The following is a 41,247-nucleotide window of genomic DNA, read 5'->3' on the forward strand; positions in this document are numbered from 1 at the left end:
GCTCGGGACGAAGGCCTCTTTTTTGTTCGCATCCTAAGTAGCACCGGATACGCTGAAGGCAATGAATACTGAGGATGAAAATCTAAGCACAGCGCAGGAAGACTCCATGCCTTTCACTTCGCGCATAGGCATCCTAGGCGCCGGACGGGCAGGCACCGCGTTGGCCCGCGCGGCGGCAACGGTGGGGATACCGATGAACATTGCCTCTTCTCGGTCACCGAGTCAGATGAAATATCACCTGGCGCAGTATGCGCCGCAGGCCACCGCCGTGCCAGCCGAAGAAATCGGTGCGGATGTCCAACTCGTAGTGCTGATGGTGCCTCAAGATGACCTCGATGAGGTTGACCCGGAATCGGTGAACGGCCTGACGCTCATCGATGCGACAAACCGTTGGGAGGAAATGCCTCTGCCCGATTGGTTGGAGAACGGACAAGCTGCGGGGCTTTCCAGCTCGGAAGTTATCGCTCAGCACTTCGGTGGCTCACGGGTCGTCAAAGCGCTGAACCACATCAGCCACTGGGATCTAGATTCGGACAGCTCCTCCAGGCAAGGGCAACAACGCGCCCTAGCGGTGGCCTCAGATCATCGGCCTGACGCTACTCTAACGGCACGCCTAGTCCGTACACTGGGTTTTGCCCCGGTAATACTCCGCGGGTTAGCCGAGGGCCGCTTAATGGAACCAGAAGGTGAAATTTTCAATCAGGTATTAAGCGCCGCACAGTTGCGTGCCCTGCTACACGACCGCTAGTACTCAGGGCTTCGATAGTTCGACGTATTCAAACAGCTTTATCTTGTGACGCTTGCCACTGAAAACTCGATTTGTGGTTCGAAAGCACTACTCAACACCGATTTTCCCGCAGAATTCCGGGAAAACTCTTAGGTCACCTGCCTAAGCTCGCCGAATTGGAGTTCATGAATATCTGGTGGTAGAGTTTTACTTCGTTGCCAGCGATAACAACGCAGACAACGCATGACCTGCGCGGGTGGCGGAATAGGTAGACGCGCTAGCTTGAGGTGCTAGTCCTCGCAAGGGGGTGGGGGTTCAAGTCCCCTTTCGCGCACGCAGGGAAATCCCCGGTTGACATTGTCAGCCGGGGATTTTTGCATCCCCGTTGACAGGAACGACCAACCTGCTGACAAGCGTTGACACCACGACGGCCTAACCAGCCCGGTAATGTCCCGGCACTATCCACGCAGCGACAACTTGATAAAAAAACTCCCATGGCGTCAATCCGCGTACTCACTCGCGCTGACGGCAACATCGCCCACAAAATCATCTGGCGCGACTCCGAAACCAAAAGCCGACCAGCTTCACCACAGACTCCGATAGTGAAGCAGACCTTCACAAACGGCTACTCGACGCCTATGGCCAGCCCTTCGGTCTCCCTAACTAAGCCGTCGCAGGAATCGAAGCCGAATCCCCTATCGTCAATACGATAATCGAACGGTACCTGGGCGAGCTAACTGGCATTGAGTCGGCAACCAAAATGGTCTACATCAGAATGTGGGAAAACCACATCCTGCACTCTCTCGGCGGAAGTCGTGTGGCGAGTTTGCGCAGGTGAATAGGCTCAGAGAGCCCGATGTAAGTTTGATCCGGGCGTGCTGGCGCGATTTCGTAGACCTGGCCGAAGTACATGAAGCCGGCGCACACCATCGTGAGGACTTGCTCGAGGTGTTCGAGCCATGGGATGCCTTGGCGGCGTGCCGTCCGGACTTGGCGTTGCAGGGCTCGGGTAGGCCGAGTTCGGTGCGGACCAGTGCGATGACGTTATCGTCCACGCCTTCCACTTTTAGATCCCATTGGGCGGAGATGATCGGCAGGCTGATCGCGTTAAGGACGGACTCTACTTGCGCGTCGGCGCGTACCCGATAGTACACGGCGATGCTGTTCGGGAAAGCAAGCTAACGGTTGCGCTCCAATGGATCCACGACGGTGACCGTGCGGGATCCTTGTTTGGTCGTGATGATACCGCCTGGGTTGCCAGCCTCTTTAACATTCGCCACTGGTGCTGTCGTCTCGTTGTTCGCCATACCCCACAGAGTGAGTGAAAGCCCGGCCCCCTTGTGGGAACCAGGCTTTCCTCAATAGAAGGCGTCGCTCATATGTGATTGATAAGCTTCAGTTATCAACCACTAGAGATGAGGGCTCCCCTTAAATGCAGCCACTGAACTTGCCGCCATTTTCCGAACATGGAATAAGGGTCCAAGTGACAAAACCTTTTACAGCGTCCGAGGAACAGACGCTAATGGCCTTGCAGCTGGCGCGTGGCGCAATACTCAAAATGTCGCCGACCTCACAATTGAGCTTGATTTCTTACTCAATACGTTGCAAGAGCACGGGATATCGCGTTCACCGTATGATTCTCTGCTTGTGAGAATCTGGCGGTTCATCATTCTGCCTGAAGTAGCCTGGTCAGCGGGAAGTAATAAAGTAAGAATCGCTGAAGATGACATCGTTCACTTGGAAACCTTAGGGTATTTAATCGCTGCACGAATTCCTCAGGCCCACGAGCGTGATTCCAACGAACGTGAACAATTACTCGGTCTTCTCGCTGAAGCAAGCGCCGCCAGCGACGAATGCACAGATCTCCCAAAAGCCATACGCACGCGACTATCAGACCTGTTGAATCAACTGTCCACTCTTCTGGATCCTGACAACGATCATAATTCTCGTCATGTTCAGCGAACCCTAGATCAGATCACAGCATTACTTCTTCAAGCCGTCTGGGCGGAAAAGACGCCTGATCTTAAATTCAAGCTACTCAATATTGCATTGCGATTTGCTCAAACCACGAGTGAGTCTGCCTCTTATGACGTCATCAAAGCCATTGCGGCAGCTCCAGTGAAAAACATGTTTGGGCTGCCTCAGGGGGAGGAAGGCTAGCTCGTAGACAGCAGGGCCTGGCTCCATTCGGCGTGTTGTTGGCGGTCGTATTCTCCTGGGTGGCCGAGGTGGATGCCTCCGCAGTGGAGGCAGGAGAAGTTGGGCTCACTAGAGTGGCATCGATTCCGGGAGCGATTCACAACTATTCGATGGTGGTAAATGGTTTCTTCATCCATTACAACTATGACCAAGCTACTTTGTCTGCGTATCAGGAGAAACTGTTGCACTTCAAAATTTTAGATTACTTGTTCCTCATGGAATCTAAGGCTTGGAAGACCCTAACGATTCACAAGGCACTAGAGGATGGCTTAGTCGGTGAATCAGTCAAAGATTGAAGATGACTGTGATGTTTAGTCCGAACGGTCGCTCATAATATGCTCGGCATTGATCAAGCCTCCAGCCGCAATGATGCCATTAGCATGCACGATCATAGTCTCCCCCACAACTTCACCGAGTCGCACCGGAACAGCATTACCGATAAGTCGCCCGAGCACGCTAAAGCGAACACGTTCGTCAGGTTCTACAAATTTGTATCTAGGTGGAAAAGTTAGCAGTATGGCCGCTTCGCGAAGCGAAATAGCTCGGTCCTGCTCAGGGTGCCCAAAACGGCCATTTCCGTATCCGAAACTTTGCGTTGTAATCGTTGGGCTAGCTTTATCCCACGACATGCGCCCGTAAACGCTGGGGTAGGTTGCGCCTGATGACCCGCTCTCCACCGGTACGCTAATTTTTCAACAACAGTCGGTTTCCGACCACCTGCGTCATTAGAGGACAACATTTCTGAGATCGCATAGTTAAGTTGCCCGGCGAGGTCTACTATCTCTTCGCCTATGCGCGCCTCCACACTCCCAAGTTTCGAAACATGCGCGCGGAAATCGGAAACCGCCCAGTACAGTTCACTTGTTTGAGCCGTAATCACAGATTCATCAACTGATCGCATCTCCTTGATTAGAGAATTGATAGATTGCGAAAGTTCCAGAAGTCTTTCTTGTCTCGCCATGTGTTCTGCACGGCGTTCGGCATGATCTGCCCTTTTGTGAGATTTGCGGCTGTCAAGAACAGACCAGATTCCCAGACCAACGGCTGCAACGGCAGAACCGACAACTCCAGCAGCTCCAGCAGCTACCCAATATCCACGGCATTGGTCGCGTTCGTTGAGCAGTAAAGGACACCTTCATTCAGCGCGTTCGGAGTAGGGATTAAACATTCAAACTGTTCAGCGGTATTTATTCGTCCCTACACGTAATCGTCGATAATATGTTGCGGGTAAAAATACGGTTCCTTGTGAACCATCGACTCTACGATGCCCCGAAGATGTTTCACTAGGTCTTCTGGTTCTAATGTCCCAACATAGAACTCCCTGAATGCTCTCTGTTTCGCGCCTGAGATACGCCGATAGGTGGCGAACGCACCATTCTCTCGGTAGCTGGGATCGCACGAAGAGTAAGCGACGCCGAGTAACGCATCATGATAGGCAGAGAGACCTATCGGATAGTTGGGGAACACATTCACCATTGCGAATCGCTGCTCAGAAACTTTGAGCCTATGGGAAACGCCGAGTACCGCGTCCCTATTGGAACCTGCAGTCGAGTCGAGCTCGGCATAAATCCCGAGAAGTTCAAAAAGAGCGCCGTTTCTAATGCGATCGGACTCAACATCATTCTGTAGCTGTATCGTTTCGTCATGCCGTTTCTGAACATCTGCGCTTTCCTTCTCCATTTGGCGAAGGGTTCTAGAAGCTGCGCGCCAAGCCAATCATGCCCCACCGAAGAGAAGTAGTGTGCCAAACGCGGTCACCCAAGTGGCTACGTCACCTAGAACGAGGTAGTTGTCCGGGGCAGTTCCGACACAATAGACCGCGCTCTCTTTGGCGGCGTTTGCCCCGGCAGGGTGACATTCAAACTGTTCTGCGATCGCCATGCCTACCTTGCATTTCGGTGTGCGGATTTAGACTCTGCGGCTTTGCGCCAAACAAGACAATTCATTTTCTCCACACCTTAAAAGTAGAAATCAGAACCAAGATATGCCTGCATATTTATCGGCTTTGTACCAGCCTGCGAATATAAACGCTGAATGAAGATATACCACGTGACTAAAGCATGCTCAGTCGGTAGTCCAAGCGAGACGGTTTCCGGACCTGGGATAGCGTCCAATCGCTCATCCAGGGTCATGTTGGCGATCACACCTTTGTCCAACAAGCAGGTGTTGTCAATTCTCTGTGAGGCAGGCAAAACATCATTCAGCTGTTGAAAGGCAGGAACTAGATTTTCGAATTGAGAAGATTCAAACGCAAAGAGCGAATAGATCACCGGGAAATGCCGTAGCTCTTTTCCGTACATATTGTACGTGTTATAAATTATCTCTGATTCTGAAGGTGCATGAAAAGCAGACTTCTCCAAGCTCTTGACGCTCTTCATATTCTCGATTATTCCAGGCAGCGTCGATGCAGAAACACTGGATTTAACTTCAACTATGCCGATAACACCTTCAATCGGTACGAGCTGATGCCCTTGCTCCTCGCTGGTGAAGAGCATTGGCGTTGTCTGCGCATCGTAAACGATCACGTCTAGTTGCTTAGACGTGTTGCCCGCAGTATCGATCACCTGGCCTTGAGTTACGCCGAGGCCTTTATGAAGATGCTTCCGCAAGAAGACGCGCACCGCCTCTTCCAATGCCTGTCCACTGGAAAGATTGTGTTCAACGGCCAATCGTGTCTTTTCCAAGGAGAATTGAAGTTCCTTAGAAGCAATTGACATCAATGCAGGTAGTTTAGTCATCTAATGATGATAGCTAGCAGCGGCGTCGCGAAAGTCATTGTTACTCATGGCCTATGATCTGTTCTGCACGGACACGGAGTCGGTCGTCAACTTAGCCTGCTTCAAATTCGTCTAGGGATAATGGGCCAGTTGGTAGCCATGATTTTGGCAGGTTCATCGATCGCTTGTCCTTGATCACGGGGTTTGATGCTCTAACTAAGACCGGTTTGATGCGTCTTCCTTGGATTCGGCGTCCCCATCAATGTCGCCAACTTTGTGTTTTAGCGATTGTGGGTTTTCATCGTGGGGTATTAGCAAACCTCGCTTGATATCCTTCTGCTGCAGTTTCCGTTCGCGCTTAAGTAAACGCTCTGCGCCTTTGAGCGAACGAAACCGCGAAATTCGTTCATACTTCCTAGGAACCACCATATTGGCAACGATGCTGATGTGATCATTCAACGTCCAACAGTCTGCCTCTAGTTCATCTAAATCCGCCCATTGCCCAGGCTTTCCCAAATATACGTATTTACTTTTAAAAGACACCACATCTCTATAAAGCAATCTGCCTGCCCTCCCAACACTTGAATCACTGATTACGCTCAATCGCATTAGATGCTGCATGGCTGCAATTCCTGCGTCATTTGCCTCTTTTAAGACGCTTTCAATTTGTTCTTCATGAATACCTTGCTCTTCTTTGAGCATCAGCATGTTGAGCGTCTGTCTTGTTAGGACCCCCATTGCATTGGCGCGGTCTGTTGCCAGTGATACTAGGTGACGTATTTCTGTAATTCTTTCTTCTTTGGCGTTCGCTTTGGCCGTTCGCGTTGAAATTAGGGTCGCTAGTATTGTTCCAGTGAGAACTAGAAACGCGGCTTGGATTTCTTGAGGCGTTTGATTCCAGAGATCAATAATCATGCCACCAGTCTCTCGTGGTTTGCCTTACTGTGGCGTTTGAGCCACACCGGATATGGCGTTGATGAGCAGTTTGTCATCGTCGCTGCCTGGGGTGCTCTTGCCTATCCCATTAGCCGGAGGGGAAGGCTTGCACCCGGTTCTTTTTCGTTAGCACCCATTGGATTCTTTTGGGTAGGGGCTAATCCAAGGACGCCTGCCGAGTTGTTCTATCCGTTGGGTGATTCCTTCTGGATTTAATATCGAGTGATCCAGCGCGGTCGCTACGCCAGCTCTCCACGCCTGAAATTCGCGACGCTCGCACTGATGCCCTTTTCGTTTTCAAATGAAACGGTTAATACTCACCAGTAACCCGGTTCTTTTCAATCATCTGTAGAGCAGATTTCACTGCGGTCACAATCCGCTCTTGGCCTGCCGATTCAGACTTGCTTGACCATTTCAAGACTTCGCCCAGGTGGCCGATCCCCGCTTTGCGCAACCACTTGTCTCGATTTGCAAGATCGGCCATCAAGTAAATTGCCGCTACTTGTTCGCCGAGACCCACTGGCCCCCGCTCGTCAGCGTAACCGTGCGCTCGCGCGGCTACTCTCAGGAAGATGTCGATTGTCTGCATCCGTCGTCGAAGCGCCAAATCGCGAGTCGCCGTCAGATATGTTAGAAGTGCGCCAATAAGCGATCCACCAAGCAACACAATTACAATTTCCCCAGTATTCATATCGAACATCTTCGCATACAGCCCGGTTTCTAGACGCTTCCAAGAATTTACTTACACAGATTTCCATGCTTATTGAACGGCGGGCGCTCTACTTAATCTGCGAGCCAAATGCAGGGAGAATGTTCGCCCATGTCGAGGTCATGTCTGGTTCATCTTATGGTTTTGATGCCTGTGGGCGAGAGCAGGTCCGCACCCCTTCCATACTCGAGGGAGCAAAGATGCAATCCGCTCGGTACTGAGTATTCACAAACTAAACAGGTCATTGGTCGTTGCTATCTTCCAGGTACGGGTAACCAGCAGGCTTCTTGGGATGCTTCCGGATGTGCTCCGCGACTGACTCAGACGCAAGATCATAGAATTCCATCGGTTCATAAGGAAAAGCGCCAGGCGTCTCTTCGTAGTACGGAGAGATAAGCCTCCCCCAGTGTTTGTGACCCTTGAATTCTTCCAAGTACGGATAGGCTACTGCCCACGATTCCTTCAATTCTTGCGCACTAGGCTTTAGGGTGACTTCTCGCCCCCGGCCCCATATTTGAGTAATGAAAAAAGACTCCAATCCGTGCGACTCCGCTCGTATCCTACTAATGCATCGAACCTTTTCTGATTCGCGTCACATTTTTCTCGTTCCTTTGAATAGACGTTTGTCAAGACTGCTGAACCAATACCAACAAGCAAAGCCACTGCCGACGGCAACCATGCGCTAAGTTCCATGCTCTTATCCGATTGGTTCTGATCGGTGACTGGTTTGTGTAGGTTTAGTCCTGTTGGTGTGGGTGTGCCGATGATGGGTACTACGTCGTTGCATCTGACGATGAGTTCGCGTCAACCGCAGATGTTGGCAGATAACTGGTTGCTGCGCTCGACCGTGGTTAAACGGCAGGAGAGGTTGGTCGAGGTGTTGTTTATCTGAAATAGGACGCATTAATTTTAGTCGGATGTGTCCCTTCGAACTTCACGCTGCAAGAAGTCGAAAAGTGACAACAAACGTTCGTCTTCTGTAACGTAGATATCGATTCGCTCAGATATGGATTCAATTGCGAACTCTATCGATTCTGCTTCTTGCACATTGCCCTTTGCTCTTGCTTGAGCATATTCTCTCTTGTAGTTCTTGAGCTTAGCGCGTAGCTCGTTTGTCAATGCCTCAATATCGAGTCTTTCATTGACAATCAATTCCATTTGATCGTAGGCGTCAATTATATTCTGTTCGCCCCGTGCACGGCCTCCGGAAGAGACACTCGAAGATAAAGGTTGCACGTCGTCACGGTGCATTCTTTCAAGGAATCTCTTACCTCTCGCAGTTGAGGAATAATCGATAGAAGTCAGTGGTTTGTCCCACCCGCGTGGAACTTGCCAACGTCCATTGTCGTTTAGCTTACGCTTCGATAGCGTAGAATCCTCCGAGTCATTCACTGCTGCGACCAGGTCCATTCGCGCTTCTTCACTTCCCGCCCGGCCATCGTTCGCGGTTACGTGGTAGAAAAAGTTGTCACTATTCAAAATTACGATTCGCTGGCCAGTCTCACGTTCAAACTCCATTATTAGTTCAGGCCTGGGGCGCAGTGCCTTCCCGTTTGTCTTGATCCGCCAATCTTCCTTGCTGTCGTCGGTAACAAGAATGACGTCACTACCATTTTCCTTCGCATACTTCATAGTTTGAGCCCAGAAAATGTAATCGCCGCTGCTGTTTTCATTGGTCTTACCGCTGTCACCATAACCAGGCGGGATTTTATTTTTGAAGCGCTCTCCAGCAACGGCCACAAGTGCTTCAAGCTCAGGCTCTGTGGGCTCGGGCCCCACAGAGGCACCGTAAAGGCCAGCTATACGTTCAAGTACTTCATCCATCTTCTGGTGATGAATTTCTTCACGAATCGAAGTCAGTTCATTTTTCAGACTCTCGCTCCATCTGGTTACTGCGGCTATCGCTTGAGTCTGTTCATCTGTTTGTTCCAGCCTTGATCTGTGCTCATTGGTTGAAACGACTTTGATGAAATCGTCGATCTTTCCAATTCGATCGGTGTGCTTCTTGGTTTGTTCAGCACGCACTGAATCGCAGTTATTATGAAGCTCCGTAGCAATTTGAAACGGCATCCATAGTCGTTCTTTATTTCCTTCCAATATCTTGAAGAGCGAATCTCTGCTGGTCTTAGATATGCGATAGAAGTTAAGAAGGACATTTGCGTCGAGGACGAAAGCAGCACTTTCGATTAGACTGTCTCGGACCTCCTTTGAGCGTTCGTAATAGTCGCGGAATCTTGTTCTTAAGTCTGTGTTTTGTGGCGTTTCTTCACTCTGTGTCATGGGTCGAATTAAACCATCGATAGGCTGCTGAACACACAATGTGACTCTGTCAGAGACTAATTTTCACTATTGGACGGTCATCGCTTGGAGCTAGGTAGGGCACACCTTCCGTTGCGAGTTCAGGGGTGGCCCCTGATGCGATCCGCCCATATTGGGCTGCCGTGTGCGGATTGGGACTCCATTGCCGTGACGGGCTTTTACTGCGCCATTGGAGGAAGCAATGCTCGACGGTCGGCGTGAAACGAGCTTGATCAGTCACGGTTCCACTCCGGGTTGATGATGATCAGTTCGCCTGGCATAGCAACGGCGTTGATTTGGAGTGTGCCGGTTTTCCCTTCGTGGACGAGCAAACCGCAGCCCTTTGCTTGCGCTTCGTCGTAGAGCTCGCGGATGTGCCCCTCGGAAGTGACAACGTACTCCGCAGCAACGGTCACAGCTTCGTGGAACTTCGCAAGAATCTCCTCGGACTGATGGCCGCTCACTGCTTGCCCCCTCGGTGCAGTAGTGGTTTGCCGATGAAACGTGAATCAGGCTGTAAGCCTAAGTCCTTGTTCTTTTCGGGCTTTGGCTCGGATGCATAGTCAACGCTGTCGTAGGGTTCTGTGACCCTGCGCTTGAACATGGTCAACGTACGGGTCGATTCGGCGTGGAAACCTGGCACGCACCTGGTGTATCCAAAGGATCGGATGCGGATTAGCCGATTGGACTTAGGCATCTGGCACCTCCGGGCGTTCGGATGGTCACCATGTCAGCCATAGACCATGCGCGGCCGGCCACCATTTCGAATCCGACGAGCACGTGACCTTCTGGGATTTCCCCAACTTCGAACTCTCCGCCCTCCCATGCGTGCATCCGCATCTTAGCCGGGATTACCTCCACGCTGTTCACTATCTTGTGGGCGGCGTTTTCCTCGCTGTGGAGGCTTTGCTGGTGGTCGGCAACCATCACAGGATCAACACCCACCGCCTTAGCTGTCGCCACCGCGTAATCAACAATGGTCGGTACCCGCTGGGCGGCGGCTTCTAATGCGACTTGAGCGACCATCGCGGGTGTCGCGCCATTGACGTTTACGCCATTCGCGTCGATCCAGTCCATGGGCGCTTTGGAGGCACGAGTGACCGCGTCCGTGTTTAGCGGGGCCTGGTTAGTGGTCATTAGAAGTCTGCCTCGTAGATAGTAGTAATTTGGATGGTTGCTGCGAACCGTAAGCCGTCGTTGGTTTTGCCGGCGATTTCCACTACGCCGAGCCCGTCCCGATCGGTTTCGGTAACGCTGAATCCGTATCCGTCATCGAGTAGTGCGGAGCTGAGGAAGTCGCGTAGTTCGTCCACCGTAGGGATGCGACGTGCTTTCATCTGCTCTGCGGTCTTGACCGGGTCTCGGGTCGAATATGTAACTCATTTGGTGTTTCCTAGCCCTAGGCGTGCGTTGATCTGCCCTAGTTCGCTATGTAGGTTTACGCCTGTGCCGTCGATGGTGACGCATAGCTGAGCGAACGCGATTAGTGCGATAGTCCGCTGCTCGTATGCCAGGGCGAGGGTGGCTTGCGCAATTACCCAATCACCGTCGCGCTCACCCTCATGTGGGCTAATATTGGACGCGGTGCCATACGGGTTGCCGGGTAGGCTACTCATGTTTTTCCATTCTTGATTCGCGCCCTGGGTGGGGTGATACTTTGCTCATGGACATTGATATTGAGGTTCGGTACTTGAGTGAGCGGGATGTTTACGCTGTCACTGTTCCGACGGTGCCTAGTGCTTCGTTGGAGGTTCAGACCGTTGAGGAAGCTGCGTATTTGGCTCGTGCTCGGGTTGGGGAGATCACGGGGACTGATGTTGAGGCGGTCCTTGTCGCTAGCGTGATTGAGCTAGACGACGGTGACTAACCCACGCGCTGTCTCAGCCACGTTCCCCACCTCCTAGTGCCTCGCCGAGCTGCTTGCCGAAGTCGCCCCAGATGCTCGGTTTGGGGTTTTCTTACTCTTACTGTGTGGGCAAATACCCGTCTGCGTGGGTGCGGGGCTCTCCCTCGTTGTCATCACCGGCCCATTCTTCGTAGAGCTCCCCCGGTTCATCGAACTGGTTACCGCCCCATAGGGTGCCGCATCTCGGGCATTCCCAATTGCCGTCTTACATTTCGGAATCGGCGAGGCGCGCGCTGCAATACGGTTCTTTGAAGATCAGAGTGGGCGCGGTCTCATACTTCACGACCGGGCCGCTCATGGTGTGTCCTTGGCTTCGAAGGTGACCCGGTAGATAGTGGTGTCGGCGGTGATGTTGAGGGTGTCGGGGTCGAGTTGTTCGCCGGTGAGAAGATCGCGGACCTTACGTTCAATAGCGTTGGTGAAGGCGTGCAGCCGGGTGAGAACTAACTCCACGTCGTTGGTGCGTGCTCTCGACAGCCGACGATCACTTCGGCGAGTACTGGGTTGATCTGCCACGTGTCGAGGAAGTCTAGGTAGCCTTCGAGGTCTTCCGGCACGTCCGCTTCGCCGGTGATATTGATGTGTGCCGGTGATATTGATGTGTTCTGCGCAGTCGTGGACGGCGGTGCCTCGTCGTGCGGCGTCGTCTCGTTCACGGTTTGGGAGTAGCTGCAGGAATTTAAGGGAAGGGCAGTCCTTCTCCCCTGTGCCGTTTACTCGAAGTCCTGCAAGGCATCCAGCGTTTTCCGGGTCGAGCGCTCATCTGGCTACGACGGTTCCGTCCCATCAGATGAGTGCTGGTTCTGGTACGCCTCCGCCGATGAGGGTGGTTACGCCGGTAACCGGGTCGCCGTCCAATTTGTACCGGTGGCTGGATTCTTTGAAGGTGAGTCTGCGTTCGGTGCTGGCTCCTTGCAGCTGCCCCTCGGTGCTGAAAAGCTGACTAAGGGACAGAAGGGCGCGGTAGTCGCCGTTGTCCGTGAATTTGTCAACGCTAATGCGGCATGACATTAGACGAAAACCATCCGCCACTTCCTGACAAGATCCAGCGTCTGATCGACGCGATCAACATGCAGCACGTCTGGGCGCTTCGAAAGCTCCACGGAAAAGACCTGGGTGATCATGTCCAAGTCCTCATCGAATTGGAAACCGACAAACGGTACGACGAGATGATTGCACTCCTCGAAGAGATCACCGAGCTCATGCACACGCTGGAGCAGTACGACACTAGGGAGCCGCAACCTTATTACGCGGAGAAGCTCGCCTCGATCTACATAAAACTTGGTAGCCATGACGATGCTATCCGGGCGCTGCGCCGATGGTTGGACGCTTGGCCAGCAGACAGGTTGGCTATGCAGCCGGCCAGCGGGAGAAGATCACCACCAGAATTGCCGGACTAGAGGTACGAAGAATGGACCTTTGACCCTGTAAACGGCATGTTGACCGCGTCAACACGAACCGCAACAAAGAGCAAAGGAACCACACGGTTACGGCGAGTAAACAACAAAGAAGTAGAGTCAAAGCCGGTATGACAAGGAAAAATGCCGGTTCAAGTCCCCTTTCGCGCACGCAGGGAATTCCGCTCCCTCTAACCGGCAAGAAGTTCAGCGCCACTTCGACCGTATTTTATGCGGATAGGCAGTCTGGAAATTCCGAGTGCTAATTGACTGAAGTCCTCATTGTTTGCCGGGACCATGCTGCTTTCAATTACTTCTCTAAAGTTCCGCGCCCTCCAGATCTAACCTTGCATTCGCTACTCGAACAGTGTGATTTCACTCTCTGCGATACGTAAAATACACTTCCATTCACCTAAACGAACTATCTGCTCACACTTTTGATTAAAACGATTTAATTATCAGCTGACTTGGCATCTTGCGTCTTTATACGCGTTCGAACCAAGAGCGGAAGCCGCTAGTGAAGCTATGCGTATCGTGCCTAATTTATTGAATCCTGACTAACTCAAAGTCGTGGACAGGATCTGCACAGTTCTCGATTAGCAATCGATGCTACCCGCCGGTATTGCACTTCGAGTGCATCTCAATCCAGATGCTAAACGAAGTCACTTAACTTGAAAGAGGTATAGTCATGGGATTCATTGGTTGGATTGTTTTAGGTCTTATTGCCGGTGCGATTGCTAAGGCAATCAAGCCAGGTAACCAGGGTGGCGGCTGGATCGCTACGTTGGTGCTTGGTGTGGTTGGTGCCATTGTCGGTGGCTGGATCGGTTCCGCGTTGTTTAGCGTGGATATCAGTTCGTTCTGGGACATCAAGACTTGGTTGCTGGCCATCGGCGGTTCGTTGATTGTTCTCATTATTTGGGGATTCTTGACTCGCAAGAAGGCGTAATAGCGCAAACGAAGATGGCCTCGCTCCTACACGGAGCGAGGCCATCTTCGTTTTAAGATAACGCCGAATCTCACGAACCCTCAATGAATCGGCGAGTTCTACTGGCTTTGATCTGCACCCCGGACGGATCGCCCCTTGGCGGCATCTGGTCGTAACGAGCTGACCTTTTATTGGCGCTAGTTCCATCTCTAACTTGGTAGGATCAATGACGGCCAGCATCTAACATCACGGCCGATTTGCCGCCAGTCTTGGAGACCCAATGCGTATCGCCATGCTTTCCCTGCACACCTCGCCCATGGAACAACCCGGGTCCGGAGATGCTGGCGGCATGAACGTTTACATTCGCAACCTCTCCATAGCCTTGGGCGCTCTGGGCCACGAGGTTCACATGTTCACCCGCACCGCACAAGCTTCGATGACCAGTGAAGTCGGCCCACGGGTTTTCATGCATCAGGTACAGATGCGTCCAGGGATCCAGTTGTCCAAAGAAGAACTGCCGGGCATTATCGATGAAGCCGCTTCCCTGCTCGAGGAACATATGGACAGCCTGAACATCGACATCATCCACGGCCACTATTGGCTTTCTGGAATGGTCGGACTACAACTAGCCGAAGCATGGCGCATCCCCTTGGTTGTTTCGCTCCATACCTCCGCGGCGGCGAAGGAATTTGAATCCGGCATCCCCGAGCCCGAAGCACGCAAGGATGCCGAACGACGCCTGCTAGCAGGGGCTTCGCGCATCATCGCCAATACGCCGGTCGAGGCCAGGGGGCTGGCCCGGTTCTACTGTGTAGACAAGGAAAAGCTCGATGTGGTGCTGCCGGGAGTCGACCACAAGATTTTCCACCCCGAGCAAGACAAACTGCGCCGCCCCCTGGGCGAGGACGACCTTCATGTGGTCTATGCCGGACGGTTCCAACGGCTCAAGGGCGCCCACGTACTGATCGAGGCGATCGCACTGGCACGCGCAGAGGACCCCACGCTGAAGATCACCGCGTCACTGTTCGGTGCAAATTCTGGTTCCGCCGAATACGACCTGCCGGCTCTTGCCGAAAAACACTTAGTCGCCGATGTATTAACCTTCTTCGGTCCGCTACAACCCGCACAGCTTGCCGCGGTCTTCGCCAACGCCGATGTGGTGGCGGTCCCCTCACTGTCTGAAACCTTTGGGCTGGTTGCCGCCGAAGCACAGGCTTGCGGCACCCCGGTGCTCGCCAATCATGTGGGCGGATTAGCCTACGCGGTCAACGACGGTGAATCGGGCTGGTTGATGGAAGATTGTTCTCCCCATCTTTGGGCACAACAGCTACTGACACTCGCGCGCAATCCTGCGATGGTCACCCAGGCTGGGCACGCAGCGCTTGAACATAGTGGTGAGTTCACTTGGGAACGGGCAGCTGTGACTTCGCTAGCCAGCTATCGCATGGCGAGCACCCCGGCCCCGACACCATCGCAACAGCTCTAAGGCTCACATGCGTACCCCCTTTACCTGGCTGGCACATCGTTTCCCACTAGAACGTCGCTCACTTCGTATCGCATCACTCGCTGCGCTGATTGCAGCGATCTTGATCATTCTTGGCGGCGGTGTAGTCCGCGTTACTGGCTCGGGGCTCGGTTGCCCTGACTGGCCCACCTGCGCGGGCGGGTCAGTAGCACCGAGTGCGCAGATGGGATTGCATGCCATTATCGAGTTCGTCAATCGACTGCTGACCGTTGGATTATGCGTCGTGGTGGGCTGGGTAATTATTACCGCTCGCTTGCAACGCAGGCAGGCTCCGGAGGTGACCCGTTGGGCTTGGATGCAGTTCTGGTTTGTGGTTTTGAACGCCGTCATTGGTGGCATCACCGTCTGGGTCGATCTGAATCCGTATGTGGTGGCTGGGCACTTCCTGGCGGCTACCGGGCTGCTCACTGCCGCGGCCATCACCTGGCAGAAAAGTCAGAACCTCGATAAGCCGCAGCTGCCCGCCGGTTCGCGGAATTCACGCGTGCTCGCCCGCTGGCTTCTGGCCATGACCGCGGTGCTGGTCATTCTGGGAACCGTGGTTACCGGTACAGGCCCTCACGCCGGCGATTCGGCCGACGTTCCGCGCATGCCGTTCTCCTGGATTTGGGTCACCCTGATCCATGGTGCCGCGGCGCTGGCGGCGTTCAGCTTGGCAGTCGGCTTATGGTGCCGTGCGAAGCGGGCCGGCGAGAAGCTCCTCGCAGACAAGACCTTGCTTTTTATTCTCGTTTTTCTAGGCCAAGGAGCTCTGGGAATCATTCAGTCCCTAACTCACCTGCCCGAGCTGATGGTCGTTTTGCATCTAGTCGGTTCGGCATTGGTCTGGATTGGCGCCGTCCGCGTACTTTTGGCGGCCGAAGGAAGCCATCACGCTACAACACGAATCCCCGCAATGGCCGTATAAATTTAGTGGTCCGTAGCTAATTGCTACGGACCACTAAATTTTAGTCTTTGCGGGTCAGGTCCAGCTCAAAGTGTGGTTTGAGCTTGCGCGGGTTCCACCCTTGCACTTTGTACCCCTGGCTGGTCGCTTCAAATCCCAGATCTACGGTGGCCGGCAGTAGCACCGGAGTTTTAAATTCAATGCGCCACGAATAGTTTCCGCTAGCCGGTTCAATTCCTGCCAGCGCGCGAGCCGCCAAATAAATACCGTGGGCAATGGCCCGAGGCATTCCTAGCGCCTTCGCGCTGAGTGCACTGAGGTGAATCGGGTTGTAGTCCCCGGCCACGGAAGCCCATGCCCGTCCAGCACCTGCTCCCAGTTTCCATTGTGCGGTGCGCTGCGGCGCACTAAACTCACTATGCTCCACACTCGGCGGCGTTTGGCCATCAATTTTGACGCCTTTAGCCAGGAAGGTGCTGCGCAACAACATTCGGGTTTGCCCGTCCACCACAATCTTTACCAGCAGATCGCAGCAGACCCCCTTGGGGTGTGCCACTAAGTTCTCGGCGTTCACTTCCACGTCAAATAACTCGGCGTCCCCCAGCGGCTCGGCGACGTCCACCTGGTTGGTTAGGTGAATCATGCCCAGCAACGGCAGCGGAAAATCTTCGCGTAGCATCAAGGACATCGCCAGCGGGAACGCCAGCGAATGTACGTAGAGGCTAGGCAGTTTACCGTTGGCCGGCGCTTTGACCGCGCGGCGGAATTCTCCGAGTTTTTCCCGGTCGGCTTGAGCCCCTTGGAAGACCAGCGTCACCTTGGGCAACACCGGGTTCTTACTCTTACGGTTCAGCGTTTTGACCGCCCGCGCATAAACCGATCCCATCGAGGGGATCGCGGAAACTACTTCGGCACCCATTTAGGCACCCACTAGCGACTGACCGCAGACACGCAGTGTCTGGCCGTTGAGGCCGGCGGCAGCGTCAGAGCCAAGGAATCCAATCGCCTCGGCGACATCTACCGGCAAGCCACCCTGCATGAGCGAAGGCAACACCAAGCGTGCCACGGTTCGAGTGCCCAGCGGGATCTTTGCGGTCATCTCGGTTTCGATAAAGCCCGGTGCCACGGCGGTGATCGAGCCACCGCTTTCGGCGAATAGTGCGGCGCTGGCTCGCACCATGCCGATGACGCCTCCCTTACTGGCGGCGTAATTTGTCTGCCCGCGGTTACCGGCAATGCCGGAGGTCGATGCCAGGCAGACGACGCGAAGTCCTGGGATTTTTGCGGCCAAAAAGACTTCATTCATGCGCAGCTGTGAGGCGATATTAACCGCGATGACCGAATCCCAACGGGCGGCATCCATATTTGCCAGTAACTTGTCCCGGGTGATTCCGGCGTTGTGTACTACCAAATCCAGCGAGCCGTGTCGGGTGAGCGCGTGATCCATGATGCGTGCGCCGGCATCCTTGGCGGTGACATCTAGCTGCAGCGTAGTGCCACCGACCTGATTTGCCACCTTTGCGAGCGCGTCGCCCGCCTGCGGCATGTCAACTAAGACCACCTTGGCACCGTCACGGGCCAGGGTGCGGGCAATCTCCGCGCCGATACCACGGGCGGCGCCGGTGACGACTGCGACCTTACCGGCCAGTGGTGCCCGGAAGTCATCGGGAAGTTCTCCAGCTTCGGTGCGGACGGTCAAAAATTGACCATCCACGTATGCGCTGCGCCCGGAGAAGAAGAAGCGTAGCGCTCCCAGTGCGCTCGGGCTGACAATGCTGGTGTCACCAGCTAAGACGATGCCGTTGGCGGTGGCTCCACCGCGCATTTCGCGTCCCAAGGAACGCATCGCGCCATCAATGCCTTGGCGGACCGCGGCGACCGCAGGCTCATCGTTAGCCAACGCCGGCTTGGAGACGGAAACCACCCGGGCTCCGGGCACTAGTTTGCGCAAGGCAGCACCGGTGGCAAGCATCAGGGCGGAGAGCTGTTCGGGATGGCTCAGCTCATCGAGTAGCAATACCAGCCCACCTAGTTTGCTCTGCCCCGCATCGTGACGGCGCACATCCAATCCCCAAGAGACCATGATGTCGCTGAGTTCCTGGGCACGGGCGGAGGTGCCTAAGACCAATACCGGACCGGGAAGCAGCGGGGTGTCTACCCCGTAGCGGCGCAGGCGCGGTGGGCGTGGAAGTCCAAGCAGCTTCGCAAGCTTCTTGGTCATCCCACTGTTCACTAGTTCTAGGTACTTATCAGCCATTTACTTTCGTGCCTCCAAGATTGCAACAACACCCTGACCACCGGCGGCACACACGGAGATCAGTGCGCGGCCCGAACCCTTTTCATGCAACATTTTTGCGGTGCTGGCGATCAGTCGTCCGCCGGTGGCGGCGAATGGGTGGCCAGCGGCCAGCGAGGAACCATTCACGTTGAGCTTGGCGCGGTCCACGGTGCCTAGTGGTTCGTCTAGTCCCAGCTTTTCGCGGCAGAACTCTTCGGACTCCCACGCCTTCAGCGTGGCTAGCACGGTGCCGGCAAAGGCCTCGTGGATCTCGAAGAAGTCAAAATCTTCGAAGCTGAGGTTATTGCGCTTGAGCAGTCGGGCGGTGGCGTAGGCAGGAGCCATCAGTAGTCCTTCGCTACCGTGGACAAAGTCCACCGCGGCAGCTTCGAAGTCTACAAAGTTCGCCAACATCGGCAGATCGTTTTCCTGAGCGTAAGCCTCGCTACCCAAAAGCACTGCCGAGGCGCCATCGGTCAGCGGGGTGGAGTTCGCAGCGGTCATCGTGGCCTGCTCCCCCAGCGACTTGCCGAAGGCTGGCTTAAGCTTTGCCAGCTTGTCCATGGAGGAATCGGCGCGCAGGTTATTATCCTTGGCTAGCCCGTTAAACGCGGTGATCAAATCATCGAAGAAACCACGGTCATAGGCGGCTGCAAGATTTTTGTGGCTGGCCAACGCTAGTTCGTCTTGGGCTTCGCGGGTGATGCCCCAGGCATGGGTGGTGATGGCTTGGTGTTCACCCATTGACATCCCGGTGCGTGGTTCACCGGTGCCCGGAGCGCTGGGTGCTAGGTGTGCCGGGCGGATCTTCGCCAAGGCGCTGAGCTTGGCCTTGGTGCTGCGCGCCCGCGAAAGTTCCAGCAGGATAGCGCGCAATGGCTCGGAGACCACAATTGGCGCGTCACTGGTGGTATCCACGCCACCGCCGATGGCCGAGTCGAGCTGGCCGAGCTTGATCTTATTTGCCAGCGAACCGATGGCTTCCATGCCGGTGGCGCAAGCCATCTGTACGTCGTACGCCGGAGTAGCCGCGTCCAATGAGCTACCCAGTACGCACTCGCGCATCAGGTTAAAGTCCTTGGAGTGTTTGAGTACCGCGCCGCCGGAGACCGCGCCGATGCGCTGTCCCTGCAGGCCAAAGCGGGCTACCAGGCCTTCCAGCGCGGCGGTGAACATGTCCTGATTGGAGACGTTCACGTAGGCGGTGTTTGACCGGCCAAAGGGAATACGGTTGCCACCGATGATTACCGCGTGGCGCACTGGCTGATCGGCCATGGAAGAACTCCTAGGGTTGTGAGAAGTATTACTGTAACCAACAGTACATGATACTCTAAGTTACGTGAACAAGATCACCCAAGATAACGATGCGGTCACCGATGGTCGTTCGGCCCGCTGGCAGGCGCATCGCAGCCAACGCCATACCGAGCTGCTCAAGCTCGCCCGCAAAGCGGTACATAAGCTGGGCCCGCAGGTGTCCATGGAAGACATCGCCGCGCACGCCAAAACCTCCAAACCGGTCTACTACCGCTATTTCGGAGATAAGGAAGGGTTGCGCCAAGCGCTCGGCGCGGTGGTTATCACAGACTTCCGCGATTCGATCATCGCCGCGGGCCTGGCCGAGGGAGACGAAGCCGGGGCGCTACGCGCAATGGTTACCGCCTACCTGGAGCTAGCCAAGGGCAGTCCGAACCTTTACTTTTTTGTCACCGCCCAAGCCCCGGACGTGCTCACCGCACCAGATCGCACGGCAACCGGCTCCCTGGGAGTACTCAATGCCTTCTTCGACGAGGTCACCGCATTGATGAATGAGCGGCTAACCGCACATCTGGCCGGCAATACGCACAGTGCCTCCAAGGCCACCGGATTGTGGCCACGCGCGGCCCTCGGGATGATCCGCTCCGCCGGAGAAATCTGGTTGCGCCAGCCCGAAGGCGAAGACAAAGCAACTTTGAATGAAATGGCCCAGGCCCTCAGCTCTTGGCTCACCCACGGCATCTCCACCACCCAACGCAGCGCATGAAAGGCAAACAAATGAACAGCATCAACGTTAAAGCCCTGGCCGAACAGCTCCTTGGCCCCTACGCAGAAATCCGCAAGGCTTCGCGTGCTCGCGCCGCCGACCCGCAGTTGCAGCGTGACCCTGCGTGGTCCATGGATGAACACCGCGAACAGGTGCTGCGCCAGCTGAAGGTCTTAGTTGATCAAAAAGCGGTACAGCGCGCATTCCCGAAGAAGTTTGGGGGGCTCGATGACCACGGAGGCTCCATCGCCGCGTTCGTGGAACTTGTCGCCGCGGACCCTTCGCTGCAGATCAAAGCCGGCGTGCAGTGGGGTCTTTTTGCCGGTGCCATCATGCACCTAGGCACCGAAGAACACCACGCCAAGTGGCTGCCGGGCGCAATGAACCTGGATGTACCTGGCGCGTTTGCCATGACCGAGATCGGCCACGGCTCCGACGTGGCTGCGGTAGCGACCACCGCCACCTATGACCCGGAAACCGAAGAGTTTGTCATCCACACGCCCTTCGCCGCTGCCTGGAAAGAATTCTTGGGCAACGCCGCGTTGCACGGCACCGCAGCGACGGTCTTCGCGCAGCTGATCACCAACGGGGTAAACCACGGCGTGCACTGTTTCTACGTGCCGATCCGCAATGAAGACGGTAGCTTCGTTGAAGGTGTCGGAGGCGAGGATGACGGGCTTAAGGGCGGACTGAACGGTATCGACAACGGCCGTTTGCACTTCACCAACGTGCGCATCCCACGCACCAACCTGCTCAACCGCTACGGCGATGTGGCCGCCGATGGCAGCTACAGCTCCCCGATCTCCTCCCCCGGCCGACGCTTCTTCACGATGCTCGGCACCCTGGTCCAGGGTCGAGTCTCACTCGACGGCGCAGCAACTGGCGCCTCGAAGATGGCCCTGCAGATCGCCGTAACTTACGGCAACCAGCGTCGCCAGTTCAACAGCGTCTCAGATACCGAAGAAACCACGATCTTGGATTACCAGCGTCATCAGCGTCGGCTGATCACCCGGATGGCACGCACCTACGCCGCGTCCTTTGCACACGATGAACTGCTCTCGAAGTTTGACGCGGTCTTCTCCGGCCGCGAAGACACCGACGAGGATCGTCAAGATCTAGAAACCCTGGCCGCGGCGTTGAAGCCGTTGAGCACCTGGGACGCGTTAGACACCATCCAAGAATCACGCGAAGCCTGCGGCGGTTCGGGTTACATCGCCAAGAATCGCTTCACCCAGCTCTACCAGGATCTGGATGTGTACGTGACCTTCGAAGGGGATAACAATGTGCTCTTGCAGCTGGTGGGCAAACGCCTGCTCACCGATTACGCGGCAGAGTTCCGCAAGCTAGATACCGGGGCGATGGCCCGTTACGTGGCCAAGCAGGTCGGCACCACAGCGCTCTACCGTTCGGGGTTGCGCAGCGTGGGCCAGGCCTTCGTCGATGTCTCCGATGAGCGTAAGAGCGCAAACTTCTTCAAGGATCCGGCGAACCAGCGCGAGCTGTTGACCGACCGGGTCAACGCCAAAGTTGCAGAGGTGGCAAACGCTTTACGCGCGGCAGGCAAGGATAAAGTCAAGGGCGCCAAGGCTTTCAACGAGAATCAAGACCTGCTGATCTCGGCCGCTCGTGATCACGGGCAGCTGTTGCGCTGGGAAGCTTTCACGGCGGCGCTGACCAAGGTTGAGGATCCAACTACCGCCGAGGTGTTGACCTGGTTGCGTGATGTCTTCGCACTGAGCTTGATCGAAGATGATCTGGGCTGGTTCTTGGCCCACGGCCGACTGTCCATGCAGCGTGCGCGCACCCTCCCGGGTTACCTCAATCGTCTGCTAGACCGCCTGCGCCCCCATGCTCAGGATCTGGTTGACGCGTTTGGCTACACTCAGGAGCATCTGCGCGCGGAGATCTCCACCGGTATCGAGGCCACCCGCCAAGATGAGGCCATGGAGTACTTCCGCAAGCTACGGGCCAGTGACAATGCTCCGGTCAGCGAGAAGTCGTTGAAGAAGTCCAAGGCGTAAGTTCGCTTCAGGGCCGCGGCTACCTACTTGGTGGTCGCGGCCTTGGTCGTCTCAAGTAGTCGATAAGCGTTGATGAGCGCACAAATCTGGCTGGCCGTGGCTACGTCCGGCATCGAGATGATCTGCTGTTGGTAGTAGCCCATATCGATGACGACGGCCGGCCCATTGCCGGTCAAAAACCCCTTATGCGAGATGTCCGAGCGGTAGCCCCACCCACCGTATTCCAAGGCCCTTACGTCTTTCACGTGCACGGCTTTGATATCCGAGTACTGAAGCTTCATGACCTTAAAGCATCTGGAAGCCACAATCCGTGTGCCTTGTCCGTCGACTTCAAAAGCTCCAGCAAAGAAGAACCAGTAGCACAGGCCGCCGGCCAGCGCGCCGAAAATCACCACGAATTGGTCGGCGTACCAACCGATCAGCATCAGTAGTATCGCAACTGCGGCAATCAACCAGCGCATCCCGGGCACTGTCAGCGTCACCTGCGATACCTCGTCGAGCTGCGCGCGCTGTGCCTGGCTAAGCGCCACAGCAGAGGCTGGGTCGTTAGCTTCCAAATCCGCGGCGATTATCTCGTGTGATTGTTCGTGCATCACCTCCCGCGGACGGTAGGCGAAGAATACTAATAGGCCCAACAGTGCGGATCCGGTCAAAGATACAGCAAGTGTCAGCCCGTGCACGGAAGCGAACTGGGCAGAGCCCATCCCCAATTGGCCCACGACCAAAGCAAGGCTCAAACCATTGATCATTAGTCCAAGCACCACCGCGAATCCGAGACCAATCCGGGCCAGCATGATCGACTGAGCGCGGGTCATGATCGCCGCGCATCCGATAGCCCCGGCAACAAACACAGAGAAAAAGGTCATCGTCAGCACGTGACCTAAGAGGGAATCATAACCGTCTACCTCGCCGCGGCCATTCCAGTGCGTCGCGAGTTCCGCCGGCAGCTGGTCCTTGACCATAACCATCCAGGCGCCTGCCAACAGGGCAAGAATCAGCAATCCACTGATAATGCCGATGATCCAATTGCGGTTATATCTCTGGTCCTCTTCGGACACGACACCCTCTCGTGAAAGTTCCCAAATGTGGCATAAAATTTCTACCTACCTGATTTAAGCTTACCAAATCAGAGGTGTTCTATTTAATTATTATTGAGACCACGTGCAAGGATTTCGATCCTATTGCCAAACGGGTCACGGCAGTGGAACCGCTGGTAACCCTCAAAGCTATGCCGCTCCACCCAAGACAGTTCATGCCCACCCGATTCAATCCGCCGGGCCATCGCTTCCAATGTGGCAATATTCTTGACTAGAAATGCCGGATGCGCCTTGCCGCTCGGGACAAAGTTTTGATCAACACCAAGATGCACTTCAGCGACCACCTGTTCGCCTTCGAACGCTCGAAACCAGCACCCGCCGCGCTGCTGTAGCGACGGCGGTTTGGGCACCTCGGTGAGGCCTAAGGCCCCTACGTAAAAGCTGCGAGCAAGCGTTTCTTTTCCTGATCCCATCGAAAGCTGTACATGATGCAAAAACATTTTACGTACCATCCTGTCAATTGATGATTTACGCCAAATTTACCAGGCAGGTTTTTCGTGATCACCCGGCTGACCTGAGTATAAAAAGAATATACCCACTTATCCACAAACGGTTCCTGCGAGCCTAAAACGTCGGTACAACGGCGTAAAGTGAAACTATGTACGAAGAAGAAGCTAGTCCTGACAAGGAGTTCGAAGCTCCGCCGCCAACGAGACCACCTACATCCGTGGCGCTCGATTACACCGAGCTCAGCGAGCAAGCTATAGATGACGGCATCGACGATGCCATCGCTCTTCATGATAATTCTTTACTCGCCCAGTATATTAACGAGACTGAACGTCGCAAGGCCAGCTTTAGTGCCAAGCAAGCCAGAATGGCTTACTTTTACGAGAAGCAAGTTGTCCGTGAAAATGAGGACCGCGGGGTGCACATATACCAAAGTGAACGTGGCGCCGCAGCGGCTATTGCCATCAATCGTCGGCAAAGCACCAATGGGGCCTGTAGTTACCTAAGAGCCTGCCGGATCCTCCTCGAAGACACCGCGAACCTCTTCGATTGTTTTGCCCATGGGCATCTGACCGAGCGCCAGATCAAAGCCATTACCGAACCACTTGAAGAAGTTGACGCGAATGGCCGTCGTGAATTTGATGCGATTTTCGCTGATCACACGGATATGTTTGAGAATCTTGGGGTGCGGGCCATCAGCGACCTCGTTCGAAAATTCACCGAGCGATTTCAAAGCAGTGAAAAGGCCGTCAAGATTGAAGATGAAGCCGCGAAACGTTATGTCCGCTTCCGCAAGAGCAAGGACTGTGTGATGCTCAGTGCGAAGCTGCCCTTGGCCGAAGGCATAGCCTTAGCCAAGTCGATCAAAAAACGCGCCAAGGCAATCTTCCGCATGGGCAACGACCCACGCACCAAGCAACAGCTCCAGGCAGACATGCTCATCTGCAGTCAATTGGAAGGTTTTCCGCCGAAGGTTCCGCTGTTCTTGGACGTCAAACTCATCATGACCGATAAGACACTGTTTGCAGGCAGCCATGAGCCGGCAAACCTGCCGGGCTACGGAATCATACCGGCGCAGTATGCTCGTGAGTTAGTCGCTGGAGCGAAGGTGGACCTCGAAGATCCATTCCACCTGACGCTGAAAGACGATGAATTGAACCGCAGAATTTTCACTTTCCCGGAAATTCAAAGGATCTACACCGCACCCGGTAATCAAGACCTCATCGCTATGGATTCAAAGGCTCGTGAATTCCCTGAGTCGCTAAAAGAGTTCATCCGAATTCGAGATTCCCATTGCATGACGCCTTACTGTGACGGTGTTCCTGAAGAAATTGACCACGTGGTGCAACGCCATCCGAACGGACCAACCTCGGTACATAATTCGTCCTACAGATGTCGCTTTTGCAACTTGGCCAAAGAGTTGCCGGGTTGGTACGAAAAAGTAGATTATTCCATTCCGCATTCCATCGTGATCAACACGGGAGATGGACGAACGTATCGTTCACTGGCTCCACCTGCCACGGGCATTGTGCGCGAGGCTGACCCGCAGGCGAATGAACAGCCCCGCAAGTAGGAAAACACTACTGAATGTTAATCCGTCGGTTGTTGTCGAGCCTGGAGTTCTTCAAATCGTCCCTTGGGAAGTGCCACGACGTAAATGATCGAGGCAAGAATAAAGACGATTACGAACGACAAAAGCCCCAAGCCCACGCTTTGGGAACTGGTGCCGTTTGATTCCACACCCAGGGTGCTCAGAACCGAGCCCAGCCCAACACCGAGCACTGCATAGGCGAAAGCTTCAACGCTAATCACGATGGCCTTTTCTACCTGGTACCAGTGGCCCGCGACTAAAAATCCTCGCGCTGTTATTCCGCCAACAACAAAAGCCACCGCGGCGATAACTGCGCAAACCATCAGCATGCGGAATGCGGATCCATAGCCGACACCATCGGGTCCCATGTGGATTGCAACGTGTCCAGGGATAAAAGGTCTGGCCAACCAATAGCCCATAAAGGTCAATACAAGGGCCAAGACTGGAGCAACAAGAAAAAGGCGACGAGTACCAGCAGGGCAACTCAACTTTTCATTTGCGCTACTTGGCATTTTTTCTCCCTTCCTCTTGTTCTTCAGATGAAACCATAAACTCGATCGAACACCACGCTTTAGACTACCTGAGTGAAAAAGAGTTTGCTAGCAAATCCGCGATTCTATAAATCTTGCATCCATCTGACGGGTTTAAAGCGGATTGCCTGAGAGATGATTTTGCTCCTGGGGCCGTGCAGCTTCGCGCATGCGATAGTTGCGTGAGTGAACGCCACCATATCTAGCGCCCCCTATTTCGGGGCAACGATCGAGATAACTGGTCGTGTAAAACCTGTCCAAAAAGCGTGAACATTTTGGTGCCTGCCACTTCAGCTGCAGTCGACACTTCGTCTAGGCTCAAGAACCCATGCACTAGGCCCTCATGGTCTAGTAATTGAACGTCTACTCCAAGCAGGTTCAGTTTCTTGGCTAACTCTGCCCCTTCATCATGTAGCGGATCATGTTCTGCAATCGCAATCATTGTTGTGGGTAGCGCTCTTAGTTCTACGTGCAGTGGACTATATTTCTCTAGCGTTTCTGGTTCCAGATCCTGAACCCACTGTTGGATGAACCACCGCAAGTCTGCACTGCTAAGACCCCAACCCTGTCCTTTGCTCCGTATACTGGGACTGCTCAACGTTAGGTCAGTATTCGGGCAGGCAAGTAGCACTGCGGATACATGGCCCCCGGTTGAAATGTACTCATTCGCTGCTAAGGCGGCAATGAGTCCACCAGAGCTATCGCCGGCAAGAGCCACCGGTATGGTTGGCTGATTTATCTGACTTTGCTCATTTGATGCCCAACGCAAAACATCAACCACGTCTTCAATTGCTGCAGGGGCAGGATGCTCGGGTGCCAACCTAAAATCTACTGCCATCACGTTGACATCACCGTGTACTGCTAGTCGCCGACATGTTCGGTCGTGCGATTCGAGATCACCAAAAGTAAATGCACCGCCATGAACATAAACCACCAATGGCCGCGACTGCTCCCTCGTCTGGTAATACCGAACCGGAATTGCCTTTTGGCTCGGGATTTGAAAGTTCCGCACGGAATACAGATCGGGACCTGGCCCGCGTGAACGCGGCAACCGTAAACTTTCCAAGTCTGGGGACGTTGCAGTTTCAGGTACCGAGCGCACCGTGGACAGCCATTGCTGAAGTCCCGTGTCTGCCACATGGCCATTTCGGGTTGCTGCCTTGGTCAATTGCTCTTCGGGATATCTTTCCATTGGATCAAAAGCTTACCTCGTGAAGAAAACGCAACACTTCACTCAATTCTCTAATGACACCGCTGTGTGCCAGAATCCAAATTAGAAGTATTCCTCTCGCCTGGAGACGTCGTGAATAGTGTCGGAGAAACCAAAGGAAGTGCTCTCAACCGCATCTTTCGCGTGACCTTGTATCTGAAGGGACTTGACGGTTTACTCGAGCTAATAGGCGGCGGGCTTTTGTTGCTGGTTCCACCGAACCAAATTGGCACCCTTGTCCGGATTCTCACCCAGCACGAACTTTCTGAGGATCCTCAAGACCTTGTAGCCAACGCTCTAATTATCGCGGCTCACGGACTGACACTCTCAGCTTCCTTGTTTGGTGCTATCTACTTGCTTCTGCATGGGTTCGTGAAAGTTATTTTGGTTTGGGCGGTGCTTCGAAATTTCCTCTGGGCGTACCCATGGATGATGGCATTCTTACTAATTTTTATTGGCTATCAGGTCTATCAGCTTGTCGTAAAATTTAGCCTAGGCATGGCGCTTCTAACCGTCTTTGACCTGTTGATCCTCTGGCTGACTTGGTATGAGTACAGGATGCACAAATCTCGGAAGCCAATCTCAGGAAAATAGCCGTTCAACCCACGGATCAGCTGGGATCAATGGCCTGCCAAGCAAACCACCAACTATTCGTGATTACCGGTTTGCCAGTTCCTTCAGAATTCTTCCGTTGATGTGACTCTTGCGAAGTCCCCACGTGCAAGATTTATTGCACTGATACGGGCGAGTGATGCAGCGTCCACCATCTTTCCGTCAGCGTCTTTCAAACTGAATGTATGGCAAGCATCAAATGCCACTGTGGTGTGAAACCCAAGATTTCCGGACATACGCGCGGTCGTTTCGACGCACATATGGCGGGCACAGTTCAAAATCGGATTCGATAACCTAAACCCGACCGGCGCGTTAATCCTCTAACGCCGACCAGAGAATGTTAATTTTTGGGTATGCGAAACCCCGAGGTCACCGATAAAGAACGCCAACAGCTCAAAGACTACAAAAACACCGCACCACACAAGCTCGTGGTGAAGAAAGCAGAAGCTTTACTACTGCTGTCTGCTGGTGTTGATCCGGTGATTGTTGCTGACTTCGTGGACCGTGAACCTTCCACGTTGGAGGACTGGGTCCGAGACTGGTGCACGCAGCGCATGGCGTCCTTGTTCACTGGTCACGCGGGAAATCTGAATCGAAGCTTCTTGACCGCGGAGCAAAAAGAAGCCGTGGAACAGGTGCTTTCCCAGCCGCCGGGTGATGAGTATTTGCCGGCGCAGTTCTGGGATGTTCCTAAACTAGATCGCTGGTTATCGACTACGTTCAACGTTGAGTATGCTTCGCCCACGTCGTATCAGTTCTTGTTGCGTATGGCGGGGTTGTCTTTTCATAAGCCGGAGAAGTTTGACCGGCGGCGAGCCGATGACAAGCTCATTGACCAGCGAATCAAAGAGATCCGGGAAGAACTCGCGGTTCCGTTGGCTGATGAGGATACGTTGGTGTTCGCTGCGGACGAGGTACGTATTGATCAGGAAGCTGTGGTGCGGCGGGCTTGGTATGAGAAGAATACGAAAACGGTGTTGCAGGTGGACCGGCAGAAGGCTTCGCAGTCGTTTATTGGGTTCTTGGATCAGAACACTGGGCAGTGTTTGACGTTGAGGTTGGATTGGCAGAATAGCGCCACGATCTTAGAGGCGGTGCAAACCTTGGTGGGGTTGCATCCGGGGAAGAAGATCGTGATTGTGTGGGATAACGCGACGTGGCATAAGAATCAGTTGCTGCGTGCTGAACTGGGCCTGGGGCAGTCGTTACGGGATGTTCATTTGATCAATTTTCCGCCGTATGCTCCGGATCATAATCCGATTGAGCATGTGTGGAATGATGCGAAGAACGCGATTAGCAATGTTCAGCGGGATGATTTTGAGTCGACGGTGACGGCGTTTGAGGCGCATACCCGGTCGCGGTCGTTTGATTACAAGATTTGAGGGTTGGCCGACCGTTTTTGAAATAAGAGAGCCATATTTGTTTGAATTCCGCACAGTACGACCTGCCGAATATTCTCCTTTTCGAGCCACTCGGCTAGGTCGGGTGTTCCATAAAACGCAGAGTTCACCGTCTTGGTGATCGAAATAGTTGGTTGCACGGAATCGAGAAATCCTTTCAGTTTTGAACTGTCATGAACCGGATGAAAAGTTGATTCGAGACGATCTGAACTATGGGTAACCATGACTATTGGCATGTTCAGTTGTTCCCACTTCTGGATAAGTTCCTGAATATGCTCTTCAGCATGCGGGTTGTCCCGGATGCCCCAAAATAATTCATCATCGAAAGTTCGTTGTACATCGATGATGATTAACGCAGCGTCGGGGCAGCTGCTCTGCGAAAATTTCTCGGAGGAAAACGACGTAGACGTCGCCTGAAAAAAGTCTGTGTTGTCCATGTTTAATAATTTGCCTGACATGGTCGGTGCACAGTGAGTGACAGTTTTGACAATGTCCGATGGTTTATCGCCATATACTTTGCTTATGATCGATGTCGCGCTTTTGCTCATGCCCGGAACTGGGGTCTGGGGAAGAAGCGCCCGGAAATTCACGCTAAAGAGTCTGAGGCCTGTTGAATGGGTTCCATGGCGGTCGATTTTCTAAGTGATGAGCAGGCAGCAGGGTTCGGCGGATTCCCCGACGAGGTATCGGCGGAGGACCTGGAACGTTTCTGTTGGTTGGACGATGCAGACCTGTCGGTAGTTGGTCGCCGTCGGGGAATGCACAATCGCCTGGGATTTGCTGTCCAACTGATCACGGTGCGGGTGGCAGGACGGTTCCTGACGGATCCATTGGCTGTTCCGTGGCCGGTGGTGGAATTCCTGGCCGGGCAGTTGGATATTGCGGATGCTTCCGTGCTCAAGCTGTATGCGCAGCGGGTCCAGACCGGGTATGAGCATGCCGCGGAAATTTCCATCGTGTACGGGTATGCGGATTTCTCCGATCCGGCCAGCCACGCGGAGCTGAGGCTGTTCCTGGAGGCCCGGGCCTGGACGTCGTCGGAGGGACCGGTGCGTCTGTTTGAACGGACGGTGCTCTGGCTGCGTGAACGCAAGGTCCTTCTCCCCGGCGTCTCTACGTTGACACGACTGGTTATAGAGGTCCGTGCCGGAGCAAATGACCGCCTCCATTCCATGCTGGTTGACGCGGCCGGCCCCGCCTTGATCCTGGAATTGGAAGGCCTGCTTCGCGTTGGGGAGGCATCACGGCTGACCGCGTGGGAAAGATTGCGGACCGGGCCCTCGAGGGTATCGGTGCCAGAGTTGTTGCGGCAGTTGGAGCGGCTGGGTCGCTTGCGGGCCCTGGGTGACGGGACCATCGATGTGGAGATGATCCCCGAGGGTCGGATGAATGCCCTAGCCCGCTACGGGTTGGCGGGCAAGACCTCATCGCTTCGAGAACTATCAGACCAGCGGCGGGGTGCGACACTGCTCTGTGCCGTGCGCGCCTTGACGTCAGAAGTTGCCGATGATTTGTGTGATGCCTTGGACGCCATTGTCACCGAACGCGTTCTTCGCAAGGCAGCCAGGGAATCCAGTGCCGCCCGGTTGAAATCCCTGCCACGCTTGTCCAAGGCCTCACTGCAATTGGCGAAGGCCGCGAAAACACTGGTCGAGGTGTTGGACAACACGGAGTATTCCGGCGCAGAGGCCGCCTCGGTGCTGGCCGATCAGGTTTCCTTGCCCGAGATACGCGCCGCGCTGGAGGTGGTGAACGAAGTGGTGAATCCCGACGGAACCGGGGCGGACACTGCAACCGAGATGATGCGCCGGTTCGCCACCGTGCGCTCGTTCCTGCCGGCGTTGGCCGCGGCGGCACCCTTCGGGGCCACCGCGGGCGGGACGCCAACGTTGGCGGCGCTGACGGCGCTGCCGGAAGTTCTGGACGGCCGCAAAAAGGACCCGGCCGAGGTTGATCTGTCCGTGCTCTCGCCGGCTTGGCAGCGTCTTGTCACGGTTGCGGAGGAGATCGACCGCAAGGCCTATACGGTGGCGGTGATGGAGGCCGTCCATAAGGCGCTGCGGCGTAGGGACATTTTCGTGGTGGGTGGGCGTCGCTGGGGAGATCCCCGGGCGCGGTTGCTCACCGATCCGGCGTGGCAGAAACCCAAGACTGAGACCTTGAGGGCGCTCCAGCTGCCGGAAGAGCCAGCGGACCACCTGGCCGATGTTCGCCACCGCCTTGATGCCCGTTATCTTGCGGCGGCCGAGCAACTGGCCGACAATCCCGCGATACGCATTGATGATTCCGGCAAAGTCCACCTCTCACCTTTGGAGGCCAAGACGATACCGGAGTCACTGACGCAGTTGCGGAGGTTGGTCTCCGGGATGCTGCCGCGGGTGGACCTGCCCGATGTGCTGCTGGAAGTGCATTCCTGGACGGGGTTCCTCTCGGAATTCAGCCACGTCTCGGAGGCCTCCGCAAGGATGGGCCAGCTCAGCGTTTCGGTCGCCGCCATCCTGGTTGCCGAGGCATGCAACGTCGGCCTGACACCGGTGGTCAAGGAAGGCCACCCCGCACTGACTCGGGGACGCCTGACGCACGTAGATCAAAACTATGTACGCGCCGATACGCTTCGCGCGGCCAACGCCCGTCTAATCCAGGCCCAGTCCGGTCTGGGACTCGCGCAACGCTGGGGCACAGGCTTGTTGGCGTCAGTCGACGGAATGCGGTTCGTGGTGCCGGTGGCCACCGTCAATTCCGGGGCAAATCCCCGGTACTTTGGCCACGGTCGTGGATTGACTTGGCTGAACTATCTCAACGACCAGGTCTCCGGGCTGGGTGCCGTCGTGGTCCCGGGAACGGTCCGCGATTCCCTGCATATTTTGGATGGGCTGCTCGATCTTGATGGCGGCCAACGCCCCGAAATGGTCGCCACCGATACGGCCTCCTACTCGGACCAGGTTTTCGGGCTCTTCACCCTGCTCGGATACCGGTTCTCACCCCGCCTGGCAGGGTTACCGGACCAACGGTTCTGGCGCGTCGACGCCACGGCGGACTATGGGAAGCTGAACGCGGTGGCCGGCCGCAACCGAATCAACATGGAGCTCATTACGGCGAACTGGCCGGACATGCTTCGCCTTGCCGGGTCCTTGACCGCCGGGACGGTGCGCGCCTCGGAAATCCTGCGGGTCACCCAGGGCGGTGGGACACCAACTCTGCTCGGAAAGGCGTTGGCGGAGTACGGCAGAATAGCCAAGACCGAGCATCTGCTGGACTTCATCGATGCCGACGAGGGTTATCGTCGGCAAATCCACACCCAGTTGACTGTGCAGGAATCCAGACATGCGCTGGCCAGACTCGTCTTTCATGGCAGGAGAGGCCAGATACGCCAGTCCTACCGGGAGGGCCAGGAAGACCAACTTGGCGCACTCGGTCTGGTGCTGAACGCGGTCATCTTGTGGAACACCCGCTACCTGGACGCCGCGCTCACCGAACTCCGCGACCGCGGCGTCCCCGTTGCCGACGAGGACGTACAACGACTGTCGCCGCTGGTCTCGGAACACATCAACATGCTGGGTCGCTACTCTTTCGCCGCGGACTCCACCGGCACGCAACTTCGACCTTTCAGGAACCCCGACGAGGACCGGGAAGCCTGAACGAAGCAATACAGTGCTGACATCTACCGGCCCGCGAGGGGAACGCTCTGCGGGAGTACTGTGACGGGACCAGTGCTTTCTGGCATCACCCAATTGGCCAATCAAGTATTGCCGATGCAGACGGCCCAAATTTTTTTGTCAAGGGACATTGGTTTCTGCCTAGCGGCGGGCCTGAACCCATGAAATCAGCAAACGTAACTGTAGGAAATTAGGATCAAAGTCGGAACTAAGGTGCAGGCAAACGCACACGCCCATTTCAAGAAACGGTGGGAGCCCTCCTTGTCGACATAGTGCCTGTTCACTAGGATCCACAGAATGAGGCAAGCTAGCAGTATGGGGCTACAAATAACTAGCGCAGAGAGGAAGCCATCATCCTCGGTTGCGTCCCCTACTGTTATCCCCAGGTGAGCCAGCGGCCACGTAGCCATGAGGAAATATATGATCCAGTAGAAAACCACACCGGGTATCCCTAGCAGCACGTTTACTGCTGCTATCGACAGAAACGGGGCACCCTTGATGCCAATGAATGTATGCACTAGTTACTCCGGATCAGGGCGTTGTAATTCTCTATGACGTTGTAGAGTCCCATCACTTGGTGGCGCCATAGCTCGGATTGGGTGCCGGGGAAAAAACATCGACTTCACTGTATCTGCGCATGGTCACGACACAAGTTTATCCATCGACGGATACTCCACACTCGCGTTACCGGCACTTCTGCCCGCAAGAATTTCCAGATGGCCGCAACGTCGTTGCGATTCTCTTTCAAGGAACCCTATACGGGACACTTTTCACGCCCGGCGATGGATCTATCAATGCGTGGTGACTAATAGCTGAGCATGGCGGTTAAATCACAGCGCTCAGTGGCGGCTTGCGACCACCCTCGCGCAGAAGCCAAACTGGTCAAAACTCTGACTCGGCAACCCTTCGGAACCTTGCGTTAATTAGCGGAGTTTCCGGATGGCTCCGGGGCCTTTCGTCCTGCACTGATTATGCGCACAATGCTAACTACTAGTACAACGAATAAGCCGATCATTCCGATGATGACTAGACCAGCGCCGTTGACATTTGACCAAGATAACGCGATGCCCAGATAGAGGAGAAGCAGGTCGGCTGCGAGGAAAACCATCATGCGTTCACCTTCACGATAAATGGACTGTGCGTTCTCCTCAGTTATTGCATTGGGGTAGTTAAGCGATCCGGGCTTGGTCGAGACCCAAGTAATGAGAACCATCATCACGACCATGACACCAGAAACCCAAAGAGCGCTTGATTTTTCCCCATGGTTATCAGGCTTGCCCATGAGGTCGAAATGCGTAGGTACGATATCTGGCATCGAAGGATACTGCGATAGAACCCACGCAGAAGTCAGGACTGCTCCAAAGAGGGACACAACGCGTATAAATCGAATGAACTGTCCGGTGGAATATGTACGAGGAGGTCGGATCGGTACGGTCATACTCATCGCTGGCTGTTTCCCCATTTCGAAATTTTCTTGAATTGCGCCGTTCCACGGTGCCATAAGTATCTCGCAAGCGCTCCAGCGAGCGAAATTCGCGACCATCATCATGGAATCGTCTTAACAAGGGGTAGTCCTAGTCGGCTTTTCGAGGTAATTCACAAGGGAACCTCCAACGGCAATGTCTCACTTTTTGCGAGGTAAGCTCACAATATGCCTGAGACTTCTTCTTTATCGGAATTGAATCCGGTGCCCGGCACTGTATTGGAACTCGTTAGGAAATTGGTCGACGAGCCTTGGCCACGGTGCGATGAAGAACGCGAAAATCTCTTTGCTCGCCTTGGATTCAAATCTGGAGATCGGGCTGAGCTAGAGAATGATGAATCGCCACACCAGATAACTGAGCTGGATATGGGCCTAGATGGACAACCTCTCAGTACCTGGGACACGTACAACGGACAGTTTCTAGGTGTAACCGTCCATCTCTACAGCACTCAAGAATCCTGCGACCCGGCTACGCAAAGTGGATTCAGCGAACTAAGGATGCGACTCACCGAGCTCTTCGGAATACCAGAGCATCCATGGGACGGCACTAAAGTACTTCCCTGCATTTGGAATTCCAACGGCTGGACGATCACCATGCACCTCTTTGATCGCCGGGACAGCAGCGTGATGCTGAGCGTGAATGATACGTCAGTAGCCGCCATTGCGGAGGCCGACGCAATATCCAGATAATCAATCGCAGGAATACTGCAAGGAGCGCCTGCGTGGAAATTGCCGGTCCCGTAAACCGAACCCTCATCGGGACAGAGTGTTGCGAGTTTGGCGCGGAATCAACCAACGAGCGGACATCGCATGGCAACACGAGGCCACTGATCTAATCCAATGGAGGCCTCATGCTTTCGGATTCTCCTCAGACCTGGGGACAGCTGACTCGTCGGAACAATATCAAAGCCCAAACGAGCATAGTAGGGCGCGTTCCAGGGAACTTCGGCAAAGGTGGTTAGCGTCAGCGCGGCATAACCCTGTTGCCTCGCCCATTTTGCTGCCATCTCGATGAGCTGGCGGCCTATCCGGAGGCCCGCATGAGTCGGATGTACTGAGACTTGCTCTATATGAGCAACGTCGTCTATTAGATCCAGAAGAAGGTAGGCAATGGGCTGATCGAAATTATCTGTGTACACCCATGCTCTACCCTGACTTTGATACCGAAGGAAATCATGAATGGGCATCGTTTCACCGTCGGCAATTGATGCCATGCCTTCGCCGACGAAGACAGNNGGGAGCAAGCGAACATCATCGACCTGTGCAGCGCGGATCATGAAAGCCATTAAAGCACACGGCACTTCAACGCCTTCCGTCCTACAAGTCGTTCCGGAGGGGGGAAAGCTTAGCGGCCATTTTAATGGCATGGAACGCGTTTTGTTCTCCGTATTCGGAAGACCGTGCCTGCATTACTGCCGGAAATAGGGGTCACTGGCAGAAGGCGAGCCCGCCCCTGTTGGTTCCCACCCGTGGAGCCGAGCCATGCCGATTCCGCCTTCATAGATGTACTCGACCCAGATCACGACGTAGCGACCGCGCCGGTTAGCTTCTGCCCATGCAAGCACGTCGTCTATGCTTTCCGCATTCTCCAGACGGTTCTCGTCGCTGGCGCGGGTTTCGTCCCAGAAATCCACCCGATATACGGGGTGGTGCTCTTCCTCGTTGACATATCGTGGGTCAACACCAGTAACCTTCATGTTTTTCGTGCCCATGAGCACACTCTACGTGCGTGGCCCGGCATTCATCAGAGACCCACGCACTTCAATTGAGGAACCCTATACGGGGCATCCGAACCTTATTTCGGTGGTCCCCGATATTAATTGGTCAACTGAGCAGTTATTTCGGTCCTGTCCTTCGACCTTGAGATGGGCAGCGCCGCTAAACTACATACGATTGGATTATCGCTGGAATTGCGGTGGCGACAGAGACCAACGCGAGTACACCAATCCCATACCCGATTACCAACGCGAAAATAGCCAGCCAGCGCCCCTTCCCACCGGAATGCGCAATCTGGTTCAATGCAACATGCCCAGCACCTACGGCAAAGATTGCCAATCCTGAAAGTCCTAAGAACCAAAGGCCTACGAGTGCCACCACGGACAACATCAAGGACGCCACCGATAGCTTGTTTAGGCTCTCCACGTCTGTATGAATCGCTTCTTCATGGGTAGGCATTACGTTCCTCCGTGTCTCGGTGTTCGGTTCGTGTTTATGCATGAGCCTAGCTCGAATCGCCACAAGAGGAACGTTCAGTGGGACACTCGGGCTCCACATATTTCACGACAAAGCGTAGAAGCACCAGGCTTCGCCGAGCAAGGGGCATCGCAACAACTTCAAGGCTATTGCACTTATCTTTTCAGCTAAGTAGATTAGCCTTATGACATCGCGACTCGTAACGAAATACTTGCAGCTCCCAACGCAGGGGAAAATTGCCTACGACATCCAAGGCGCAGGGCCGCTCATCCTGCTTGTTCCGGGAATGGGCGAACTGCGGTCTACATACCGCTTCCTAACCCCAGCGCTTGTTGCCGCCGGATACACCGTTGCCACAACGGACCTGCGAGGACACGGGGACAGCGATGCCTCGTTCCCTAGCTACGGCGACGTCGACACGGCCGAGGATATCGAGGGGTTGCTACGGAAACTGGGTGGTCCCGCCATCGTTGTCGGCAACTCGATGGCTGCAGGTGCGGCAGTAATCGTTGCGGCTGAGCACCCCGAGCTCATCAGTGGACTCGTTCTGATCGGCCCCTTCGTTCGCCAACCATCCACGAACGCCTTCGAGAACCTCCTCTTCCGGATCATGATGGCTCGTCCCTGGGCACCAGCGGCCTGGAAAGCTTATCTGCCTACCCTCTACGCCGGCACCAAGCCCGCGGACTTCGCCGAATACCGCCAGGCAGCAATCAAGAGCATGAAACGACCCGGCTACAGAAGGGCCTTCTGCCTCACCACGCGCACCGACCACCTACGGGCAGGCGAATGCCTAGCCGCGGTGGATTCGCCGACACTTGTCCTCATGGGAGAGAAAGACCCGGACTTCAAGGACCCCACGGCCGAAGCAGACTGGATCGCGCACACACTTCACGGATCTGCCGTCATCATTCCCGAGGCCGGCCACTATCCCCAATCGCAGCAACCAGGGATTACCTCGACCGCTATTATCAAGTTCCTCAGCGCGCTAACCAATCATGTCTAGGCCCGGACTGAACAGAACGATAGTCGTCGAGCGGGCGGCGCTGATTCTCGACCGTAGCCTAGACGGATTGAGCCTTTCCGTCCTGGCAGAGAGCCTAGGTGTGCGGACCCCATCCCTCTACAAGCACATCGACGGAATGCCAGGCCTGCAACGCGACATCATGCTCCGTGCCAAAACGAGTCTGGCCCACGTCCTCGGACAATCTGCCATCGGACGCTCCCGAGACGATGCCATCAGGGCGCTGGCGCTTGCTTATCGTCGTTGGGCACTGCAACATCCCGGACAGTACCCGATGACGGTACATGCGCCCGCTTCCGGCGACGACGATGACGCTAGTGTCTCATCGTCAATCTCTGACGTCGTTTTCAACGTCCTCGAGGGCTACGGGCTCCTCGGGGACGACGCTGTGGATGCCACACGATTCCTTCGGTCCTCGCTCCATGGCTTCGTTGATCTTGAAACGCGCGGGGCATTCGAGCTTCCTGTGGACCTGGAGCGCAGCTTCGCCAGACTGACGGAGAGCGTCGTCGTCGCCCTGGACACTTGGTCTCGGTGATGCTTGTACATAAGGGGTTAAGGGGTAGCGATGGAATCGCGACTGCCTATCCATGGGGGAACCCTCTACGGGACGCGTTGCCGTCGACTGGAATGTGACTTCTGGATTTTTAGGTCAGGCGTCGAGGGGCAGGTTTCCGAGGACTGAATCCATGGCTTTCAGGGTCTTTCCCATGGCTTCTATTTGATCTGAGATTCTGGCACGTTCGCTGATCAAGCGCGCTCGGAGGATTGGTGTTTGGGACGCTGTATCGGTCATGCACGGCAAGATATCTGCAATGGTCGAGCTGCACAGCCCTGCTTGGAAAAGGTCGCGGATGAGTGCCACGCGCTCCACTGCTTCGTCCGTGTATATGCGTTGGCCGCTGCTAGATCGCGTGGAAACGAGGAGATGTTGTTCTTCGTAATAGCGAAGTGACCGTGGACTCGCTCCGGTTGCCTCGGATAATTGGCCAATTCTCATCGGTCGCTTGCCCCTCACATTGATGTCAGGTCCTAGTCTATCGAGCATGACTACACAACAGCCTGAAACTGCCCCTGTCCTACAACTACGCGTCATCGTCGAGGCCGAAGACTTCGACGCCGCGATCGCCTTCTACCGCGACACCTTGGGCCTGCCTGAACAAGCCGCGTTTGAGGGCGATGGCGACGCAAGGGTTTCGATTCTGGACGCTGGGCGTGCCACCCTCGAAATCTCAAACCCGGCCCAGAAGCGGATGATCGACCAGGTCGAGACCGGCTCACGGCAAGGCCCCGGTATCCGGCTTGCCTTTGAGGTCACGGACGGGCACGGCGTCACCACCAAACTTGCTGAGGCAGGAGCAACCGTTATTGCCGAACCACGCGAGACGCCCTGGCGATCTCTGAACGCACGGCTAGAAGACCCCGCCGGGCAACAGATCACCGTGTTCGAGGAATTGGAAGACATCGCAACGCGCACCGACCGCGAAGGCTTTGGAACAGCAGCAAGCAGGTAACACCCCGGACTCGATTAAGTTCGGGGCGCACCCCGCAACATGGGTCGAAGTTTCAGCGGCGCGGCGGAACTATGCGTTCTGAAGCCGAAGAACCGTGTCGATCTGCACCTTTGCGCCGAGTGGAAGCGCCGCTACCTGGATCGTTGTCCGAACCGGGTACGGCGCTTCCAAATGCTTGGCATAGACGGCGTTGATGGCTGCAAAATCCTTGTAGTCCGTCAAATAGATTGTGGTGCGCAGAAGGTCCGATGTGTTCAATTCAATCTCGCCCAGCAGCGTCTCCAGGTTCTTCATCATGGCTTCGCACTGTTCAGCGACATCGTCCGAAACGAGCGTCCCGTCATCCGTACGCTGGCCGATGATTCCTGCGGTATACCCTGTGTCACCGTGTTGTACGAAATGTGAAAACGGGGCCGTGGACTGGTGAAGGTTTGGACTGAAATGGTGCTTCGCCATGGTTATTTCATTCAACTTTCAAAAGAATATGAGGGCGTTAAGAATAGTCCAACACTACATCGGGGCATCAGGAAACAATCCTGTGTGTCGATTGGCATCGAGGTTCTTAAGTGCCGACCAGATCGACCCGTAAGACGGTCCCCGAGAGGAACGACCGTAAGAGGAACGCTCTGCGGGACGGACGAGACGCTTGGTCTGCTCCTCGGAGCCCGCAGGCAACCCGGGCCGCCCCCGGGTGGCTCATGTGAAAAGAATCGTGATCAATCCTGTCTGGATCAGGTGCACCAGCAGCCCCAGTAGACTGCTGGCGCCGATCCCGATCGCAGCTCCGGAGAGAACTTTTCCGGCCGGCCGTCTTGAGCCAAAGAATCCAATGACGATGGCTGCGATGTCAAGGGCGACCATGGCGGACCAGATTGCTATCTGAACCGTGTAGACGTCACCCAAATCGCCCCGGGCCACCGCTTCCCTCGCGCCGTTCTCTCCAACGTAGGGGGCCATCAAGGTGACTGTCAGGGCGATCAGCGCGACCACGATGGCGGCGCGCCCGAGCTTGCCGGAATGCGACTGTGCACTTTCCCGAGGCATGTTACCGTTCGAAGGGTTGTCCGTGAGGGTCTTTGATGTGTTCATGCTGCTGAACCTGCCTTGGCTGGATGCTTCAGAATTTGCACGATTCCCCAACTGTGCCGCTCCACGGCCACGACGTGGATGGTGGCGGTCAATTTGTGGCTGAAATCCGGTAGGACAGATGCCGAGGAGGCCTAGTCGGATATCGCGCTCTATGTGCATGAGCCTAGAGGGGGCGATCGTAATGATCCACCGAATTTTCTAAAAGTTACTGGTTTGTTATTTTCAGCAAGAAAATGATGTTGTCATTTTCGACGACGACCGCAGTGAATGCCCGGAGTGGTCTGTACCGTCTATTTTCGTCCGAACGGGGAACCTTGACCGGGCATGTTGAGGCAATCACTGCATGGAAGCTTATGGTGGTGTCATGCCTCGTTTATCCGACGCATGACACCACCGCTATTCGGTTAGGCCAATTCGAGGAACCCGAGTCGCTTATATAGCTCCAGCGCAGCACCGGAAGTTCCATCACCGATCCGGAGACTCAGCGTGTCCGCGCCATGCTTCTTACACGCAGACATGGCAGCGGTAATCAAGGTGCGGCCCAGTCCATGCCCCTGATGCCGAGGATCAACAAAAAGATCGATGATGAATGGGCCGAGTAAGTCTTCATCCCAGATCGACTCCTTGACAACAAAGATCGCCCCAATCGGCGTTCCCTGTTGCATTGCGACAAAAGAAGCATTTTCGAGGAGCTGCCCATACTCGTGAGCGAAGGTTTCTTCCATCTCGGATTGCGCTTCTTCAAGAGTTCCGGCCGCAATGCCAGGTGGGTATGCTGCGAAATACGCATCAGCTAGTGCTGCCGAGGATGATGATTCTGCATGGCAGATATCTGGCTCTTCAGGAATAAGAGT

Annotated in this window: 45 protein-coding genes and 1 tRNA gene; 18 read left to right on the forward strand and 28 right to left on the reverse strand. The window is 55.1% G+C overall.

Going from position 1 to position 41,247, the window contains the following annotated elements; translation table 11 throughout:
* Positions 1–106 precede the first annotated feature (106 nt).
* The 3 genes from CIK74_RS00455 to CIK74_RS00465 all read left to right on the forward strand — a co-directional run bounded on the left by CIK74_RS00455 (position 107) and on the right by CIK74_RS00465 (position 2,887).
* Positions 107–748, forward strand: a complete 642-nt coding sequence (locus tag CIK74_RS00455; RefSeq protein WP_096253745.1) for an NAD(P)-binding domain-containing protein — start codon at positions 107–109, stop codon at positions 746–748.
* 229 nt (positions 749–977) lie between these two features.
* Positions 978–1,061, forward strand: a tRNA-Leu gene (locus CIK74_RS00460).
* Between the two features lie 1,313 nt (positions 1,062–2,374).
* Complete coding sequence (locus CIK74_RS00465) at positions 2,375–2,887, forward strand: hypothetical protein (RefSeq protein ID WP_096253746.1); 513 nt, start codon at positions 2,375–2,377, stop codon at positions 2,885–2,887.
* A gap of 350 nt (positions 2,888–3,237) precedes the next feature.
* Here CIK74_RS00465 and CIK74_RS00475 read toward each other — a convergent pair whose 3' ends face one another.
* The 10 genes from CIK74_RS00475 to CIK74_RS00530 form a co-directional block, all read right to left on the reverse strand.
* Positions 3,238–3,603, reverse strand: a complete 366-nt coding sequence (locus CIK74_RS00475) for a DNA cytosine methyltransferase (protein WP_343251911.1) — start codon at positions 3,601–3,603, stop codon at positions 3,238–3,240.
* A 520-nt stretch (positions 3,604–4,123) separates the two neighbouring features.
* Positions 4,124–4,606, reverse strand: coding sequence for a hypothetical protein (locus CIK74_RS00480; protein ID WP_096253748.1), 483 nt, complete (start codon positions 4,604–4,606; stop codon positions 4,124–4,126).
* A gap of 278 nt (positions 4,607–4,884) precedes the next feature.
* Complete coding sequence (locus CIK74_RS00485) at positions 4,885–5,610, reverse strand: DUF6602 domain-containing protein (protein WP_205738214.1); 726 nt, start codon at positions 5,608–5,610, stop codon at positions 4,885–4,887.
* A 249-nt stretch (positions 5,611–5,859) separates the two neighbouring features.
* Positions 5,860–6,558 carry a hypothetical protein gene (locus CIK74_RS00490; RefSeq protein ID WP_096253750.1) on the reverse strand — a complete coding sequence of 233 codons (699 nt, stop codon included), beginning with the start codon at positions 6,556–6,558 and terminating at the stop codon, positions 5,860–5,862.
* Positions 6,559–6,889: 331 nt separating this feature from the next.
* Positions 6,890–7,270, reverse strand: a complete 381-nt coding sequence (locus CIK74_RS00495) for a hypothetical protein (RefSeq protein ID WP_141392814.1) — start codon at positions 7,268–7,270, stop codon at positions 6,890–6,892.
* A 927-nt stretch (positions 7,271–8,197) separates the two neighbouring features.
* Complete coding sequence (locus CIK74_RS00505; protein WP_141392815.1) at positions 8,198–9,568, reverse strand: PIN domain-containing protein; 1,371 nt, start codon at positions 9,566–9,568, stop codon at positions 8,198–8,200.
* Between the two features lie 251 nt (positions 9,569–9,819).
* Positions 9,820–10,050 carry a hypothetical protein gene (locus CIK74_RS00510; protein ID WP_096253754.1) on the reverse strand — a complete coding sequence of 77 codons (231 nt, stop codon included), beginning with the start codon at positions 10,048–10,050 and terminating at the stop codon, positions 9,820–9,822.
* Between the two features lie 211 nt (positions 10,051–10,261).
* A complete protein-coding gene (locus CIK74_RS00520) occupies positions 10,262–10,723 on the reverse strand; it encodes a hypothetical protein (RefSeq protein ID WP_096253756.1) in 462 nt (153 codons plus the stop codon).
* Complete coding sequence (locus tag CIK74_RS00525) at positions 10,723–10,923, reverse strand: hypothetical protein (protein WP_096253757.1); 201 nt, start codon at positions 10,921–10,923, stop codon at positions 10,723–10,725. Before CIK74_RS00525 ends, CIK74_RS00520 begins: the two co-directional genes overlap by 1 nt.
* A 42-nt stretch (positions 10,924–10,965) precedes the next feature.
* Positions 10,966–11,202, reverse strand: a complete 237-nt coding sequence (locus CIK74_RS00530) for a hypothetical protein (protein WP_096253758.1) — start codon at positions 11,200–11,202, stop codon at positions 10,966–10,968.
* 74 nt (positions 11,203–11,276) lie between these two features.
* Between CIK74_RS00530 and CIK74_RS00535 the strand changes: the two genes are divergently transcribed.
* On the forward strand, positions 11,277–11,453 hold the full coding sequence (locus CIK74_RS00535) for a hypothetical protein (protein ID WP_205738215.1): 177 nt from the start codon (positions 11,277–11,279) through the stop codon (positions 11,451–11,453).
* 333 nt (positions 11,454–11,786) lie between these two features.
* On the opposite strand, the gene CIK74_RS18395 is transcribed toward CIK74_RS00535, so the two are convergent.
* Positions 11,787–12,008, reverse strand: coding sequence for a hypothetical protein (locus tag CIK74_RS18395; protein ID WP_141392817.1), 222 nt, complete (start codon positions 12,006–12,008; stop codon positions 11,787–11,789).
* Between the two features lie 270 nt (positions 12,009–12,278).
* The gene (locus CIK74_RS00540; RefSeq protein ID WP_096253760.1) at positions 12,279–12,503 is read right to left on the reverse strand and encodes a hypothetical protein; all 225 of its coding nucleotides are present in this window, start codon (positions 12,501–12,503) and stop codon (positions 12,279–12,281) included.
* Here CIK74_RS00540 and CIK74_RS00545 point away from each other — a divergent pair.
* The 4 genes from CIK74_RS00545 to CIK74_RS00560 all read left to right on the forward strand — a co-directional run bounded on the left by CIK74_RS00545 (position 12,497) and on the right by CIK74_RS00560 (position 16,249).
* Positions 12,497–12,892 carry a tetratricopeptide repeat protein gene (locus CIK74_RS00545; protein ID WP_096253761.1) on the forward strand — a complete coding sequence of 132 codons (396 nt, stop codon included), beginning with the start codon at positions 12,497–12,499 and terminating at the stop codon, positions 12,890–12,892. The two genes, CIK74_RS00540 and CIK74_RS00545, sit on opposite strands and share 7 nt — an antisense overlap.
* 685 nt (positions 12,893–13,577) lie before the next feature.
* Positions 13,578–13,838 carry a GlsB/YeaQ/YmgE family stress response membrane protein gene (locus CIK74_RS00550; protein ID WP_096253762.1) on the forward strand — a complete coding sequence of 87 codons (261 nt, stop codon included), beginning with the start codon at positions 13,578–13,580 and terminating at the stop codon, positions 13,836–13,838.
* Positions 13,839–14,097: 259 nt separating this feature from the next.
* Positions 14,098–15,303: a glycosyltransferase gene (locus CIK74_RS00555; protein ID WP_096253763.1), complete on the forward strand. Its 1,206-nt coding sequence runs from the start codon at positions 14,098–14,100 to the stop codon at positions 15,301–15,303.
* Between the two features lie 7 nt (positions 15,304–15,310).
* Positions 15,311–16,249 carry a COX15/CtaA family protein gene (locus tag CIK74_RS00560; protein WP_096253764.1) on the forward strand — a complete coding sequence of 313 codons (939 nt, stop codon included), beginning with the start codon at positions 15,311–15,313 and terminating at the stop codon, positions 16,247–16,249.
* A gap of 40 nt (positions 16,250–16,289) precedes the next feature.
* On the opposite strand, the gene CIK74_RS00565 is transcribed toward CIK74_RS00560, so the two are convergent.
* From CIK74_RS00565 to CIK74_RS00575, 3 genes are read right to left on the reverse strand one after another with little or no spacing between them, the layout of a single operon-like run.
* Complete coding sequence (locus CIK74_RS00565; RefSeq protein ID WP_096253765.1) at positions 16,290–17,147, reverse strand: MaoC family dehydratase; 858 nt, start codon at positions 17,145–17,147, stop codon at positions 16,290–16,292.
* Positions 17,148–18,485: a 3-oxoacyl-ACP reductase gene (locus tag CIK74_RS00570; protein ID WP_096253766.1), complete on the reverse strand. Its 1,338-nt coding sequence runs from the start codon at positions 18,483–18,485 to the stop codon at positions 17,148–17,150. It lies immediately after the preceding gene.
* Positions 18,486–19,781 (reverse strand): acetyl-CoA C-acetyltransferase, encoded by a 1,296-nt coding sequence (locus CIK74_RS00575; protein ID WP_096253767.1) that lies wholly within the window; start codon positions 19,779–19,781, stop codon positions 18,486–18,488.
* Between the two features lie 64 nt (positions 19,782–19,845).
* Here CIK74_RS00575 and CIK74_RS00580 point away from each other — a divergent pair, with 64 nt between their 5' ends.
* On the forward strand, positions 19,846–20,526 hold the full coding sequence (locus CIK74_RS00580; RefSeq protein ID WP_096253768.1) for a TetR/AcrR family transcriptional regulator: 681 nt from the start codon (positions 19,846–19,848) through the stop codon (positions 20,524–20,526).
* An 11-nt stretch (positions 20,527–20,537) separates the two neighbouring features.
* Positions 20,538–22,547, forward strand: coding sequence for an acyl-CoA dehydrogenase (locus CIK74_RS00585; protein WP_343251912.1), 2,010 nt, complete (start codon positions 20,538–20,540; stop codon positions 22,545–22,547).
* A 23-nt stretch (positions 22,548–22,570) separates the two neighbouring features.
* Here CIK74_RS00585 and CIK74_RS00590 read toward each other — a convergent pair whose 3' ends face one another.
* Both CIK74_RS00590 and CIK74_RS00595 read right to left on the reverse strand, forming a co-directional pair.
* A complete protein-coding gene (locus tag CIK74_RS00590; RefSeq protein WP_096253770.1) occupies positions 22,571–23,605 on the reverse strand; it encodes a DUF1648 domain-containing protein in 1,035 nt (344 codons plus the stop codon).
* Positions 23,606–23,688: 83 nt separating this feature from the next.
* The gene (locus CIK74_RS00595; RefSeq protein ID WP_096253771.1) at positions 23,689–24,084 is read right to left on the reverse strand and encodes a VOC family protein; all 396 of its coding nucleotides are present in this window, start codon (positions 24,082–24,084) and stop codon (positions 23,689–23,691) included.
* Between the two features lie 158 nt (positions 24,085–24,242).
* On the opposite strand from CIK74_RS00595, the gene CIK74_RS00600 reads away from it, so the two are divergent.
* Positions 24,243–25,664, forward strand: a complete 1,422-nt coding sequence (locus CIK74_RS00600) for an HNH endonuclease signature motif containing protein (protein ID WP_096253772.1) — start codon at positions 24,243–24,245, stop codon at positions 25,662–25,664.
* A 17-nt stretch (positions 25,665–25,681) separates the two neighbouring features.
* Here the strand turns inward: CIK74_RS00600 and CIK74_RS00605 are convergent, their stop codons facing one another.
* Entirely contained in the window at positions 25,682–26,194 is a 513-nt protein-coding gene (locus tag CIK74_RS00605; RefSeq protein ID WP_141392818.1) for a hypothetical protein, read from the reverse strand.
* 220 nt (positions 26,195–26,414) lie between these two features.
* Positions 26,415–27,404 carry an alpha/beta hydrolase gene (locus tag CIK74_RS00610; RefSeq protein WP_096253774.1) on the reverse strand — a complete coding sequence of 330 codons (990 nt, stop codon included), beginning with the start codon at positions 27,402–27,404 and terminating at the stop codon, positions 26,415–26,417.
* A 66-nt stretch (positions 27,405–27,470) separates the two neighbouring features.
* On the opposite strand from CIK74_RS00610, the gene CIK74_RS00615 reads away from it, so the two are divergent.
* Positions 27,471–28,016 (forward strand): DUF2127 domain-containing protein, encoded by a 546-nt coding sequence (locus tag CIK74_RS00615; RefSeq protein ID WP_096253775.1) that lies wholly within the window; start codon positions 27,471–27,473, stop codon positions 28,014–28,016.
* Between the two features lie 365 nt (positions 28,017–28,381).
* Positions 28,382–29,416, forward strand: a complete 1,035-nt coding sequence (locus CIK74_RS00625; RefSeq protein WP_096253777.1) for an IS630-like element ISAar31 family transposase — start codon at positions 28,382–28,384, stop codon at positions 29,414–29,416.
* On the opposite strand, the gene CIK74_RS00630 is transcribed toward CIK74_RS00625, so the two are convergent.
* Positions 29,404–30,024, reverse strand: a complete 621-nt coding sequence (locus tag CIK74_RS00630; RefSeq protein WP_096253778.1) for an isochorismatase family protein — start codon at positions 30,022–30,024, stop codon at positions 29,404–29,406. The genes CIK74_RS00625 and CIK74_RS00630 overlap by 13 nt on opposite strands.
* Before the next feature lie 33 nt (positions 30,025–30,057).
* Here CIK74_RS00630 and CIK74_RS00635 point away from each other — a divergent pair, with 33 nt between their 5' ends.
* Positions 30,058–33,072, forward strand: a complete 3,015-nt coding sequence (locus tag CIK74_RS00635) for a Tn3 family transposase (protein WP_096253790.1) — start codon at positions 30,058–30,060, stop codon at positions 33,070–33,072.
* Positions 33,073–34,009: 937 nt separating this feature from the next.
* On the opposite strand, the gene CIK74_RS18615 is transcribed toward CIK74_RS00635, so the two are convergent.
* Positions 34,010–34,639, reverse strand: a complete 630-nt coding sequence (locus CIK74_RS18615) for a DUF1648 domain-containing protein (RefSeq protein ID WP_096253780.1) — start codon at positions 34,637–34,639, stop codon at positions 34,010–34,012.
* A gap of 102 nt (positions 34,640–34,741) precedes the next feature.
* Here CIK74_RS18615 and CIK74_RS00650 point away from each other — a divergent pair, with 102 nt between their 5' ends.
* A complete protein-coding gene (locus CIK74_RS00650) occupies positions 34,742–35,263 on the forward strand; it encodes a hypothetical protein (protein ID WP_141392820.1) in 522 nt (173 codons plus the stop codon).
* A gap of 98 nt (positions 35,264–35,361) precedes the next feature.
* Here CIK74_RS00650 and CIK74_RS00655 read toward each other — a convergent pair whose 3' ends face one another.
* The 3 genes from CIK74_RS00655 to CIK74_RS18875 all read right to left on the reverse strand — a co-directional run bounded on the left by CIK74_RS00655 (position 35,362) and on the right by CIK74_RS18875 (position 36,748).
* Positions 35,362–35,859, reverse strand: coding sequence for a GNAT family N-acetyltransferase (locus tag CIK74_RS00655; protein ID WP_205738216.1), 498 nt, complete (start codon positions 35,857–35,859; stop codon positions 35,362–35,364).
* A gap of 123 nt (positions 35,860–35,982) precedes the next feature.
* Complete coding sequence (locus CIK74_RS00660) at positions 35,983–36,285, reverse strand: hypothetical protein (protein WP_096253782.1); 303 nt, start codon at positions 36,283–36,285, stop codon at positions 35,983–35,985.
* Positions 36,286–36,451: 166 nt separating this feature from the next.
* On the reverse strand, positions 36,452–36,748 hold the full coding sequence (locus tag CIK74_RS18875) for a DUF4190 domain-containing protein (RefSeq protein WP_096253783.1): 297 nt from the start codon (positions 36,746–36,748) through the stop codon (positions 36,452–36,454).
* Positions 36,749–36,950: 202 nt separating this feature from the next.
* Here CIK74_RS18875 and CIK74_RS00670 point away from each other — a divergent pair, with 202 nt between their 5' ends.
* Positions 36,951–37,772, forward strand: coding sequence for an alpha/beta hydrolase (locus CIK74_RS00670; RefSeq protein WP_096253784.1), 822 nt, complete (start codon positions 36,951–36,953; stop codon positions 37,770–37,772).
* A complete protein-coding gene (locus tag CIK74_RS00675) occupies positions 37,765–38,328 on the forward strand; it encodes a TetR/AcrR family transcriptional regulator (RefSeq protein ID WP_096253785.1) in 564 nt (187 codons plus the stop codon). Before CIK74_RS00670 ends, CIK74_RS00675 begins: the two co-directional genes overlap by 8 nt.
* Before the next feature lie 114 nt (positions 38,329–38,442).
* Here CIK74_RS00675 and CIK74_RS00680 read toward each other — a convergent pair whose 3' ends face one another.
* On the reverse strand, positions 38,443–38,886 hold the full coding sequence (locus CIK74_RS00680) for a MerR family transcriptional regulator (protein WP_343251913.1): 444 nt from the start codon (positions 38,884–38,886) through the stop codon (positions 38,443–38,445).
* Here CIK74_RS00680 and CIK74_RS00685 point away from each other — a divergent pair.
* Positions 38,837–39,304, forward strand: coding sequence for a VOC family protein (locus CIK74_RS00685; RefSeq protein ID WP_096253786.1), 468 nt, complete (start codon positions 38,837–38,839; stop codon positions 39,302–39,304). The two genes, CIK74_RS00680 and CIK74_RS00685, sit on opposite strands and share 50 nt — an antisense overlap.
* Before the next feature lie 69 nt (positions 39,305–39,373).
* Here the strand turns inward: CIK74_RS00685 and CIK74_RS00690 are convergent, their stop codons facing one another.
* The 3 genes from CIK74_RS00690 to CIK74_RS00700 all read right to left on the reverse strand — a co-directional run.
* Complete coding sequence (locus CIK74_RS00690; protein ID WP_096253787.1) at positions 39,374–39,760, reverse strand: RidA family protein; 387 nt, start codon at positions 39,758–39,760, stop codon at positions 39,374–39,376.
* Positions 39,761–40,000: 240 nt separating this feature from the next.
* Complete coding sequence (locus CIK74_RS00695) at positions 40,001–40,393, reverse strand: hypothetical protein (RefSeq protein ID WP_096253788.1); 393 nt, start codon at positions 40,391–40,393, stop codon at positions 40,001–40,003.
* Between the two features lie 404 nt (positions 40,394–40,797).
* Positions 40,798–41,247: GNAT family N-acetyltransferase (locus CIK74_RS00700; RefSeq protein ID WP_096253789.1), on the reverse strand; the 450-nt coding region annotated here is incomplete at its 5' end.

The organism is Glutamicibacter sp. BW77 (assembly GCF_002332285.1).
GTDB lineage: Bacteria > Actinomycetota > Actinomycetes > Actinomycetales > Micrococcaceae > Glutamicibacter > Glutamicibacter bergerei.

What these genes read in the sequence shown, in the direction of transcription:
- CIK74_RS00455 (WP_096253745.1), top strand. Translation starts at nt 107, where the DNA reads ATGCCTTTCACTTCGCGCATAGGCATCCTAGGCGCCGGACGGGCAGGC.
- CIK74_RS00480 (WP_096253748.1), bottom strand. Translation starts at nt 4,606, where the DNA reads ATGGAGAAGGAAAGCGCAGATGTTCAGAAACGGCATGACGAAACGATA.
- CIK74_RS00490 (WP_096253750.1), bottom strand. Translation starts at nt 6,558, where the DNA reads ATGATTATTGATCTCTGGAATCAAACGCCTCAAGAAATCCAAGCCGCG.
- CIK74_RS00495 (WP_141392814.1), bottom strand. Translation starts at nt 7,270, where the DNA reads ATGAATACTGGGGAAATTGTAATTGTGTTGCTTGGTGGATCGCTTATT.
- CIK74_RS00505 (WP_141392815.1), bottom strand. Translation starts at nt 9,568, where the DNA reads ATGACACAGAGTGAAGAAACGCCACAAAACACAGACTTAAGAACAAGA.
- CIK74_RS00520 (WP_096253756.1), bottom strand. Translation starts at nt 10,723, where the DNA reads ATGACCACTAACCAGGCCCCGCTAAACACGGACGCGGTCACTCGTGCC.
- CIK74_RS00525 (WP_096253757.1), bottom strand. Translation starts at nt 10,923, where the DNA reads ATGAAAGCACGTCGCATCCCTACGGTGGACGAACTACGCGACTTCCTC.
- CIK74_RS00530 (WP_096253758.1), bottom strand. Translation starts at nt 11,202, where the DNA reads ATGAGTAGCCTACCCGGCAACCCGTATGGCACCGCGTCCAATATTAGC.
- CIK74_RS00545 (WP_096253761.1), top strand. Translation starts at nt 12,497, where the DNA reads ATGACATTAGACGAAAACCATCCGCCACTTCCTGACAAGATCCAGCGT.
- CIK74_RS00540 (WP_096253760.1), bottom strand. Translation starts at nt 12,503, where the DNA reads ATGTCATGCCGCATTAGCGTTGACAAATTCACGGACAACGGCGACTAC.
- CIK74_RS00550 (WP_096253762.1), top strand. Translation starts at nt 13,578, where the DNA reads ATGGGATTCATTGGTTGGATTGTTTTAGGTCTTATTGCCGGTGCGATT.
- CIK74_RS00555 (WP_096253763.1), top strand. Translation starts at nt 14,098, where the DNA reads ATGCGTATCGCCATGCTTTCCCTGCACACCTCGCCCATGGAACAACCC.
- CIK74_RS00560 (WP_096253764.1), top strand. Translation starts at nt 15,311, where the DNA reads ATGCGTACCCCCTTTACCTGGCTGGCACATCGTTTCCCACTAGAACGT.
- CIK74_RS00565 (WP_096253765.1), bottom strand. Translation starts at nt 17,147, where the DNA reads ATGGGTGCCGAAGTAGTTTCCGCGATCCCCTCGATGGGATCGGTTTAT.
- CIK74_RS00570 (WP_096253766.1), bottom strand. Translation starts at nt 18,485, where the DNA reads ATGGCTGATAAGTACCTAGAACTAGTGAACAGTGGGATGACCAAGAAG.
- CIK74_RS00575 (WP_096253767.1), bottom strand. Translation starts at nt 19,781, where the DNA reads ATGGCCGATCAGCCAGTGCGCCACGCGGTAATCATCGGTGGCAACCGT.
- CIK74_RS00585 (WP_343251912.1), top strand. Translation starts at nt 20,538, where the DNA reads ATGAACAGCATCAACGTTAAAGCCCTGGCCGAACAGCTCCTTGGCCCC.
- CIK74_RS00595 (WP_096253771.1), bottom strand. Translation starts at nt 24,084, where the DNA reads ATGTTTTTGCATCATGTACAGCTTTCGATGGGATCAGGAAAAGAAACG.
- CIK74_RS00600 (WP_096253772.1), top strand. Translation starts at nt 24,243, where the DNA reads ATGTACGAAGAAGAAGCTAGTCCTGACAAGGAGTTCGAAGCTCCGCCG.
- CIK74_RS00605 (WP_141392818.1), bottom strand. Translation starts at nt 26,194, where the DNA reads ATGCCAAGTAGCGCAAATGAAAAGTTGAGTTGCCCTGCTGGTACTCGT.
- CIK74_RS00610 (WP_096253774.1), bottom strand. Translation starts at nt 27,404, where the DNA reads ATGGAAAGATATCCCGAAGAGCAATTGACCAAGGCAGCAACCCGAAAT.
- CIK74_RS00635 (WP_096253790.1), top strand. Translation starts at nt 30,058, where the DNA reads ATGGCGGTCGATTTTCTAAGTGATGAGCAGGCAGCAGGGTTCGGCGGA.
- CIK74_RS18615 (WP_096253780.1), bottom strand. Translation starts at nt 34,639, where the DNA reads ATGATGATGGTCGCGAATTTCGCTCGCTGGAGCGCTTGCGAGATACTT.
- CIK74_RS00650 (WP_141392820.1), top strand. Translation starts at nt 34,742, where the DNA reads ATGCCTGAGACTTCTTCTTTATCGGAATTGAATCCGGTGCCCGGCACT.
- CIK74_RS00660 (WP_096253782.1), bottom strand. Translation starts at nt 36,285, where the DNA reads ATGGGCACGAAAAACATGAAGGTTACTGGTGTTGACCCACGATATGTC.
- CIK74_RS18875 (WP_096253783.1), bottom strand. Translation starts at nt 36,748, where the DNA reads ATGCCTACCCATGAAGAAGCGATTCATACAGACGTGGAGAGCCTAAAC.
- CIK74_RS00670 (WP_096253784.1), top strand. Translation starts at nt 36,951, where the DNA reads ATGACATCGCGACTCGTAACGAAATACTTGCAGCTCCCAACGCAGGGG.
- CIK74_RS00675 (WP_096253785.1), top strand. Translation starts at nt 37,765, where the DNA reads ATGTCTAGGCCCGGACTGAACAGAACGATAGTCGTCGAGCGGGCGGCG.
- CIK74_RS00685 (WP_096253786.1), top strand. Translation starts at nt 38,837, where the DNA reads ATGACTACACAACAGCCTGAAACTGCCCCTGTCCTACAACTACGCGTC.
- CIK74_RS00680 (WP_343251913.1), bottom strand. Translation starts at nt 38,886, where the DNA reads ATGACGCGTAGTTGTAGGACAGGGGCAGTTTCAGGCTGTTGTGTAGTC.
- CIK74_RS00690 (WP_096253787.1), bottom strand. Translation starts at nt 39,760, where the DNA reads ATGGCGAAGCACCATTTCAGTCCAAACCTTCACCAGTCCACGGCCCCG.
- CIK74_RS00695 (WP_096253788.1), bottom strand. Translation starts at nt 40,393, where the DNA reads ATGAACACATCAAAGACCCTCACGGACAACCCTTCGAACGGTAACATG.